Annotated in this window: 57 protein-coding genes (1 of these 57 only partly in view); 28 read left to right on the top strand and 29 right to left on the bottom strand. The window is 71.9% G+C overall.

The annotated features are described in order from the left end of the window. Window positions 1–126: 126 nt before the first annotated feature. On the bottom strand, window positions 127–270 hold the full coding sequence (locus tag ACIPYQ_RS04850; protein ID WP_401246140.1) for a hypothetical protein: 144 nt from the start codon (window positions 268–270) through the stop codon (window positions 127–129). A gap of 102 nt (window positions 271–372) precedes the next feature. On the opposite strand from ACIPYQ_RS04850, the gene ACIPYQ_RS04855 reads away from it, so the two are divergent. The 8 genes from ACIPYQ_RS04855 (at window position 373) to ACIPYQ_RS04890 (ending at window position 7045) form a co-directional block, all read left to right on the top strand. Next, entirely contained in the window at window positions 373–1026 is a 654-nt protein-coding gene (locus ACIPYQ_RS04855; RefSeq protein ID WP_361770923.1) for an HAD family hydrolase, read from the top strand. Between the two features lie 43 nt (window positions 1027–1069). Next, entirely contained in the window at window positions 1070–2296 is a 1227-nt protein-coding gene (locus ACIPYQ_RS04860; protein ID WP_401246142.1) for an MFS transporter, read from the top strand. Then, window positions 2268–3416: an acetoin utilization protein AcuC gene (locus tag ACIPYQ_RS04865; RefSeq protein ID WP_401247643.1), complete on the top strand. Its 1149-nt coding sequence runs from the start codon at window positions 2268–2270 to the stop codon at window positions 3414–3416. The genes ACIPYQ_RS04860 and ACIPYQ_RS04865 overlap by 29 nt, the downstream gene beginning before the upstream one ends. A gap of 96 nt (window positions 3417–3512) precedes the next feature. Continuing rightward, window positions 3513–4343: a phosphatase gene (locus ACIPYQ_RS04870; RefSeq protein WP_401246145.1), complete on the top strand. Its 831-nt coding sequence runs from the start codon at window positions 3513–3515 to the stop codon at window positions 4341–4343. Window positions 4344–4457: 114 nt separating this feature from the next. After that, the gene (locus ACIPYQ_RS04875; protein WP_008738568.1) at window positions 4458–4667 is read left to right on the top strand and encodes a helix-turn-helix domain-containing protein; all 210 of its coding nucleotides are present in this window, start codon (window positions 4458–4460) and stop codon (window positions 4665–4667) included. A 121-nt stretch (window positions 4668–4788) separates the two neighbouring features. Then, the gene (locus ACIPYQ_RS04880; protein ID WP_003948845.1) at window positions 4789–4887 is read left to right on the top strand and encodes a 30S ribosomal protein bS22; all 99 of its coding nucleotides are present in this window, start codon (window positions 4789–4791) and stop codon (window positions 4885–4887) included. A gap of 95 nt (window positions 4888–4982) precedes the next feature. Continuing rightward, window positions 4983–6059, top strand: a complete 1077-nt coding sequence (locus ACIPYQ_RS04885) for an NAD-dependent epimerase/dehydratase family protein (protein ID WP_401246148.1) — start codon at window positions 4983–4985, stop codon at window positions 6057–6059. Beyond that, window positions 6059–7045, top strand: a complete 987-nt coding sequence (locus tag ACIPYQ_RS04890; RefSeq protein WP_401246151.1) for a lysophospholipid acyltransferase family protein — start codon at window positions 6059–6061, stop codon at window positions 7043–7045. The genes ACIPYQ_RS04885 and ACIPYQ_RS04890 overlap by 1 nt, the downstream gene beginning before the upstream one ends. A 127-nt stretch (window positions 7046–7172) precedes the next feature. Here ACIPYQ_RS04890 and ACIPYQ_RS04895 read toward each other — a convergent pair whose 3' ends face one another. From ACIPYQ_RS04895 to ACIPYQ_RS04905, 3 genes are all read right to left on the bottom strand, one after another. Next, window positions 7173–8381 carry a DUF5667 domain-containing protein gene (locus ACIPYQ_RS04895; RefSeq protein WP_401246154.1) on the bottom strand — a complete coding sequence of 403 codons (1209 nt, stop codon included), beginning with the start codon at window positions 8379–8381 and terminating at the stop codon, window positions 7173–7175. A 235-nt stretch (window positions 8382–8616) separates the two neighbouring features. Further along, window positions 8617–9432, bottom strand: a complete 816-nt coding sequence (locus ACIPYQ_RS04900; RefSeq protein ID WP_361768711.1) for an ECF subfamily RNA polymerase sigma factor, BldN family — start codon at window positions 9430–9432, stop codon at window positions 8617–8619. A 360-nt stretch (window positions 9433–9792) separates the two neighbouring features. Then, entirely contained in the window at window positions 9793–10758 is a 966-nt protein-coding gene (locus tag ACIPYQ_RS04905) for an HAD family hydrolase (protein WP_401246158.1), read from the bottom strand. A gap of 80 nt (window positions 10759–10838) precedes the next feature. On the opposite strand from ACIPYQ_RS04905, the gene ACIPYQ_RS04910 reads away from it, so the two are divergent. The 7 genes from ACIPYQ_RS04910 (at window position 10839) to hemB (ending at window position 19436) form a co-directional block, all read left to right on the top strand. Next, the gene (locus ACIPYQ_RS04910) at window positions 10839–11117 is read left to right on the top strand and encodes a glutaredoxin family protein (RefSeq protein ID WP_361768707.1); all 279 of its coding nucleotides are present in this window, start codon (window positions 10839–10841) and stop codon (window positions 11115–11117) included. Between the two features lie 273 nt (window positions 11118–11390). Beyond that, window positions 11391–12197 carry a redox-sensing transcriptional repressor Rex gene (locus ACIPYQ_RS04915; protein ID WP_401246161.1) on the top strand — a complete coding sequence of 269 codons (807 nt, stop codon included), beginning with the start codon at window positions 11391–11393 and terminating at the stop codon, window positions 12195–12197. Next, the gene (locus tag ACIPYQ_RS04920) at window positions 12194–13885 is read left to right on the top strand and encodes a glutamyl-tRNA reductase (RefSeq protein ID WP_401246164.1); all 1692 of its coding nucleotides are present in this window, start codon (window positions 12194–12196) and stop codon (window positions 13883–13885) included. The genes ACIPYQ_RS04915 and ACIPYQ_RS04920 overlap by 4 nt, the downstream gene beginning before the upstream one ends. Continuing rightward, window positions 13882–14850 carry a hydroxymethylbilane synthase gene (hemC, locus tag ACIPYQ_RS04925; RefSeq protein ID WP_361768701.1) on the top strand — a complete coding sequence of 323 codons (969 nt, stop codon included), beginning with the start codon at window positions 13882–13884 and terminating at the stop codon, window positions 14848–14850. The genes ACIPYQ_RS04920 and hemC overlap by 4 nt, the downstream gene beginning before the upstream one ends. After that, complete coding sequence (locus ACIPYQ_RS04930; RefSeq protein ID WP_401246168.1) at window positions 14847–16514, top strand: uroporphyrinogen-III synthase; 1668 nt, start codon at window positions 14847–14849, stop codon at window positions 16512–16514. The genes hemC and ACIPYQ_RS04930 overlap by 4 nt, the downstream gene beginning before the upstream one ends. Before the next feature lie 589 nt (window positions 16515–17103). Continuing rightward, a complete protein-coding gene (locus ACIPYQ_RS04935; protein ID WP_401246171.1) occupies window positions 17104–18354 on the top strand; it encodes a HEAT repeat domain-containing protein in 1251 nt (416 codons plus the stop codon). Between the two features lie 83 nt (window positions 18355–18437). After that, complete coding sequence (gene hemB, locus ACIPYQ_RS04940) at window positions 18438–19436, top strand: porphobilinogen synthase (protein WP_383574896.1); 999 nt, start codon at window positions 18438–18440, stop codon at window positions 19434–19436. 8 nt (window positions 19437–19444) lie between these two features. On the opposite strand, the gene ACIPYQ_RS04945 is transcribed toward hemB, so the two are convergent. Next, the gene (locus tag ACIPYQ_RS04945; RefSeq protein ID WP_361768693.1) at window positions 19445–19789 is read right to left on the bottom strand and encodes a hypothetical protein; all 345 of its coding nucleotides are present in this window, start codon (window positions 19787–19789) and stop codon (window positions 19445–19447) included. A 121-nt stretch (window positions 19790–19910) separates the two neighbouring features. Here ACIPYQ_RS04945 and ACIPYQ_RS04950 point away from each other — a divergent pair, with 121 nt between their 5' ends. Together ACIPYQ_RS04950 and ACIPYQ_RS04955 are read left to right on the top strand one after the other, a co-directional pair. After that, window positions 19911–20516, top strand: coding sequence for a hypothetical protein (locus ACIPYQ_RS04950; RefSeq protein ID WP_401246173.1), 606 nt, complete (start codon window positions 19911–19913; stop codon window positions 20514–20516). 119 nt (window positions 20517–20635) lie between these two features. After that, entirely contained in the window at window positions 20636–20908 is a 273-nt protein-coding gene (locus tag ACIPYQ_RS04955) for a DUF1876 domain-containing protein (RefSeq protein WP_401246176.1), read from the top strand. Window positions 20909–20959: 51 nt separating this feature from the next. Here ACIPYQ_RS04955 and ACIPYQ_RS04960 read toward each other — a convergent pair whose 3' ends face one another. Together ACIPYQ_RS04960 and ACIPYQ_RS04965 are read right to left on the bottom strand one after the other, a co-directional pair. Further along, window positions 20960–21715, bottom strand: a complete 756-nt coding sequence (locus ACIPYQ_RS04960) for an ABC transporter permease (protein ID WP_401246178.1) — start codon at window positions 21713–21715, stop codon at window positions 20960–20962. Beyond that, window positions 21712–22656: an ATP-binding cassette domain-containing protein gene (locus ACIPYQ_RS04965; RefSeq protein WP_401246181.1), complete on the bottom strand. Its 945-nt coding sequence runs from the start codon at window positions 22654–22656 to the stop codon at window positions 21712–21714. Before ACIPYQ_RS04965 ends, ACIPYQ_RS04960 begins: the two co-directional genes overlap by 4 nt. A gap of 101 nt (window positions 22657–22757) precedes the next feature. Between ACIPYQ_RS04965 and ACIPYQ_RS04970 the strand changes: the two genes are divergently transcribed. Next, complete coding sequence (locus ACIPYQ_RS04970; RefSeq protein ID WP_401246184.1) at window positions 22758–23516, top strand: TetR/AcrR family transcriptional regulator; 759 nt, start codon at window positions 22758–22760, stop codon at window positions 23514–23516. A gap of 2 nt (window positions 23517–23518) precedes the next feature. Here ACIPYQ_RS04970 and ACIPYQ_RS04975 read toward each other — a convergent pair whose 3' ends face one another. Genes ACIPYQ_RS04975 through ACIPYQ_RS04990 form a run of 4 tightly spaced genes read right to left on the bottom strand, consistent with a single transcriptional unit; the run spans window position 23519 to window position 26537 of the window. Continuing rightward, complete coding sequence (locus ACIPYQ_RS04975) at window positions 23519–24295, bottom strand: alpha-ketoglutarate-dependent dioxygenase AlkB (protein ID WP_401246186.1); 777 nt, start codon at window positions 24293–24295, stop codon at window positions 23519–23521. Further along, complete coding sequence (locus ACIPYQ_RS04980) at window positions 24276–25505, bottom strand: hypothetical protein (RefSeq protein ID WP_401246189.1); 1230 nt, start codon at window positions 25503–25505, stop codon at window positions 24276–24278. Before ACIPYQ_RS04980 ends, ACIPYQ_RS04975 begins: the two co-directional genes overlap by 20 nt. Before the next feature lie 4 nt (window positions 25506–25509). Further along, window positions 25510–25755: a DUF397 domain-containing protein gene (locus ACIPYQ_RS04985; RefSeq protein ID WP_401246192.1), complete on the bottom strand. Its 246-nt coding sequence runs from the start codon at window positions 25753–25755 to the stop codon at window positions 25510–25512. Beyond that, window positions 25752–26537: a Scr1 family TA system antitoxin-like transcriptional regulator gene (locus ACIPYQ_RS04990; protein ID WP_401246195.1), complete on the bottom strand. Its 786-nt coding sequence runs from the start codon at window positions 26535–26537 to the stop codon at window positions 25752–25754. Before ACIPYQ_RS04990 ends, ACIPYQ_RS04985 begins: the two co-directional genes overlap by 4 nt. Before the next feature lie 152 nt (window positions 26538–26689). Here ACIPYQ_RS04990 and ACIPYQ_RS04995 point away from each other — a divergent pair, with 152 nt between their 5' ends. The 3 genes from ACIPYQ_RS04995 to ACIPYQ_RS05005 are packed head-to-tail and all read left to right on the top strand — an operon-like array spanning window position 26690 to window position 29903. After that, on the top strand, window positions 26690–27088 hold the full coding sequence (locus ACIPYQ_RS04995; RefSeq protein ID WP_401246198.1) for an ATP-binding protein: 399 nt from the start codon (window positions 26690–26692) through the stop codon (window positions 27086–27088). Between the two features lie 35 nt (window positions 27089–27123). Further along, complete coding sequence (locus tag ACIPYQ_RS05000) at window positions 27124–27528, top strand: hypothetical protein (protein WP_401246201.1); 405 nt, start codon at window positions 27124–27126, stop codon at window positions 27526–27528. Next, entirely contained in the window at window positions 27528–29903 is a 2376-nt protein-coding gene (locus ACIPYQ_RS05005; protein WP_401246204.1) for a tetratricopeptide repeat protein, read from the top strand. The genes ACIPYQ_RS05000 and ACIPYQ_RS05005 overlap by 1 nt, the downstream gene beginning before the upstream one ends. A gap of 51 nt (window positions 29904–29954) precedes the next feature. On the opposite strand, the gene ACIPYQ_RS05010 is transcribed toward ACIPYQ_RS05005, so the two are convergent. Both ACIPYQ_RS05010 and ACIPYQ_RS05015 read right to left on the bottom strand, forming a co-directional pair. Continuing rightward, window positions 29955–30752 (bottom strand): VOC family protein, encoded by a 798-nt coding sequence (locus ACIPYQ_RS05010; protein WP_401247646.1) that lies wholly within the window; start codon window positions 30750–30752, stop codon window positions 29955–29957. Window positions 30753–30907: 155 nt separating this feature from the next. Next, window positions 30908–31255, bottom strand: coding sequence for a DUF6247 family protein (locus ACIPYQ_RS05015; protein ID WP_401246206.1), 348 nt, complete (start codon window positions 31253–31255; stop codon window positions 30908–30910). Between the two features lie 261 nt (window positions 31256–31516). Between ACIPYQ_RS05015 and ACIPYQ_RS05020 the strand changes: the two genes are divergently transcribed. After that, the gene (locus tag ACIPYQ_RS05020; RefSeq protein ID WP_401246209.1) at window positions 31517–31792 is read left to right on the top strand and encodes a type II toxin-antitoxin system Phd/YefM family antitoxin; all 276 of its coding nucleotides are present in this window, start codon (window positions 31517–31519) and stop codon (window positions 31790–31792) included. After that, window positions 31789–32043, top strand: coding sequence for a Txe/YoeB family addiction module toxin (locus ACIPYQ_RS05025; RefSeq protein WP_401246212.1), 255 nt, complete (start codon window positions 31789–31791; stop codon window positions 32041–32043). Before ACIPYQ_RS05020 ends, ACIPYQ_RS05025 begins: the two co-directional genes overlap by 4 nt. 58 nt (window positions 32044–32101) lie before the next feature. On the opposite strand, the gene ACIPYQ_RS05030 is transcribed toward ACIPYQ_RS05025, so the two are convergent. Together ACIPYQ_RS05030 and argS are read right to left on the bottom strand one after the other, a co-directional pair. Further along, window positions 32102–33589 carry a hypothetical protein gene (locus tag ACIPYQ_RS05030; RefSeq protein ID WP_401246214.1) on the bottom strand — a complete coding sequence of 496 codons (1488 nt, stop codon included), beginning with the start codon at window positions 33587–33589 and terminating at the stop codon, window positions 32102–32104. A gap of 157 nt (window positions 33590–33746) precedes the next feature. Further along, a complete protein-coding gene (gene argS, locus ACIPYQ_RS05035) occupies window positions 33747–35519 on the bottom strand; it encodes an arginine--tRNA ligase (RefSeq protein ID WP_401246217.1) in 1773 nt (590 codons plus the stop codon). Between the two features lie 169 nt (window positions 35520–35688). Between argS and lysS the strand changes: the two genes are divergently transcribed. Further along, entirely contained in the window at window positions 35689–37416 is a 1728-nt protein-coding gene (lysS, locus tag ACIPYQ_RS05040) for a lysine--tRNA ligase (protein WP_401246220.1), read from the top strand. Window positions 37417–37508: 92 nt separating this feature from the next. On the opposite strand, the gene ACIPYQ_RS05045 is transcribed toward lysS, so the two are convergent. The 3 genes from ACIPYQ_RS05045 to ACIPYQ_RS05055 all read right to left on the bottom strand — a co-directional run bounded on the left by ACIPYQ_RS05045 (window position 37509) and on the right by ACIPYQ_RS05055 (window position 40808). Next, on the bottom strand, window positions 37509–38876 hold the full coding sequence (locus ACIPYQ_RS05045; RefSeq protein ID WP_401246223.1) for a DUF2637 domain-containing protein: 1368 nt from the start codon (window positions 38874–38876) through the stop codon (window positions 37509–37511). A gap of 174 nt (window positions 38877–39050) precedes the next feature. Further along, complete coding sequence (locus ACIPYQ_RS05050; RefSeq protein ID WP_401246226.1) at window positions 39051–39821, bottom strand: DUF3558 family protein; 771 nt, start codon at window positions 39819–39821, stop codon at window positions 39051–39053. Window positions 39822–39935: 114 nt separating this feature from the next. Beyond that, complete coding sequence (locus ACIPYQ_RS05055) at window positions 39936–40808, bottom strand: DUF3558 domain-containing protein (protein ID WP_401246229.1); 873 nt, start codon at window positions 40806–40808, stop codon at window positions 39936–39938. Between the two features lie 191 nt (window positions 40809–40999). Here ACIPYQ_RS05055 and ACIPYQ_RS05060 point away from each other — a divergent pair, with 191 nt between their 5' ends. Then, on the top strand, window positions 41000–42193 hold the full coding sequence (locus ACIPYQ_RS05060) for an RtcB family protein (protein ID WP_401246232.1): 1194 nt from the start codon (window positions 41000–41002) through the stop codon (window positions 42191–42193). A 77-nt stretch (window positions 42194–42270) separates the two neighbouring features. Here ACIPYQ_RS05060 and ACIPYQ_RS05065 read toward each other — a convergent pair whose 3' ends face one another. Next, window positions 42271–43089 carry a hypothetical protein gene (locus ACIPYQ_RS05065; protein ID WP_401246235.1) on the bottom strand — a complete coding sequence of 273 codons (819 nt, stop codon included), beginning with the start codon at window positions 43087–43089 and terminating at the stop codon, window positions 42271–42273. A 351-nt stretch (window positions 43090–43440) separates the two neighbouring features. On the opposite strand from ACIPYQ_RS05065, the gene ACIPYQ_RS05070 reads away from it, so the two are divergent. Next, entirely contained in the window at window positions 43441–44004 is a 564-nt protein-coding gene (locus tag ACIPYQ_RS05070) for a polysaccharide deacetylase family protein (protein ID WP_401246237.1), read from the top strand. Here the strand turns inward: ACIPYQ_RS05070 and ACIPYQ_RS05075 are convergent. Together ACIPYQ_RS05075 and ACIPYQ_RS05080 are read right to left on the bottom strand one after the other, a co-directional pair. Further along, window positions 44001–44768: an SDR family oxidoreductase gene (locus ACIPYQ_RS05075; RefSeq protein WP_362235255.1), complete on the bottom strand. Its 768-nt coding sequence runs from the start codon at window positions 44766–44768 to the stop codon at window positions 44001–44003. The two genes, ACIPYQ_RS05070 and ACIPYQ_RS05075, sit on opposite strands and share 4 nt — an antisense overlap. Beyond that, entirely contained in the window at window positions 44769–45113 is a 345-nt protein-coding gene (locus tag ACIPYQ_RS05080) for a hypothetical protein (protein WP_401246241.1), read from the bottom strand. A gap of 64 nt (window positions 45114–45177) precedes the next feature. Here ACIPYQ_RS05080 and ACIPYQ_RS05085 point away from each other — a divergent pair, with 64 nt between their 5' ends. Then, complete coding sequence (locus ACIPYQ_RS05085; protein ID WP_401246243.1) at window positions 45178–45672, top strand: hypothetical protein; 495 nt, start codon at window positions 45178–45180, stop codon at window positions 45670–45672. 53 nt (window positions 45673–45725) lie between these two features. On the opposite strand, the gene ACIPYQ_RS05090 is transcribed toward ACIPYQ_RS05085, so the two are convergent. Next, on the bottom strand, window positions 45726–46454 hold the full coding sequence (locus ACIPYQ_RS05090; protein ID WP_401246246.1) for a Mut7-C RNAse domain-containing protein: 729 nt from the start codon (window positions 46452–46454) through the stop codon (window positions 45726–45728). 50 nt (window positions 46455–46504) lie between these two features. After that, entirely contained in the window at window positions 46505–46924 is a 420-nt protein-coding gene (locus tag ACIPYQ_RS05095; RefSeq protein WP_401246249.1) for a winged helix-turn-helix transcriptional regulator, read from the bottom strand. A 168-nt stretch (window positions 46925–47092) separates the two neighbouring features. Here ACIPYQ_RS05095 and ACIPYQ_RS05100 point away from each other — a divergent pair, with 168 nt between their 5' ends. Then, on the top strand, window positions 47093–47989 hold the full coding sequence (locus ACIPYQ_RS05100) for an NADP-dependent oxidoreductase (protein WP_401247649.1): 897 nt from the start codon (window positions 47093–47095) through the stop codon (window positions 47987–47989). A gap of 7 nt (window positions 47990–47996) precedes the next feature. Here the strand turns inward: ACIPYQ_RS05100 and ACIPYQ_RS05105 are convergent, their stop codons facing one another. The 6 genes from ACIPYQ_RS05105 to ACIPYQ_RS05130 all read right to left on the bottom strand — a co-directional run. Continuing rightward, window positions 47997–48605 (bottom strand): GNAT family N-acetyltransferase, encoded by a 609-nt coding sequence (locus ACIPYQ_RS05105; protein WP_401246252.1) that lies wholly within the window; start codon window positions 48603–48605, stop codon window positions 47997–47999. 26 nt (window positions 48606–48631) lie between these two features. Continuing rightward, a complete protein-coding gene (locus ACIPYQ_RS05110) occupies window positions 48632–49396 on the bottom strand; it encodes an NADase-type glycan-binding domain-containing protein (protein WP_401246254.1) in 765 nt (254 codons plus the stop codon). 1967 nt (window positions 49397–51363) lie between these two features. Then, window positions 51364–51936: a phage tail protein gene (locus ACIPYQ_RS05115; RefSeq protein WP_401246257.1), complete on the bottom strand. Its 573-nt coding sequence runs from the start codon at window positions 51934–51936 to the stop codon at window positions 51364–51366. Next, window positions 51933–53903, bottom strand: a complete 1971-nt coding sequence (locus ACIPYQ_RS05120) for a putative baseplate assembly protein (protein ID WP_401246260.1) — start codon at window positions 53901–53903, stop codon at window positions 51933–51935. Before ACIPYQ_RS05120 ends, ACIPYQ_RS05115 begins: the two co-directional genes overlap by 4 nt. Then, window positions 53903–54325, bottom strand: a complete 423-nt coding sequence (locus tag ACIPYQ_RS05125; protein ID WP_319733867.1) for a GPW/gp25 family protein — start codon at window positions 54323–54325, stop codon at window positions 53903–53905. The genes ACIPYQ_RS05120 and ACIPYQ_RS05125 overlap by 1 nt, the downstream gene beginning before the upstream one ends. Further along, window positions 54325–54525, bottom strand: partial view of a PAAR domain-containing protein gene (locus tag ACIPYQ_RS05130; protein ID WP_401246263.1) — the 3' portion only. It continues 117 nt past the right edge of the window; 201 of the gene's 318 nt are visible here — the last part of the coding sequence; the start codon falls outside the window, past its right edge — the gene reads right to left on this strand; the stop codon is at window positions 54325–54327. The genes ACIPYQ_RS05125 and ACIPYQ_RS05130 overlap by 1 nt, the downstream gene beginning before the upstream one ends.

Genomic DNA, 54525 nt, shown 5'->3' on the forward strand with positions numbered 1-54525 from the left:
GGGGACCCTGTGGGAGAGTAGGACGCCGCCGAACAATCATTGCGGGAAGCCCCGCACCAAACCTTTCGGGGTTCGGTGCGGGGCTTTTCTGCGTTTACGGCCCGCGAAGCTTTGCGCGAGACCGCATCACCAGTCGGCGGGATAGCTTTTGAGGCTGCTCGTGTCGAGCGTCCAGCGGCCGGCGGTGGGCCCTTCCGAGGGGGCGCTGTGCACCGTGACGGTCTTCTTGTCCTTGCGGGGGTCCACGACGACGGGTGGGTGCCCGGCCAACGTATCCAGTTCGACGGGGCGGTCCGGGAATCTTCTGCCGTTCGTCCGTTCACCAGCTCCGGGTTGCCGGGGACCTGAGCTGACGGCTCGTAAGGTTGGGGTATGGGCTATGACCTCGTCATCTTCGACAGCGACGGCGTGCTGGTGGACAGTGAGCCGCTCGCCAACAGCGTCCTCGCCGGCTACCTGACCGAGCTGGGGCACCCGACCACGTACGAGGAATCGCTCCGCGACTACATGGGGGCCGCCGTGCAGCGGGTGCACGAGCTCGTCCTCGAGCGGACCGGGGAGCGGCTGCCCGCGGACTTCGACGCGACGCTGGCCGCGCGGACCCTCGCCGCGTTCGAGCGGGAGCTGAAGCCGGTCGCCGGCATCGAGGAGGTGCTCGGGGCGCTGACCGCCAGCGGGGTCGGATACTGCCTGGCCTCCTCCGGGAGCCACGAGCGGATCAGGGCCGGGCACCTGGCGGCGGGGATCGACGGGTGGTTCGAGGAGGAGTGGATCTTCAGCTCCGAGGACGTGGGCCAGGGCAAGCCGGCGCCCGATCTGTTCCTGCACGCGGCACGGCAGATGGGCGTCGAGCCCGCCCGGTGCGTCGTCATCGAGGACAGCCCCCGCGGGATCCAGGCCGCCGTGGCCGCCGGGATGGACGTGTACGCGTACACCGCGATGCTGCCCGCGGACGAGCTGCCCGGTGCCACCGGCTACTTCGGGGACATGATGCAGGTCCCGCTGCTCCTCCAACTGCCTGTGTGATCGCTCTACCCACGGGTAGCCCCGCGCCCTACGCTGACGCGCCATGACGGATGATGTGCGGCTGCGGCGCGGCCGGGGCGCTCTGGGGTTCAGCTTCTTCGCGCAGGGCGTGGCCTTCGCGCTGCTCGTGACCCGGATCCCGGCCATCCAGGACCGGTACGGGATATCCGACGGGCTGCTGCCCGCCTTCCTCGCCGCCGTGCCGATCCTCGCCGGCGTGGCGAGCGTCGCCACCGAGCACCTGGTCAAGCGGGTTGCGCCCAGCGTCGTACTGCGGTGGGCGCAGCCCCTCGTGCTGTTGTCCCTGCTGGGCGTCGGGACCGGCAGCCAGATGTGGCACGTGGCGGTGGCCCTGGGGGCGTTCGGACTGTCGGTGGGTGCGCTGGACGCCTCGATGAACATGCTCGGGGTCAGCCTGCAGCGCGCGTACGGGCGCAGCATCATGCTCGGCTTCCACGCCGCGTACAGCCTCGGCGGGATCCTGGGTGCGTCGGCCGCGTGGGCGGGGGCGCACTGGCACCTGAGCCTGTTCACCGGTTATCTGCCGGCCGTCGTCGTGCTGGTGCCGCTCGTGCTGCTGCTGAGCCGGCGCTACGTGGACGGGACGGGCGCGGGGGAGGTGGAGGAGAAGGGGCTGGGCAGTGGCGGCTTCAAGCTGCTGTTGCCGCTGTGCCTGGTGATGGCGTGCGCGTACATCGGGGATTCGACGGTGGCGAACTGGAGTGCCAAGTACCTCCAGGACGTGCTCGGGAGCTCGGAGCAGACGGCGACGGTCCCCTACAACGTCTACATGGTGACCACCCTCATGGGGCGGGCCGTCGGGGACCTGGGCGTGCGCCGGTTCGGGGCCGCGGCCGTGGTGCGGGGCGGGACGCTGGTCGCCGCCGCCGGCTTCGCCGTCGTCGCGGCCGCGCCGGGTGCGGGGGTGGGGATGCTCGGCTTCACTCTGCTGGGGATCGGGCTGTGCGTGATCGTGCCGCAGACCTTCGCCGCCGCCGGGAGGCTCTTCCCCGGGAAGAGCTCCGACACGGCCATCGCCCGGCTCAACATCTTCAACTACGTCGGCTTCCTGATCGGGTCGCCGCTCGTCGGCGGGATCGGTGACGCCTGGAGCTACCGGGGCGCGATGCTGGTGCCGATGGCGTTGGTGCTGGTGACACTCTTCTACGCCCGCTCGTTCGGCTCAGACGGGGCCCGATACGGTGTCCGGCATGAGCGGCGAGCCGGTGCACGGGCTGTTGATGTGGGACGAGGCGGTAACGAGGTATGACTTCGGACCGAGCCATCCGATGGACCCGGTGCGCCTGGCGCTGACCATGGGCCTGGTGCGCGCCTTCGGCGTGGACCGGGCGATGGAGGTGCGGGCGGCGCCGGCGGCCGGGGACTCGACGCTGCGGCTGGTCCACCGGGAGGACTACGTGGCCGCGGTGCGCGAGGTGTCCGCGGACCCGGGGATCGCCGACGGCTCGTACGGGCTGGGCACCATGGACGATCCGGCCTTCCCCGGCATGCACGAGGCGTCGGCGCTGATCGCCGGGCAGTCCGTGGCGGGCGCGGAGGCGCTCTGGAGCGGGGAGGCCGAGCACGCGGTGAACTTCGCGGGCGGGCTGCACCACGCCATGCCGGGCGGGGCGGCCGGTTTCTGCGTCTACAACGACGCGTCGCTGGCGATCGCCCGGCTGCTGGAGCTGGGGGCCGAGCGGGTCGCCTACGTGGACGTGGACGTCCATCACGGGGACGGCGTGCAGGCGGCCTTCTGGGACGACCCGCGGGTGCTGACGATCTCGATGCACGAGCATCCGCGGACGCTGTTCCCGCAGACCGGCTGGCCGGAGGAGACCGGTGGGCCGGCCGCCGAGGGGTCGGCGGTGAACATCGCGCTGCCCGCCGGGACCGGGGACGAGGGGTGGCTGCGGGCCTTCCACGGAGTCGTGCCGGAGCTGCTGGCGGACTTCCGGCCGCAGGTGCTGGTGACCCAGCACGGGGCCGATACGCACTTCGAGGACCCCCTGGCCCACCTGGCGGTGTCCCTGGACGCCCAGCGGGCCGTCCAGGAGTCCTGTCACCGGCTCGCGCACGAGTACGCGGACGGCAGGTGGCTGGCGCTGGGCGGCGGCGGGTACGCGGTGGTGGACGTCGTACCGCGGTCGTGGACGCACCTGGTGGCGATCGCCGCGCACCGGCCGGTGGATCCGGAGTCGGCGGTCCCGGCGTCGTGGCGGGACGAGGTGTACGCGCGGACGCGGCAACTGGCGCCGGCCCGGATGACGGACGGGCGGACGCCGTCGTGGCGGGACTGGGAGGCGGGGTACGACCCGGCGGACCGCACGGATCAAGCCGTTCTCGCCACGCGGCGGGCGGTGTTCCCGCTGCGCGGAATGCTGACGTGACCCCTTCTGGGTGACCTTGCCGCATCGTTACGCCAACGGTGGGGCTGTTCCCCGGAATTGATGACCTGCCAGATGTGTTGGAGGCAGCATCGGAGGGTGTTGAGCACCGGCGCGCTGCGTGCGCATCTGCTGGCCGCCCGGTTGGCCGGGCCCGTCGCCACCTCCCGGGAGGAGAGCCTGCGCAGTTACCGGCTGTTCGCGGCGCGCGATCCGCGGGTGATGCTGGGGCTGGATCCGGAGTGGGGCTGGGGCGAGGGTGACCTGCTGAGGCTGATGGCGGACAAGTGCGGTGTCTCGGCGGACCCGGCGCACGTCAGCGGGCCGGACGTGATCGACCCGGAGCGGACGGTGGCCGCGCTGGAGGCCTTCGCGGGGCGGCTGCGGGAGGCGGTGCGGGCGCGGGCGCCCGTGCTGTTCGGGACCGGTCACCCGCATCGGCTCCTGGGCTTCTACGCCGGTTTGGCCGAGGCGATGTCGGCGGCGGGATGTGTTGTCCTCACTCCGGCGCAGGGGGTGAGTGTCGACATGGCGACCCGGTTCGGCGTACGCACGTACCGCATCGAATACGTACGGGGGGTCGCGCTGGTGCGGGAACCCGGCGTGCGGGTGCCGGGGAGTGCGACCGGCGTGCACACCCATTCACCCCTGCCGGTTCGGATCGCTCTGGGGGCCCTCGCGGAGGCCGGCGGGCCGCTGCCGGAGCTGGTCGTGGGGGACCACGGGTGGGTCTGCGGCGCAGGTCAGCTCGGTGTGGAGGCGATCGGGCTGGCGGACACGGACGATCCCGCGCTGTTCGTCGGGGAGGCCGAGGGGCGGGTCTCGGTGGCCGTTCCACTTGATGACGCGGTGCGAGCGGACTACTACCGACCGCTTACCCGCTACGTGCTCGGCCGGGCGAGTCTGAGGGGGCGGCAGGAGTGGCCGTAGCTCCTCTTCCCCACTCGTATCACGCGCCCCTACTCTGGGGAGTGAGCGTGCGACGACGAGGAGTAACCGGAGGGGAAGCCGGTGCCCGTCATGCGCGGAAGGTCAAGGTGTGTCATGGCTGCTGGCGAGAGGCCTCTCAGCGAGGTTCAGTTCCTGACCGTGGCGGAGGTTGCCTCGGTGATGCGAGTGTCGAAGATGACCGTGTACCGGCTGGTGCACAACGGTCATCTGCCCGCAATCCGGGTGGGCCGGTCCTTCCGGGTCCCCGAAAACGCGGTCCACGAGTACCTCCGAGAGTCCTATGTGGGGGTGGAGTCGGCCTGAGACTGACCCCGGCACGCCCTCGGATTACAAGCTCAGAGCTCGGGACGGTAGGCTAGGCCGACGTAGGTCGTGTGGGCCCCGACGCCCCGCACCGAATGAAGAGAAGTGAGCGAGGGTAGTCGTGGGCTCTGTTATCAAGAAGCGGCGCAAGCGGATGGCTAAGAAGAAGCACCGCAAGCTGCTCAAGCGCACCCGCGTCCAGCGCCGTAACAAGAAGTAAACGGCAGCTGTACGTGTTCTCCGCAGCCCCTCCACCATCCTGGTGGAGGGGCTGCGGTGCAGCCGGGGGACTTCTTCGAGGGAGGCGCTGAGCTCGTGGGGAAGGTCGTACTCGTCACCGGGGCAGCCCGGCAGTTGGGCGGCCGCTTCGTGCGCCGGATCCAGCGTGACCCGGAGGTCGAGCGGGTGATCGCGGTGGACGCGGTGACACCGCCGCACCGGCTCGGATCCGCTGAGTTCGTCCGTACGGACATCAGGCAGTCGGCGATCGCCCGTGTGCTCGCCGAGAACGCCGTGGACACGGTGGTCCACCTGGCGGTCACCGGGGGCGCCGCGGGCGCCGGCGGCGCGCGCAGCGCCGTCAAGGAAACGAACGTCATCGGGACGATGCAGCTCCTCGGGGCCTGCCAGAAGTCGCCCACGGTACGACGGCTCGTGGTGAAGTCCAGTACCAGCGTGTACGGGGGCACCTCCCGGGATCCGGCCGTCTTCACCGAGACCACCGAACCGAAATCGCTGCCCGCGGGCGGCTTCGCCAAGGACGCCGCCGAGGTCGAGGGCTACGTACGCGGCTTCGCGCGCAGGCGGCCGGACGTCGCGGTGTGCGTGCTGCGGTTCGCGAACATCCTGGGGCCCTTCGCGGACTCGGCCCTCGCCGAGTACTTCTCGATCCCTGTGATGCCGACCGTGCTGGGCTACGACCCGCGGCTGCAGTTCGTGCACGAGGACGACGTGCTCGAGGTCCTGCGGCTCGCCGCACAGGAGCCCAGGCGCGGGACGCTGAACAGCGGGACCTTCAACATCGCGGGTGACGGCGTGCTGCTGCTGTCGCAGTGTTCGCGGCGGCTGGGACGGCCCACGATGCCGCTGCTGCTGCCCGCGCTGACGTGGGTGGGTTCCGCGCTGCGGGCGGTCGGGGTCACCGACTTCTCGGCGGAGCAGATGAGGCTGCTCACGCACGGCCGGGTCGTGGAGACCACGCAGATGCGGGAGGTCCTCGGCTTCGAGCCGCTCTACACGACCGCCGAGACCTTCGCGGACTTCGCGCGGAGCCGGGGGAGCGGGCTGCTGCCGCCGGAGCGGGTCGGGCGGGCCGTGGACCGGATGGCGGCCATGCTGGGGGCGGACGGGCCCGATGTCGATGCCGACGCGGTTGAAGGAGCGAAGAGATAGTGGCGGACGCCAAGGTCATTCCGTTCGACGAGGACCGGTCGCGCCGGCGGATCCCCCGCCGGGTGCGTGCGCTGTCCCCCGCGGAGCCGCTGGAGCAGCCGCTCGCGCCCGAGCCGGCGCCCGAGCCGGCTCCGGCGGAGCCCGGTGACGGCTGGGACCGGCGGATCGCGGGCGGGCTGGCCTTCCTGCGGCGGCGGATCACCGGGGACTACGAGGTCGACGAGTTCGGCTACGACAAGGAACTGACGGACCAGGTCCTGATGTCCCTGATGCGGCCGCTGTACGACAAGTACTTCCGGGTCGAGGTCAGGGGCATCGAGAACATCCCCGCGGAGGGTGGCGCGCTGATCGTGGCCAACCACTCCGGGACGCTGCCGCTGGACGGCCTGATGCTCCAGGTCGCCGTGCACGACCGCCACCCGGCACAGCGTCACCTGCGGCTGCTGGCGGCGGACCTGGTGTTCATGCTGCCGGTGGTCAACGAGCTGGCCCGGAAGGCCGGGCACACCCTGGCGTGCGCGGAGGACGCGCAGCGGCTGCTGGAGGCCGGGGAACTCGTCGGTGTGATGCCGGAGGGCTTCAAGGGGATAGGGAAGCCGTTCGGGGACCGGTACAAGCTGCAGCGGTTCGGCCGGGGCGGGTTCGTGTCCACGGCGCTGCGGGCGGGGACGCCGATCGTGCCCTGCTCGATCGTGGGGGCGGAGGAGATCTACCCCATGGTCGGCAACGCGAAGACGCTGGCGCGGCTGCTGGGGGTCCCGTACTTCCCGATCACGCCGACGTTTCCGTGGCTGGGGCCGTTGGGGGCGGTGCCGTTGCCGACGAAGTGGACGATCCAGTTCGGCGAGCCGATTTCCACGGCGGGGTATGCGGCCGAGGCGGCGGAGGATCCGATGCTGATGTTCAACCTGACGGATCAGGTGCGGGAGCAGATTCAGCACACGCTGTACAAGCTGCTCGTGCAGCGGAGGTCCGTGTTCTTCTGACCCGCCGTTGCCGGGGCTCCGCCCCAGACCCTCCCCCAGACTCCGTCCGGGGGGACCCCCACGCCTCAAACGCCGGCGGGGCTGGATTGGTGAGGCGGGGCTGGAGTGTTCCAGCCCCGCCGTTTTGCTACTCCGCGTCCTCCGCGCCCAGGCCCAGGCCCGGGAGGATGCCCGGGAGGAGGGGCGGGAGGGTGATGTCCGGCCTGGGCTGCTCCGGGGTGCCCGAGGGGGGCGGGGCCGACTCTCCCGCCGGCGGGTTGAGCAGGTCGCCCGTACCGCCCAGGAGGCCGCCGCCGGCCGGTGGCCGGGTGCTGCCCGAGGGGGACGGCGCGGGGCTGCCCGAGGGCGTTCCCGCGGCCGGGGCGGACTGCTGTGTGCCGCTGGGGGTGCCCGGCTTGTGCGAGGAGCTGCCGGGGGGCGTGCCGGTGCCGCGGGTCTGCTCAGGTGGCTTGGGGAGCAGGCTCTGGAGCGGCGCCACGTCTTCGTCTATGGCCTGGAAGACCGACTCCACCTGACCGCCCACGTCCGTGAGCTGTGCCGGGAGCCTCTCGCGGAGCTTGCCCCACGCGTCGCGGTGGGAGCGGGAGAACGACGACAGCTTCTGGATCGGGCCGAGCGAGCCGTCCCGTTCGTACGCCGCCTGGAGGAGCCGGTGGCCCTCCTCCGCGTCGTGCTTCACGCCCGCCAGGGCGCGGCGGATCGCGCCCAGGGACTCGTGGTCCAGGTCGCCCAGCCGGCCCCGTTCCATCAGCCTGCGGGCTTCCGACAGACGGTTCGAGGCCTGGTCGAGGTAGAGCTCGCCCCGGTCCGCGTCGTCGTCGGCCATCCCCAGCTTCAGGTCCTCCATGCCCCGCTTCACGGGGTAGAGGTGGTCACCGGGCAGGGCGTCGGAACTGGCAGCGGCCACTCCGCTGAAGGCCCCTGCGGCCACACCCACGGTGAGGCCGCCCGCTGCGATGCCCTTGGACCAGCGGGAGCGGGGTCGCAATTTCCGGAGCGGGGTCGCCCGGTGGGCGCCGCGGCCGGTCCGCTGCTCGGGCACTTGAGGGTCTGAGGCGGCACCGCCCCCGGCCCTCTCTTCCAACACCATGGCCTCCATGGCGGCAACGAGCTGGGCTCGCTGCACCACCTTGACCTCGGGGTCCAGCACCGGGCGCGGCATTCTTTCGCCGAGCACGCTCGCCAGGGCCAACAACCGGTCGTGGTCGGCAGGTTCGGCAGGTGCCTCGGACTGCTCGGCCGCCGGGTCCGGTTCCGAAAGGTCGGACGGGGTCCGATCCTCCAGGGCCTGGGCGAAGGCGTACGCCCGCCGGTGCGGAGTCACGTTCGCGATCACTGGCGGCACCTCCTCTCGTCATGACGATCGACTCCCCAAGGGGTCCGGAAGGTTGCCTTCCTTGAGCACATCCACACTTTCGAGTGAGCGGCTTCGGGCAAGGCGTGTCCACAGGGAGTCTGCATTCCGCACAACGAGCGTCGCGGCACTTGGGTTACGGACGAAGGATGATCGGACCACAGCGTCATCGAGGGGTCACCGGATGTATGTGAGGTTGTGTTGATTTGTGAGGGGGTCAGCGGGCGTCGTCCGGGAGGAGACGGGCCAGGGTGCGGACCGCCCGGTACTGGAGCGTCTTGATGGCTCCTTCGTTCTTCCCCATGACCCGGGCCGTCTCGGCGACCGAGAGGCCCTGCAGGAAGCGCAGGGTCACGCACTCCTGCTGCTGCGGATTGAGCTTCCGCACGGCCTCCAGCAGCGCCGCGTTGGAGAGGGACTCCAGGACGGAGTCCTCGGGGCTGCGCTCGACCTCGTTGGCGTCGAGCATCTCTCCGGTGGTGACCTCCAGCCGGAAGCGGCTGGACTTGAAGTGGTCGGCCACCAGGTTGCGGGCGATCGTCACGAGCCAGGCGCCGAAGTCGCGGCCCTGCCAGGTGAAGGTGGAGATGCGGCGCAGCGCGCGCAGAAAGGTCTCGCTTGTGAGGTCCTCCGCGGTCGCCTTCCCTCCGACCCGGTAGTAGATGTAGCGGTAGACCGTGTCGCTGTACTGGTCGTAGAGGCGGCCGAAGGCATCGGCCTCGCCCGCCTGGGCTCGTTCGACCAGGTCCATCATGCGGGCCTGGTCGCTGTCCGCCGTGGGGCGGCGGGGGGTGGCCTGGGTGCTCGTGCCGGCTGCGCCGTTCGAGCCCCCGGCCGCGCGACCTCGTCTGCCCACCGTCGCGCCGCCGTCGGTCAGGGCGTAGCAAGGACCGGCCGGGCCGATACCGGCGGGGACCGCTGCGGCGAAGGCGGGGACGGTGTACGCGGTGGGGACGAAGCCGCGCAGGTGGTCGAGGACCGTCGCGCGCAGCTGAGCCAGGCCCGAGGCGTCAACCCCGACAGGTGGGTACACGGGACTCCCAGAGGCAGAGCTTCCATCACGTGCAGTGCGGGACCGTTCACCCGTCGTGGCGACAGATGGCCGGTGGCATGCGTTTGAGGAGAATAACGCTTCGTACAGGCAGTGCTACACCCAGTTGCTCAAATCACCGGTTCCGACACTTCTGTTGCGTGTCGAGGGCATATTCAGTCGCTGTTGGTGATCGATTCTTGATCACTTGGATACGCGGAATGGACGCTTCCAAGAGGCCCCGCGACCGGGTCGGGCAGCGCGGAGTGGAGCGCAGGGGGTGCGGGTAGAGGTGAGCGAATGCCCGGGGGCGCGCCGGGACCCGCCGCGCGCGGGGGGCGGCGGCGCCCGGGCCTGCCGTTGTTACTTGCGGCGGCGGTGCAGGGCGATGGCGGCGGCCGCGCCGCCCGCGATCGCGCCGACGCCGGCGGCCGCCGGGACGCCGACCTTCACGGCCTTGCGGCCGGTCCGGTAGTCGCGCAGCCGCCAGTCGTTGGTACGGGCATGCTTGCGCAGTTTTGTGTCCGGATTGATCGCGTACGGATGTCCGACCAGCGACAGCATCGGGATGTCGTTGTGCGAATCGCTGTACGCCGCGCAGCGCTCGAGGTCCAGCCCCTCGGCGGCGGCCAGGGCGCGGACCGCCTCGGCCTTGGCGGGGCCGTGCAGCGGCTCGCCGACCAGGCGGCCGGTGTAGACGCCGTCGACGGACTCGGCGACGGTGCCCAGGGCCCCGGTCAGGCCGAGCCGGCGGGCGATGATCGTGGCCGTCTCCACGGGGGCGGCGGTGACCAGCCACACCTTCTGGCCGGCGTCGAGGTGGGCCTGGGCCAGGGCGCGGGTGCCCGGCCAGATCCGCTCGGCCATGTACTCGTCGTAGATCTCCTCGCCGATGGCCATCAGCTCGGAGACCTTGTGGCCCTTGACGATGGACAGGGCGCTGTCGCGGGCGTCCTGCATGTGCTCGGGGTCCTCGACCCCGGCGAGCCGGAACCAGGCCTGCTGCCAGGCGAAGCGGGCGAGTTCGCGGCGCTGGAAGAACTCGCGCTTGTAGAGGCCGCGGCCGAAGTGGAAGATCGCGGCGCCCTGCATGACGGTGTTGTCGAGGTCGAAGAAGGCGGCGGCGAGGTCGTCACCGGCGACCGGGAACTCCGGCTCGGCCGGGGGCTCTTCCGGGGGCGCCTCGGGCGCGGGTGCCTCGGTCCCGGCCTCGGCCCCGGCTCCGGCCAGCGCCGTCTTGCGGGCGGCCTCCGCCGAGGCCTCGCCTGCCAGCACGCTCCGTGCGGTTGCGGAGCGTCTACGAGGGGTGAGCCATCCGAGAGCGGCCATGCGGCGAGCATAGCCACTGTGTTCGGTACTTCCCGAACCGATGGGAAACGGAGGCGTTAACACTTCGGGAGAATGAAGCCATGAGCCCTTTGTTGCGCCGTAAGGAAAAGAAGCGTCCCGGCGAGCGGATGGTGACGCTGGTCGGGAAGCCCGGGTGTCACCTGTGCGACGACGCCGAGGAGGTGGTCGCGAAGGTCTGCGCCGAGACCGGAGCGCAGTGGGAGAAGAAGGACATCTCGCAGGACGAGGAGCTCTACCGGCTGTACTGGGAGCAGATCCCGGTGGTGCTCGTCGACGGCGAGCAGCACACCTTCTGGAGGGTGAACCCGGACCGGCTCCGGCGGGCGTTGGAGGCCTGACCCTCTTCCCGGTTACCATCATGGGCGATTTGTGGGGTCTCGGGGGCGTATCTGTGAGGAGTGTGCACGGTTTTGCCCCCTTTGGGATTTGAACGGGTTCGGCGTGCGGCCGGTTCCGGGTTTCCACGCCGAGGTCGCGTGACCCCGGTCACTTTGCTCGGACAAAGCGGACACAATCTTTGTGCACGCGTTCACAAAGGCATAGCCTGCTGTCGACGGGGCGGTCTTGGGACAAGTGACCGCCTGCAGCCCCGCTCATCCCGCAGGAGCATCGTGGCAACTGGCCGAACTCACCGACCGGCGACCCGCAGCCGAGGTATTCCCGAGGCCACTGTCGCCCGGCTTCCGCTGTACTTGCGTGCCCTCACCGCGCTCTCCGAGCGATCGGTGCCCACGGTGTCCTCCGAGGAGCTCGCAGCCGCCGCCGGAGTCAACTCCGCGAAGCTGCGCAAGGACTTCTCGTACCTCGGTTCCTACGGGACGCGCGGCGTCGGCTACGACGTCGAGTACCTCGTCTACCAGATCTCCCGCGAGCTCGGCCTGACCCAGGACTGGCCGGTCGTCATCGTCGGCATCGGTAACCTCGGCGCCGCGCTCGCCAACTACGGCGGATTCTCCGCGCGCGGCTTCCGCGTCGCGGCCCTCATCGACGCGGACCCGGCGATGGCCGGCAAGCCGGTCGCGGGCATGGCCGTGCAGCACACCGATGATCTGGAGAAGATCATCGAGGAGAACGGCGTCTCGATCGGCGTCATCGCCACGCCCGCCGGCGCCGCCCAGCAGGTCAGCGAGCGCCTGATCGCGGCCGGGGTCACCTCCATCCTGAACTTCGCGCCGACCGTGCTGTCCGTGCCCGACGGCGTGGACGTGCGCAAGGTCGACCTCTCCATCGAGCTCCAGATCCTCGCCTTCCACGAGCAGCGCAAGGCCGGCGAGGAAGCGGCCGCCGCTGCCGCAGGCGGCTCCTCCGTGGGCGGCGCCGCCCCCGCCGCGGCCGTCGTGCCGCCGGCCGGCCGCGCGGCCGCCGAGGCGCGCAAGGGCAACCCCGACGGTGACCACCCGGCGGTGATGCCGGCATGAGTCTGCTCGTCGTAGGGCTGAGCCACCGCAGCGCACCCGTGAGCGTCCTGGAGCGGGCCTCGCTGTCCGCGGACGCCAAGATCAAGCTGCTGCACGACACCCTCGCCGCGGAACCCGCGGCGGAGGCGGCGGTGCTCGCCACCTGCAACCGGATCGAGCTGTACGCCGACGTGGACAAGTTCCACGCCGGTGTGGCCGAGCTGTCCACGCTGCTGGCCCAGCACAGCGGAGTGGCCCTGGAAGAGCTCACCCCGTACCTCTACGTGCACTACGAGGACCGCGCGGTGCACCACCTGTTCTCGGTGGCGTGCGGGCTGGACTCGATGGTCGTGGGCGAGGGGCAGATCCTCGGCCAGATCAAGGACGCGCTGGCGCTGGGGCAGGAGCTGCACACCGCCGGCCGGCTGATCAACGACCTGTTCCAGCAGGCGCTGCGGGTCGGCAAGCGGGCGCACTCGGAGACCGGGATCGACCGCGCGGGCCAGTCGCTGGTCACCTTCGGGCTGGAGCAGCTGGCCGTGCGGGTTCCCGTCGGGGAGTGGGCCGCGGGGAAGCGGGCGCTGGTGATCGGCGCCGGGTCGATGTCCTCGCTGGCGGCGGCGACGCTGGCGCGGGTCGGGGTCGCGGAGATCGTCGTGGCGAACCGGACCGCGGAGCGGGCGGAGCGGCTTGCGGAGATTCTGGTTGCCTCGGGCACCGGGGTCTCGGCCGTGGCCGTGCCCATGGCTCGGGTCGCCGATGAGCTGACACGAGTCGATGTGGTGGTGTCCTGCACCGGGGCCACGGGGCTTGTGCTGACCGCCGATGACGTGCTGGCCGCCGTGTCCTGGGGCTCCGCCCCAGACCCCGCGCCTCAAACGCCGGCGGGGCTGGATGTGCCGGCCGGGCTGGATGTGCCGGCGGGGCTGGGATCGGTGGATGCGGCCGTCATTGCGCGGCTCGTCGACGCTGCCCGGGACGGGGGGCGGCTGGCCGATGCCGGGGCTGCTCGGACCATCAGTGCCGCTGTTGAGGCCGACGGGTGTCCTGTCGGGCCGGACGGGCGGGCGGCGCTGACCGGGGTCGACGCCAACTCCCTCGAACTGCACGGGACCTGGGCCGACCAGGGCGAGGCCGCCGCGCAGCGGCAGCCGCGCAGGAGCGCCCGTACGCAGACCGACGCGACGGCCGTCCGGCTCGCGCTGCTCGACCTGGCCATGCCCCGGGACATCGATGCCGCCGTGCACCGGATCCCCGGCGTGCGGCTCGTCGACATCGAAAGCCTGGCCGAGGCGTCCGCGGACGCCCCGATGGCGGCCGACGTGGACGCCGTACGCGGCATAGTCGCGGAGGAAGTGGCCGCCTTCGGGGCCGCACAGCGGGCCGCGCACATCACGCCCACCGTCGTCGCCCTGCGCGCCATGGCGGCCGAGGTCGTGGCCATGGAAGTGGCGCGGCTCGACGGGCGGGTGCCCGACCTCGACGAACGGCAGCGCGCCGAGGTGACCCAGACCGTGCGCCGCGTCGTGGACAAGCTCCTCCACGCGCCGACCGTGCGCGTCAAGCAGCTCGCCAGCGAGCCCGGCGGCGCCGGGTACGCGGAGGCGCTGCGCGAACTCTTCGACCTCGACCCTCAGACGGTTGCTTCCGTCAGCCGGGCGGACGCGGCCGATCCGATGAACGACGACGACCCAGGACGGGCATCATGAACACACGTCCCGACCAGCCGCTGCGGCTCGGTACGCGGCGGAGCAAGCTGGCCATGTCCCAGTCGGGGCACGTCGCCGACGCGGTACGGGCGCTCACCGGCCGGCCCGTCGAGCTCGTGGAGATCACGACCTACGGCGACGTCTCGCGCGAGCACCTCGCGCAGATCGGCGGGACGGGCGTGTTCGTCACCGCCCTGCGCGACGCGCTGCTGCGGGGCGAGGTCGACTTCGCCGTGCACTCGCTGAAGGACCTGCCGACCGCGCAGCCCGACGACCTCGTGATCGCGGCCATGCCGCGCCGCGAGGACGCGCGGGACGCGCTCGTCGCGCGGGACGGCCTGACCTTCGAGCAGCTGCCCGACGGTGCCCGCATCGGCACCGGCTCGCCGCGGCGCACGGCCCAGCTCAACCACCTGGCGCTGTCGCTCGGCAAGCGGATCGAGACGGTGCCCATCCGCGGCAACGTCGACACCCGGATCGGCTTCGTCCGCGACGGCGAGCTCGACGCCGTCGTGCTCGCGGCCGCCGGCCTCAACCGGATCGGTCGCGGTGACGAGGCGACCGACCTGCTCTCCGTCGACAACGTCCTGCCGGCCCCCGGCCAGGGCGCCCTGGCCGTGGAGTGCCTCGCGTCCGATACGGACCTCATCGCCGCGCTCGGCGAACTCGACGACCCGTTCACCCGGGCCGCCGTGACCGCCGAGCGTTCTCTGCTCGCCGCCCTGGAGGCCGGCTGCAGCGCACCCGTGGGCGCGTTCGCCGATCTTCTGGCCGACGGTCAGACTGCCAATGAAATGCGCCTGCGCGGCGTCGTCGGAACCCTCGACGGCTCGACGCTGGTGCAGCTGTCCACCACCGGTCCCGTGCCCCAGTCGTACGACGAGGCCATGGCTCTCGGCCGCGAACTCGCGGACGAGATGCTGGCCAAGGGCGCGGCCGGTCTGATGGGGGAGCGATCGCTTTGAACCCCTCAAGTCCGACCACCTCCGCTTTTCCGGCCGTCGCCGCCCACGGACGCGTCACCTTCCTCGGTGCCGGCCCCGGCGACCCGGGTCTGCTGACGCTGCGCGCCGTCGAGGCGCTCGCCGCCGCGGACGTACTGATCGCGGAGCCCGAGGTGCTCGAGGTCGTACGGACGCATGCGCGCGCGAATGTCGACACGCCGCAGCTGACGATCGCTGACGAAGTGTCAGCAGCCGCCGGTGTCCCCGTGATCCGGGACGCGGCCAATCTTGTCATGGAGGCCGCACGCTCCGGCAGGCGGGTCGTACGTGCCGTCACGGGCGACCCCGGGCTCGACGGCAACGCGGCCGAGGAGATGCTCGTCTGCGCCACCGCCGGCATTCCCTTCGAGGTGGTGCCCGGAGTCGCGACCGCGGTGGGCGTGCCCGCGTACGCCGGTGTCCCACTGCGTGACAAGCAGGGCGCCGACGTCCGGTTCGTCGACGCGAAGACCGCCTCGGCGCGCTGCTGGAGCGAGGTCGGCGCGAGCGACGGGATCCTCGTCGTCTCCGCGACGCTGGAGACCGTCTCGGCGGCCGCCGCCGAGCTGGTGGGCGCCGGGCGCAAGCCCGACACCCCGCTCACGGTGACCGTCGCCGGCACCACCACGCGGCAGCGCACCTGGTCCGCGACGCTGGGCACGATCGCCCAGGTGTTCAAGCAGGGCAAGGTGCTCCCCTCGCCCGAGGGCGGCCGGCCCGTCATAGCCGTGGTCGGTGAGCACAGCGCCGCCGCGCGGCGCGAGGACCTGGCCTGGTTCGAGTCGAAGCCGCTGTTCGGCTGGCGGGTCCTCGTACCGCGCACCAAGGAGCAGGCCGCCTCGCTCTCCGACCAGCTGCGTTCGTACGGCGCGGTACCGCACGAGGTGCCGACCATCGCCGTGGAGCCGCCGCGCACCCCGCAGCAGATGGAGCGCGCGGTGAAGGGCCTGGTGACGGGCCGGTACGAGTGGATCGCTTTCACGAGCGTGAACGCCGTGAAGGCGGTGCGGGAGAAGTTCGAGGAGTACGGGCTCGACGCGCGCGCCTTCGCGGGCATCAAGGTCGCCGCGGTGGGCGAGCAGACCGCGGCCGCGCTCGTGGAGTTCGGCGTGAAGCCGGACCTGGTGCCGAGCGGCGAGCAGTCCGCGGCCGGGCTGCTGGAGGACTGGCCGCCGTACGACCCGGTCTTCGACCCGATCGACCGCGTGTTCCTGCCGCGGGCCGACATCGCGACCGAGACGCTGGTCGCCGGGCTGATCGAGCTCGGGTGGGAGGTCGACGACGTCACCGCCTACCGGACCGTGCGCGCGTCGCCGCCGCCGGCGGACACGCGCGAGGCGATCAAGGGCGGCGGCTTCGACGCCGTGCTCTTCACGTCGAGCTCCACCGTGCGGAACCTGGTCGGCATCGCCGGGAAGCCGCACAACGTGACCGTGATCGCGTGTATCGGGCCGGCGACGGCCAAGACGGCGGAGGAGCACGGGCTGCGGGTGGACGTGCTGTCCCCGGAGCCGAGTGTCGGCAAGCTGGCGGAGGCGTTGGCCGAGTACGGTGCGGCGCGCCGCGAGGCGGCGAAGGAGGCCGGCGAGACGGTGTTCCGGCCGAGCGAGCGCCGGCCGGGGGCGCGGCGGCGGCGTACCACGTAGTGGTGGGCTGAGCAGTACGAGGGCGGGGTTCGGCGCTGGTGCGTCGGGCCCCGCCCTTGTTTTGGCCGGGGGCGGTCGGTGCGGCCTGGGCCGGGCCGGTTGGCTGCGCCGCTCGGGCGGGGTCGGCGGGGGCCGGTGTACGAGATGGCCGCGCCGCTCGGGCCGGGGGCGGTCGGTGCGGCTTGGGCCGGGTGTGTTCCGGGGCGTCTCCTCGGGCGTCGAACGTGTCGGGGGGTCGGCGGGCCGGGGCACCTTGCGTTCGACGCCCTGCGGGGAGCGCCCCTGCACACACCCGTCCCCTGCCCAACCGGCAAACTTCAGCCTCGCCGCACCAATCCAGCCTCGCCGGCGTTTGAGGCGCGGGGTGCGGGGCGGAGCCCCGATCTTTGAGCCGCACCATCCAGCCTCGCCGCACTGTTCCAGCGCCTCCGGCGTTTGAGGAGTGGGGGGTCCCCCCGGACGGAGTCTGGGGGAGGGTGAGGGGCGGAGCCCCGGTCTTTGAGGCGCGCCAACCCGCCCCGCCGGAGCCGCAATTCGGTTGTGGCCGGGCCGGGCCTGGGGAGGATCGCGGCCGGACGAAGGGGTGGGGATGACGGGACTGGCGGATCCGGACGCCGATGGGCTGACGGCGCTCTGCGCGGCGGTGGAGGCGTTCGCGCACGAGGTGGCCGAGGCCTTGGTGGAGGGCGGCGCGGACCCGCACCGGCGGCTGCCGGACGGTACGACCCCGCTGCTGCGGGCCGTCGAGGGTGGCTCCCCGGCGATGGTCTCGGCGGTCAACCGCGGGGTGCTGCGGTTGCCGCAGGAACAGCGGGAGCGGCTGCTCGCCACGGCCCGGCACTGGTACGAGGCGGGCGCGGAGGCGGAACTGCGCCGCCGGACGGGCGCGCAGGGCCCGGCCCGCACCGGGCGCGTGCAGGAAGGCGAGTACCTCCACGTCGGGACGGTCACGCTCGGCGGGCGGACCGTTCGGGCCGGGCACGGAGCGGTCCTCACCGAGCTGGAGCAGGAGTTGCGGATCCTGACGCCGGTGGAGGAGCTGGTGGCTCGTGCGGTGCGGCACTCGGAGGACCACGTCGACTGGTCGGCGTCCTGCTGGGCCCTGGCCTGCCGGCGCAGCCCCGAGACGTGGTCGCAGGTGGTGGCGTTCCACCGGCACCCCTCGCGCGTGCACCGCGCCTTCGTCCTCGACTTCCTCGGCTACGGGTTCATGCAAGCGGGCCTGAGCCTGCACTCGCGCTGGTACGAGCGGGAGCGGGGCCGGCTGCTCGCTTCGTGGGCGCGGACGGAGACCGACGGCGGTGTCCTGGCCGGCCTGCTCGCGCTCATGTCCCGCGAGGAGGTCCCGGGCGCGCCGGACATCGCGCTGGGGCACGCGGGGCATCCGGATCCGCGGGTGCGCCGGGAGGTGCCCGGCCTCTTCGACCCGCCGTGGACCGGCGGCGCCGCCCAGGCCCTGCGTGTCCTCGCAGGCGACCCGGAACCGGAGGTGCGGGCCGCCGCCGCAGGCGCACTGGGCCGGGAGGTGTGGTCGGGGGAGGACCGGGAGTTGCTGGTGTCCCTGTTCGGGGACCCGGACCCGCAGGTGCGGAGCGCGGCCTCCTATGCCGTGGCCTCGGGCCGCGACCGTTCACCGGCCGGCACCGAGGCCCTGTTCGGACTCCTCGCCTCGGACGAGCAGGTGCTGCGCCTCCACGGGGCGTTCGGGCTCGCCCTGCGGGACGACCCGCGCACGCCCGAGGCGTACGGGCGGGTGGGGCCGCGGGGCCGGGAGCACGAGGACGACCACCGCTGGGACGGCCTGTGGCGGTGGCGCATGCGAAACGAGCGGAGCGGGTGACGCCGCCGCCCCGCGCGGACGCGTCCCGGGCGGGCTCTAGGCTGGGGGCGACTGCTGTCGATGCTCGAAGAGGCGACTGGAACATGAGCACGTACGGATCCTTCCCCGGCTCGCGGCCCCGCCGGCTGCGCACCACCCCGGCGATGCGGCGGATGGTCGCGGAGAACCGGCTGCACCCCTCGGACCTGATCCTCCCCGCGTTCGTACGGGAGGGCATCAGCGAGCCCCTGGCGATCTCCGCGATGCCGGGCGTCGTCCAGCACACCCGGGACACGCTGCGGAAGGCCGCCGTGGAGGCGGTCGAGGCAGGGGTCGCGGGGATCATGCTGTTCGGTGTGCCGGCCGACGAGAACAAGGACGCGCTGGGCACGGCGGGCACCGAGCCGGACGGGATCCTGCAGGTCGCGATCCGTGATGTGAAGGCCGAGGTGGGGGACGATCTGGTGATCATGTCCGACCTGTGTCTCGACGAGTACACGGATCACGGGCACTGTGGCGTACTGGACGAGCACGGGCGTGTCGACAACGACGCGACGCTGGAGCGGTACGCCGAGATGGCGCAGGTCCAGGCGGACGCGGGCGTCCACGTGGTCGGACCCAGCGGGATGATGGACGGCCAGGTCGGCGTCATCCGCGACGCGCTGGACGAGACCGGGCACGAGGACGTCTCGATCCTGGCGTACACGGCGAAGTACTCGTCCGCCTTCTACGGTCCCTTCCGGGAGGCCGTGGCCTCGTCGTTGCAGGGTGACCGCAAGACCTACCAGCAGGACCCGGCGAACGCGCGGGAGTCCCTGCGGGAGCTCGCCCTCGACCTGGAGGAGGGCGCCGACATGGTGATGGTCAAGCCGGCCGGTCCCTACCTCGACATCCTGTACCGGGTCGCGCAGGAGGTCGACGTACCGGTGGCGGCGTACCAGATCAGCGGCGAGTTCGCGATGATCGAGGCGGCCGCGGAGAAGGGCTGGATCGAGCGGGACCGGGCCATCCTGGAGACCCTGCTGGGCATCAAGCGCGCGGGCGCGGACACGATCCTCACCTACTGGGCGACCGAGGTCGCCGGCTGGCTGCGCAACGCCTGACCCGCTCTCTACGGCCAGTCGACGAGGCCGTGGAAGACGATGAAGTCGAGGACGACGGCGGCCGGAGCGGCCACCGAGAACCACACCCTGGCGGCGGCGTGACGCCGCTGCCAGGGCAGCGCCCACGCGGCGAGCAGCAGGACCAGGACCACGGCCAGGCCGGACCCGAACACCGGGAAGGCGATGCCGTAGGAGGCGTCGAACCGGTCGCTCGCCGCGTCACCGCAGGAGTCGCAGGCCATCGGGGACATCCCGACGAAGAAGAACGCGACGGCCGCGAGCGGCAGCGTGAGCAGGGTGGAGACGAGCGGCGCGACGAACGCGCGGGGGTGGCGGGCGGTGTCCGGGGTCATGGGTCCAGTGAACTCCGCGAGAAGATCCCGAACATGAGTGCGCGTACTCAGGTGAAGGGGCCGCTGACCTGTGAACCTCGTAGGCGTACGTGCGTATGTGGCACGGCAGTGCCAACGAGGGGTGGACATCACGGACGGCGATCTCAAGGTCCAGGAGTGCTGGGAATCCGCGGTGCAGCACCTGTACGAGGACGGGTTCGTGTTCATCGCCACCGGTCCGCGCAAGCACGAGGACTGGCCGGCCGACGTGCTCGCCGTCATGGAACGCGCCGTCCCCGATCCGCGCGGCTGGGTCGGGCTCGACGACACCGCGAACGAGCGCTCCCCGGAACACCCCGCCGTCCCGTTCTGCCGCCCGTCGTTCAGGGACGATCCGGCCCGCCCGCTCACGCCGGCCGACGTCGGGGAACGGATGCACGAGATCGACCGTGCGAGCGCCGAGAACCTCCTGCTCGCCCTCACCGACGGCGGCTGCAGACTGCGGAACCTCGAACGGTTCACCGAGAGCTTCGACGAGCTGCAGGACATGGCCCGCACCGTCCTCGCCCGCTACGGGGACGCGTTCACCTGCTACACCAACGTCAGCTCTGTCGGGCACGTCGGCACGCTGGAGTTCGGGGGCACATCCATCGGCTGGATGCCGATGACCTACTACGGGGAGGACTGCGGCCTGGTCGTGGTCTCCGAGACCGAGGTCGGGCTGTTCTGGGCCTTCGACGACGTCTGAGTGAAGAGCCCGTCGGCCGGGTGCAGCCGGCCTACGGAGCGCCGCCGGCGCCCGGCTCGCGCCGCATCCGCCGCGGGCGCACCCTGGAGGGAAGGGTGACCCCCTGGAGGTGATGCACCATGTCCACGCTGGTCGGGTGGCATGTGGAGCTCGAATTCACCGAGGAGGGCCACCGCACCAGTGCGGCGGCCCTGGTCAGACTCGGGGACGGCTCCGAGATCAGGGCGCGGGGCTATGCCCTGCGTCACCCCTCCGACCCGGAGCAGCTGAGGGTCGGGGAAGAGATCGCGGGCGCTCGCGCGCTCATGGATCTCGCGTCGCAGATGCTGCAGAAGGCCCACGCCGAGATCGACGAGGCGACGGGCCGGCACTCCTATCCGCTCAACCGTTGAGCGGGTACGCGCCGTCGGCGTGCCGAGGGGCTTCTCCTGGTGAGGAGCCCCTCAGCGGGTCCTGCTGCGGAACAGGACCGCGGACAGGGTCACGGCCACCGCCGTGATGCCCGCGCACCAGGTCAGGGCCACCCAGGGCGCGGCGCCCGCGGGCTGTGCCAGGAGCAGGGCGCGCAGGGATTCGATCACGGGGGTCAGCGGCTGGTGGTCGGCGAAGCCGTGCAGCCAGCCCGGCATGGTGTCGATGGGGACGAAGGCGCTGGACGGGTACGGCAGGAACATCATCAGGAAGGTGAAGCCGCCCGCCGCCTCCGGGGACTTGGCGAGCAGGCCGAGTGCGGCGGCCAGCCACGAGATCGCCGTGATGTACGTGAGCAGCAGGCCGGCCGCGGCGAGGAAGGCGGCCGGTCCGGCTTGGGGCCGGAAGCCGATGGCAAGGGCGACCGCGAGGACCAGGGTGGTGGAGATCAGGTTGCGCAGGACCGAGGCGGTGACGTGCCCGGCGAGGATCGGGATGGCGCCGATGTCGAGGGAGCGGAAGCGGTCGATCACGCCGTTCGTCATGTCCTCGGCGACGCTGACGGCGGTGCTCGCCGCGCCGAAGCCCGCGCAGAGCAGCATGGCGCCGGGCACCACGTACGTCACGTACTCCGTCCCGGTGTCGATGGCCCCGCCGAAGAAGTAGACGAAGATCAGCATCAGCATGACGGGCAGCATCAGGGCGCCGATCAGGGCGTCGGGCCGGCGGCTGCTGATGCGCAGGCTGCGGCCGGCCAGGGCCAGGGCGCTCACGGGCAGGGCGGTCATCGGTCGGCTCCCGTCAGGGTGAGGAACACGTCGTCGAGGGTGGCGCTGCGGACGGCGAAGCGGTCCACGGCGGTGCGGTCCGGGTCGAGTTCGTCGAGCAGGGCCCGGACGTGGGCGGCGCTGCCGTCGGTGGGCAGGCCGAGGGTGAGCGCGTCGGGGTCGAGGTGGACGGCGCGCGGGGCGAGGGCTTCGTAGGCGGCGCCGGTGGCGAGGGTCAGGTCCAGGCGGTGTCCGGCGACGCGGGCCTTGAGTTCGGCCGGGGTGCCCTCGGCGGCGATGCGGCCGCCGGACAGGACGGCGACGCGGTCGGCGAGCCGGTCGGCCTCCTCCAGGTACTGGGTGGTGAGCAGGACGGTGGTGCCGTCGGCGCGCAGCTCCCGTACGAGGTCCCACAGGTCCTGGCGGCTGCGCGGGTCGAGGCCGTTGGTCGGCTCGTCCAGGAAGACCACCTCGGGCCGGGAGACGAGGCTCGCCGCGAGGTCGAGGCGGCGGCGCATGCCGCCGGAGTACGTCTTCGAGGTGCGGCCGGCGGCCTCGGTGAGGCCGAAGCGGGCGAGGAGCTCGTCGGCGCGGGTGCGGGCGGCGCGCGGGGAGAGCCCGGCGAGGCGCCCCATCATGCGGAGGGTCTCGGCGCCGGTCAGGAGCTCGTCGAGGGCGGCGAACTGGCCGGTGAGGGAGATGAGTTCGCGGACGCGGGCGCGTGCGGTGATGGTGTCGTGGCCGGCGATCCGGGCGGTGCCGGCGTCGGCGGCGGTGAGGGTGGCGAGGATCCGGACGGTGGTGGTCTTGCCGGCGCCGTTGGGGCCGAGGAGGGCGAGGACGCTGCCGCGCGGGACGGCGAGGTCGATGCCGTCGAGGACGCGGAGGTCACCGTAGGACTTGGTCAGCCCGGTGGCGTGGATGCCGAGACCGCCGTGGGCGCCGGAGGCGTGCGTGGTCATGGGGGATGGTGCTCCCTTCCCAGCTTCTGCGTATGCCTTACGCTCTTCTGTGTAAGTAATACACAGAACTAGGATGGGGGTCAATCGAGGAGTGGGCGGTCATGGCGGACGAGGACAGCGGGACAGGGCTCCCGGCCAGCCTGGAAATGGCCTGGGGCCTACGCGAACGCCCCGGCAAGGGGCCGCGCCCCACGCTCACGCTCCCGAGAATCGTGGAGGCGGCCGTGACGCTGGCCGCGGCTGAGGGGGTGGACGCCGTCTCCATGGGCCGCGTGGCCAAGGAGCTGGGCGTCTCGACGATGTCCCTCTACCGGTACGTCGCCGCCAAGGAGGAGCTCTACGTCCTCATGGCGGACGCGGGCGTCGGCACCCCGCCGCCGCTGCCGCCCGAGGCACAGGAGTGGGGCTGGCGCGAACTGCTCACCGACTGGGCGTACGCGCAGCGCGCCGTCCTGATGGCCAACTCCTGGATCCTGCGCATCCCGATCACCGCCGCCCCGGTCTCCCCGAACCAGCTGGCCTGGATGGACCGCGGCCTCGCGTCCATGGCCGGCGCGGCTCTGGCGGAGAGCGAGAAGCTGTCGACGATCATCCTGATCGGCGGCCTGGTGCGGAACGAGGCCACGATGGCCGCCGACATGATGGACGCCATCATCAAGTCCGGGGTCGCCCCGGAACAGGCGCTCGGCCAGTACGTGCGCACGCTGCGGCTCATGACCGGCCCGGAGAGCCACCCGGCGGTGACGCGGCTGCTGGACTCGGACGCGTTCACCGGCTCCGGCGAGCCGGACTTCCAGTTCCGCTTCGGCCTGAACCGCATCCTGGACGGCCTGGCGGCCCTGATGGCGAGCCGCGCCTGAGGTCAGACGGGCGGCAGCAGATCGCTCTCGCTGACGGTGTACGTCAGCGGGGGATAGGCGAAGTCCGTCTCATCGTTCTCGCGGCGCCGTAGCCGGTAGAACCCGCGCCGCTGCTCCTCGTCGGCCGAGGTGAGGCGTGCGCCCTGCGGGAGGTACGCATGTCCGTCGCGAAACCGGACGAGGGTCTTCGACGTCCGGAACGTCAGGCCCAGCCACGGGTTGTCCGCCGCCGGGACGGGCGCGTCCAGCACGATCTTGTGCTTGAACCGCCGGTTCGATGCGACCGAGAACACGACGACGCTGTTGTGGGCGAGAGGGATCTCGAACGGGTCGACACCGCCCCCCTTTGACTCGACCACCAGCTTCCGTTTCGACCCCGCTTCGGGATGCCGGTAGCAGGAGTAGACGGCGATGAACGAATCGTCGGCCAGATCCAGGGCCTGGTCGGAATGGCTCCCCATGGTGCGGTAGACATGCGTGTAGTTCTCGAAGAGAGCGTTGTTGAAGCCGACCGGGATCGCCGCACGCTCTTGGATCCGCTGCGCCAGCCGTTCGTGCACCGCGCGGAAACGCTGCGCCGGGCTGCTGTATTGCGTGGTCGTGCGGACGAGGGGGACCCCGCCCTCCGCCTCGTCGACCCTGGTGAGCACGGCACCTTGCCGGCCCTTTCCCGCGGCCTCCAGCCGGGCCGAAGTGGACAGCTCCGCGAAGAGATCCGGCGCGGCCGGCAAGGCGTACGAGACGAACGCGTCGGAGATCCTAGGCGCGGGGGGCAACATAGTCTCCGGTGTTCATGCTGAAGAGGAACGCGTCGCCGTAGTCGATGAAGGACGAGGTCCTGTTCTCCTCGGCGTACAGCCTGCGCAGCTCGTCCATGCCCTCGGGCGTGGGCGGCCCCAGCCGCACCAGACCCCCGGCCGCCTTGAGGAACGTCCGGCCGTTCTTGTGCACGGCTTCGGCGCTCGAACACCGCACCACGTACCCCAGACGGGTCGGGAGGGCATCGGCGTCCAGCGTCGAGGGCACGATCTCGTGCGTGTACAGACGGTTGGTGGACAGCGGCATGAAGAACACGGAGCCCGGATAGAGCGTCAGGGCGAACTGCGAGGGGAGCGCCTCCCCGTCGCGTCCCTCGCTCGGCTCCTTGAGGCGAAAGCGGAGCCTGGTCAGCCCGCTGGCACGCTTTACGCCGTGGTCGAAGGGGTCTTCGGCCATGGGTCGCAGCCTTTCGAGCCCGTCGTAGAAGGTGCAGAAGGCCATGACGCCGTTGGCGGGCATGTCCTTCGTCTTGTCGGCGTGGGCCGATATCTTCGCCTTGGACTGCTTGCGCTCCGCCGTGGCGAGGGTGTTGTGGTAGATCTGCGCGAGGACGTGGTTCAGCGGCGCGTGGCCCCGGAAGACGGTGGCGGCCTCGCGATTCAGCGCCTCGATGATCCGGGTGTCGGTCGCGCGGAATCCCTCGGTCGGCCCCGAGAGGTTCGTCGAACACCGGAGCAGGCGGAAATGCAGGTCCTCACCGTCCTGCTCGACGGGCGTCAGATAGATGCCGCTGCGATGGGCCGTACCGGGCTTGGTGGACTCCGTCAGGGACTGGAAGGCGTGCTCCGCACGGATCCGCCCGAAGTGATCGGCGTCGAGGTCGAAGAAACGGCGGTAGTACACGCCGGCGCCGTGCACCCGGAGGGGGACCCGGCCGACGTCGACGAGGGTCCAGGGCGCGTCCACGTCCTCGCGGTACCCGCGCGACAGCCCCCGGACGACGAACACCCGCTCCGCCGAGTCCAGTTGCGCCTCACTGATCCCGGCTAGGTCGCCACACAGGTAGACGGTCTTCCGCGCGAGGTCGGTCACACCGGAGGCGAGGTCCTCCGGTGTGATCACGGACCCGAAGAAGTCCCTGACCAGGTCGGTGTCCTGCAACGTCGAAGGCGCGACGAGTATGTTGCCCGCGCCATCGATACGGGCTTCCGTCAGCTCGGTCGAGTCCATGGGGCTATCGAGCAACCCAGCCGGTCAGCGCCGCCCAGCTCGCGGGCGCGAGGTCCAGGACGGGGCCGTGCTGGACCTTCGAGTCCCGGACGTGGACCGTGCCGGGGCCGGTGGCCACCTCGACGCAGGCGCCGCCCTCGCTGGCGCTGTACGAGGACTTGTGCCAGGCCAGGGCGACTTCCAGGCACTGGCCGCCTTCGCTGCCGCTGTAGCTGGACTTGAACCACTTCAGTGCGGTCGTGGCACTCATGTCTCTCCTAGCAGGCGGCCCAACAGGCCCCGCGTCTGCTCGGTGTTGAGGGCCTGAGTTCGCAGCATTGCATACTTGCGCGCCAGGATGCTGACCTCATCGGGGTCGGAGATGAGCTGGCTGCCGCGCTGGGTTTCGGTGTAGCCGAGATGCTGATGGTCCCGGGTTTCGAGGATGGTGAACGGGCCGTCGAGTGCGGCGTGTGAGGTGCGGCCCAGGGGCAGTACCTGGAGGCTCACGTCCGGCAGGTAGGAGCAGTCGCGCAGGTGGCGCAGCTGCTCCGCGTACACCTCGTCTCCGCCGATGCGGTCGCGGAGTACCGCCTCCCAGATGACGAAGCTCAGGGTCGGCGGCGTGCTGCGGCGCAGAATCTTCTGGCGTGCGATGCGGCGGGTGGTCAGCGCCTCGATCTCCGCCTCGGGGTGGGTGGGGACGCGGCACTTGAACACGGCCCGCGCGTAGTTCTCCGTCTGGAGCAGGCTGGGCACCACCTGGTTGTCGAACCAGGAAAGCGCGATCGCACGGGCTTCGTGGTCCATGTACTCCTCGGCCCACGGCGGAGTCGCGTCGATGGCCGGCATCTCGTTCGCCGCCACGGTCAGCAGCCCCGGCAGGCCAAGGTGGAAGTCCATCAGCTCGGCGACGTTCGGCATCAACGCCCGTCGGCCCTGCTCGATCGACGCGATGGTTTCCGCGTCCAGCCGAACCAGTTCGCCCAGCTGCTTCTGGGTCAGGTTCTTGGCGATGCGGGCGGCGGCCACCATCGCGCCGACCATCTTCATGGTCGTCGCGTTCGGCCGTACTCGTTTCCTCGGTGGCATGACAGCGAACTCCCCGCCTGTACACGTGAGCTACCCCGTGCGGACCCGTACTCATGAGGGAGTACGGGTCGGCGCTCAGCAACACGCTAGTCACGGAACGCGACGATCGTCCCGTGAATCCAACTATTCAGGCGGCGCTCATGCGCGAGCGCCTCTACCTGCGCTCACCCCGATCCGTCGCAGCTGCACGGCACTTCACACGTGACACCTTGCGGGCATGGGCGGCGACCGAACGCCTCGACGACATGTTGCTCTGCGTGAGCGAGCTGGCGACCAACGCCCTGCGGTACGGGGTCCCGCGCGGCCGCGGCTACCTCCTGCGGCTGTTCGGCTTCGAGGACGGGACCGTACGGGTCGAGGTGCACGACAGCGGGCCCGGGTTCTCCCGGATCACCGGGCGACCGCACGGGCGCGGGCTCACCCTCGTCGCCGCGGTCGCCGACGAGTGGGGGGTGCTGGCCCGGACGCCGGGGAAGGTCGTCTGGTGCGAGTTCCGCGGGGGTGCCTGCTAGCTTCGGATGCTCGGAAGACGCATCAAGGGGGGCCAGTGTCACGTCCGTTGCGGTGGGCTGTCGTCATCGGGGGCACGGCGATCGTGTTCCTGCTCAGCTTCAAGCTGGGCCAGGCGGCCCCCTTCGGCTGGTTGCCGGACAAGGACTCGGACAAGGTGGCGGCCGCCGCCGGCTTCGCCGGGGCCATGGCGGCGGCCTTCGGGCTGGCCGGGGCCTGGTGGGCGGGCAGCGGGCCGGGCGCCGCGGGTGCCGGACAGACCGTCGTCCGGCAGCGGGCCCGCGCCTCCGGGACGGGTCAGATCACCCAGTCCGGCGGAGGCTCCGCCCCGGACCTCGTGGACCAGTGGGCCCGGGCCGACGGCGACTCGCGCGTGCAGCAGACCACCGACACCGGGAGCAGCACCCCCGGCACGGGCACCGGCACCGCCCCCACCCCCTAGTGGGCAACGAGCAGTGGGCCCGCGCCGACGGGAACGCGCGGATCACCCAGGTCGCCGGCGACCACATCACCTACGCGGCCGGCGCCGGCCCCGCGCCCCGGGCACTGCTCGGCCTGCCCGACGCGCCCCCCGCCCTGGTCGGGCGCGACGGGCCGGCCAAGGAACTGGTGGGCCTGCTCGCGGAGGGCGGCCCCGCGGTCGTCGTGGTGGCCGGGCTGGCCGGCGTCGGCAAGAGCGCGCTGGCGGTGTCGACAGCCCACCGGGCCGTGGAACTGGGCTGGTTCGGCGACCGCGTCTTCTTCCTCTCCCTGCGCGGCTACGCCCCCGACGGCGGCGTGAGCGGGCCGCAGGCGGTCCAGGAGATGCTGCGCCACCTGGGGATCCGCGACACGGACATGCCGGAGTCGCCGGACGGCCGGGTCGCGCTGTACCGGGCGCGGCTGGCGGCCTTCGCCCAGGCCGGGCAGCGCGTGCTCATCGTGGCCGACGACGCGGGTGCGGTCGGGCAGGTGCGTGACCTCGTACCGGCCGCCGACGCGCACCGGCTGCTGGTGACCTCACGGCACCGGCTGGTGGCGCCCGGGTTCGCGGGGCGGGTGCTCCCGCTGGACGAACTGGCGGAGGAGCCCGCGGCCGAACTCCTCGCCGACGCGGTGCTGCGCGCGTGGCCGGACGACCCCCGGCCCGCACGGGAGCCCGAGGCCCTGGCCGGGATCGCCCGGCGCTGCGGACGGCTGCCGCTGGCCCTCGCGGTGGCGGGGGCGGTGCTGGCGGGCGATCCCGGCCTGTCCGCGGGGGAGCTGGCGCGGCGGCTGGCCGAAGCCCGGAGCCGGCTGGAGGCGCTGACCTTCGACGAGGGCGGCGTACCGGTGGGGGTGCGGGCCGCGTTCGACCTCTCGTACGCGCGGCTGCCCGCCGACCAGGCGCGGGTCTTCCGGCTGCTGACGGTGAACCCCGGCCCGGACTGCCGCACCGAGTACGCCGGCCTGCTCACCGGCGAGGGCGAGGAGGTCCGGCCCAAGCTGGCCGCGCTCGTACGGGCCAGCCTGCTGACGGAGCAGCCGGTGGGCTCGGGGCGGTGGCGGATGCACGACCTGCTGCGGCTGTACGCGCTGGAGCGGGGGGAGGAGCGCGCGGAGGAGGACGGGCGGGAGGAGGCGACGGACGCCTTGCTGTCAGTCCTGGTCTTCGGCACCGGAGTGGCGCATGAGGTCCTGGGCCTGAGGGGCCCGGGTGGCGGCGGCCCGGGCCTGCCCTCCATGGGGCAGGCGCTGAAATGGCTCGACACGGAGCGTCCGCTGCTGGTCGCCGCCGTGGGCTACGCCGCCGACTCCGGTCGCGTGGAGACCGCCTTGGAACTGGCCGACCTCCTGGCTCCGTACCTCCAGCTCTACGGGCACGTGCAGGAACACCTGCTGATGGCGCGCCACGTTCTCGCGGCCGTGCGTACGACGGGCAGTCCCCGCGACCTCGCCGTCGCGGTGTGCGACCTGGGCAGCGCACTGTGCCAGGCGGACGACGAGGAGGGCACCGAGCGGCTGACGGAGGCCCTCGCCCTGTTCCGCGAGGCTTCTGACAGGGAGGGGGAGGGCAGGGCGCTGACCCTGTTGGGCACCTCGTACGCTGCCGCGCGCCGTTTGAAGGAGGCACGGCAAGCTCACCAGCGAGCGTTGGAGATCTACCGCGAGCTGGGGATCCTGCACGCGGAAGCCGCGGTGCTGCTGGCGCTGGGCAGCGACCTTCGGCGCCTGGGACGGCTGGACGAGGCGATCGCCATGCACCGCCAGTCTCTCGCCCTCATGCGGGAGCTGGGCGAAAGGCACCACGAGGTCATCGTGCTGGACGCACTCGGTGAGGCGCTCTCGGCGGCGGGACGGGGCGAGGAGTGCCTGGTCGTATGGGAAGAGGCGCTCGTCATCGTGCGGGAGCTGGGCCACCGGACCCGCATGGCGTGGATCCTGAACCGGATGGGTCTATCGCTTATGTCCACGGGTTCGTCGCACGAGGTGCGGGCCCGTTTCGAGGAGGCGCTGACCCTCTTCACCGCAGGGGGAGACCGGGACGGCGAAGGCGTGGTGCTGATCAACCTCGGCCTACTGCACCAGCGGGAGGGGCGGTGGACGCAGGCGTTGGAGGCGCACGAGCGGGCCTGCGCGCTCTTGGACGCTATGGAGGACCAGGCCGCTGCGGTACGGGCACTGGCCGGGACCCTGGGTGGCCTGGGCCGCTTTGCGGAGGCGGCGGAGGGCTTCGAGCGGGCTGCGGCGGGCTTCGCCGCAGTCGGCGATGCGAAGCGGGAGGCGGATTGCAGGCAGGAGTCCGCGCGCATGCGCGAGACGGCCCGGCGTCGCTGGTGGCACCGGTTCACGAGGTGAGGGGGCGCACGGGGAGCGGGTTCCCCGTGCGCCGGGTGACATCAGGTCACCTCAGCCGACCTGCTCCGGGGAAGTCGCGGTGATCACCGAGAAGACGCCGCCCTGGGGGTCCGCGAGGACGGCCATCCGGCCCGCCACCATGTCGAACGCCGGGGCCATGACGCTGCCTCCGGCCCGTACGACGGCGGCCTGGATCTCGTCGACGCTGTCCACGTGGAAGTACGGCATCCAGTGCGGCGGTACCCCGGCCGGCAGCTTGGCGAGGTCCATCATCCCGCCGACCGCGCGGCCGTCGACCTGGAACTCGGTGTAGTCCCCGGCGTCCGGCATCTCGGACCGGGCCGTGGTGACGGGCAGGACGGCGGTGTAGAAGGCGGCCGCGGCGGGGACGTCGGCGGTGTTCAGCTCGTTCCAGATGAGGGCGCCGTGCTCGTTGACGATGCCGGCGCCGTCGAAGGTGCCGGCCTGCCACAGGCCGACGACGGCGCCGGTGGGGTCGGTGATCACGGCCATCCGGCCGAGGTCCATGACGTCCATCGGGCCCATCATCACCGTGCCGCCCGCGTCGGTGACCGACTTGAGGGTGGAGTCGAGGGAGTCGGTGGCCAGGTACGTGGTCCACGCGACCGGCGGCATCGGGTCCGGGACGCTGCCGTCCGGGTTGCTCGCCTTCATGATGCCGGCGACCGGCTGGCCCTTGAGGGTGCAGACGGCGTAGCCGCCCTGCTCGGCCGGGCCGATCTCGCCCTGCCAGCCGAAGAGGTCGTTGTAGAAGTCGAGGGCCGCCTGCTGGTCGGGGACCATCAGGTCGATCCAGCAGGGGGTGCCGGGCTTGTAGGGGCCGTTCATGTCGGGCACGGAGGCCTCCGGTGGTCGGGTGGGGGAAGGACGGGCCATCCCCTACCCGGCCCGCAGGGCCCGAACCGGCCCGAACGGGTGAACACGCGCGGAGCGCAAGCCGTGCCGCCTACTGCCAGAAGATCTCCTCCCGGTGAACTCCTCGCTCACTCGCCGGGCTCCAGGTCACGCAGCTCGTGGCGGATGCGCGAGGCCTCGTCGAGGAGTTTGCGGGCCGCTTCGGCGCCCGTGGCCTCGGCTGCCCGGGCTTCGAGGTCACTGACGCGGCGGTCGAGCTCGGGGTCGCACGCGAGGGCGTACTCGCCCCACCAGCGGGCCATGAACGCGGGAACGGGCCCGATGTCGTACGCGTCGGCGATCTGCTGTCGCCAGGCGGCGTCGAAGTCCGGCAGGAGGGCCGGGGCGTGGGCGGTTATGGCGGCGCGCAGGGCCTTCGGCGTGTACTCCGGCATCGGCGGCACTGATCCGCCGGGCGCAGGCGTCGCGGTCGTCATATCCGGTTCCTCCTCGGATCGGACGCCCTCCACCCTAGCCGCCGGGCTCGGGCCCGGTCCGGAAAATGCGACGGGCCCCCGGGGCGCGCGTCGGTGGAGCGTCAGAGTTCTCGGGGGTGCGGAGGCCCAGGAGGGACATGCCCTTCGAGAGGGTGCCGGCCGTGGCGGGCCGCAGCGATGCCGTACGCGGGCCGTCCGGGACGACGCCAAGACTGGTACGGTAAACCCGTACGAGTGTCCGTACTGTTCAGGAGGACAAACGTGTCGATGTCCGCGAACGAGGCTCGGCAGCGCTTCTACCCGCTGATCCGGCAGGTCAACGAGGACCACGTACCCGTAGAGGTGACCTCCCGGGAGCACGGCGACGTCGTCATCATGTCCGCCGAAGACTTCCGGTCCTGGCAGGAGACCGTCTACCTGCTGCGCTCACCGCGCAACGCGCAGATCCTCATGGAGTCGATCGCCGAGCTGGACGCCGGTCACGGCCAGGCCAGGGAGCTCATCGAAGCGGAAGGCGACGAGGGGTTCGCCGCGTGAAGGTCGTGTTCTCCAGCAGGGCCTGGGAGCAGTACACCTACTGGGCGACCGCCGACCCTAAGCTCCTGAAGAGGATCAACCGCTTGATCAAGGAGATCCAGCGCACGCCGTTCGAGGGTGCCGGCAAGCCGGAACCGCTCAAGGAGAACCTCTCGGGGTGGTGGTCCCGGCGGATCACCGACGAGCACCGTCTGGTGTACCGGATCAGGGACGCGGCCGTGGAGATCGCTCAGGCCCGCTACCACTACTGACCGGAATGGCGCGCGGCCCCGCCACCGGGTGGGTGACGGGGCCTGGCGACCGCGTGCCTCAGGCGGTGGTGCGGCGGCGGCGGCCGGTGCCCGCGACCAGGGCGGCGCCCATGGCGAGGGCCACGCCCGCGCCGCCGAGGGCCCAGGTGGTGGCCGCGTCGGCGCCGGTGGCGGCGAGCTCGCCGCCGGTGCCCTTGGTGTCGTCGACGATCGGCTTCGAGCCGCCGTTCGGCTTCGGCTGGTTGCCGTTGTCACCGGTGGCCGGGTCGGCGGCGACGATCTTCGTCAGGCGGGCCTTGGAGTGCGACTGCGCCCACGGCGCCGGGGTGTCCGGGCCGACCTGGGAGGAGCCCCAGGAGGAGATGCGCAGGTCGCCGAGCGGCGCGTCGGCCGACAGGCGGATGCGGACCTGGATGTCGAAGCTCTGGCCGGCCGCGACGGGGCCGCCCGCCAGGTCGACCCCGAGGAACACGCCCTCCTCCTCGTTCCGGATCTCGGCCTCGTGCCAGCCGGCCTTGCCGTTCTTGTCCTTGCTCAGGACCTCGACCTTGACGTGGGAGCCCTTCATCGGGGTCCAGTCCGGCCGGGCCAGGACCAGGCCGACGTCGAAGCCGTCCAGGGCCTTCTTGCCGGAGTTGTCGACGCGCACGGACAGGTTGGTCCAGTCGCCGCCGGCCTTGACGGTCTCCGGTACGCCATTCACCGCGAGCGCGGGGCCTTCGACGAACGGGTCCTCGTCGCCGTCCTCGGCGCCTTCGATCTTGGCGTCGTACCAGCTGCTGGGGCCGTACTTCCAGCCGTCGGCGCTGATGCTCACGGCGTCGGAGGCCATGTCGAAGCGGATCCGCGGGGCGTCCGCGGTGAAGCGGATGCGCACGTCGAGGTCGTAGCTCGCGCCGCGGTCGAGCTCGCCGACGGTGCCGATGAAGTAGTCGCTCATGCTGGTGGCGTCGGTGTCGTGGTCGAGCGCCGTGGCGGGCCACCAGTAGCTGCTGCCGTCCGGGTTGACGATGCGCGACTCGATCTCGTAGTGGCCGGCCTTCAGCTTGCCGCCGGCCTTGTCGACCGAGAGGCGGGGCGCGAGCCCGTTGACCCAGCCGCCGCCCGAGTTGTCGACCGACACCTTCAGCTGGGTCCAGTCGCCGCCCGGCTTGAAGCCGTTCTTCGGGATGCCCGCGACAGTGACGTCGGGGCCCATCATGATGCCGTCGGAATCGGCGTGCTGCTTGTCCGCGGCGGGCTTGGCGTCCTTCGCGGGCTGCTCGGCGGGCGCCGGCGCCGGGGCGGCCGGCGCGGGCGACTCGACGACGGGCGCCGGCTTGTCCGCGACCGGCGCGGGCTTCTCGGCGACGGGCTTGTCCGCGACGGGCGTCTCGACGACGGGCGTGGTCGGCGCACCGGCGTCGGCGGTGGCGTCGTCCTTCGGCGCCACGTCGGGAACGATCACGGCCGGCTGGTCGGCGGCCATGGCGGGCGTGGCGGTCAGGACGGTCGGTCCGGCCACGGCGACCGCGGCGACCGCGGCCATGCGCTTGATCTTCTTCACTTGTTTCCCCCACACGTCTTCTTTTGAACATGATCAGATTAGTGGGGCCGGCGTGAAAGTTGATGGCTTAAACATCACGAAACGCCAACGACCCCGGCAGTGGCTGCCGGGGTCGTCGATCTTTGGTGCGTTCTGTCCGGAGTCCGGAGTCCAGATGTCAGAGCTTCTCGGGCGTCCGGATCCCCAGGAGGGCCATGCCCTTGGTGAGGGTGCGGGCCGTCAGGTCGCACAGGAACAGACGGTTCTCGCCGACGACGAGCTCCGGCTGCGGCCTCACGACCGGGCACTCGGTGTAGAACGTCGTGAACAGCGAGGCCAGCTGGTACAGGTACGCGGCCAGCTTGTGCGGGGCGTGCTCCGCGGCCGCCTCCTCGATCAGCGCGCCGAAGCCGTCCAGGTGCAGACCCAGCGCCCGCTCGGCCGGAGCCAGGTCCAGCTCCGGGTGGGCCACCGGGGAACGGTCGCCCGCGTTGCGCAGGATCGACCGGATCCGGGCGTACGCGTACTGGAGGTACACGGACGTGTCACCCGTCAGCGACACCATCTGGTCCAGGTCGAACTTGTAGTCGCGCGCCGCCGAGGTGGAGAGGTCCGCGTACTTGACCGCGCCGATGCCGACCTGAAGGCCGTTCTCGACGATCTCCTGCTCGGTGAGCAGGCCACGGTCCTTGTCCTTGTCCCGGACCACGGCCGTGGCGCGGTCGATCGCCTCGTCCAGCAGGTCCACCAGCCGGACCGTCTCGCCCTCACGGGTCTTGAACGGCTTGCCGTCCTTGCCCAGCACCGTGCCGAAGGCCAGCTGCACGGCCTTGACCTCGTCGTTCAGCCAGCCCGCGCGGCGGGCCGTCTCGAAGACCATCTTGAAGTGCAGGGACTGCCGCGCGTCGACCACGTAGATCAGCTCGGTCGCGCCGAGGTTGGCCACCCGGTCACGGATCGCGGACAGGTCGGTGGCCGCGTAGCCGAAGCCGCCGTCGGACTTCTGCACGATCAGCGGGGTCGGGTTGCCGTCCGGGCCCTTGACGTCGTCGAAGAACACGCACAGCGCGCCGTTGGAGCGGACGGCGACGCCCGACTCCTCCAGCAGCCTGCACGTCTCGACCAGCATGTCGTTGTACCCGGACTCGCCGACCACGTCGGGGTCCTGGATGTCCATGTCCAGCTTGTTGAAGACGGAGTAGAAGTAGATCTTCGACTCGTCCACGAACCGCTGCCACAGGGAGAGGGTCTCCGGCTCGCCCGCCTGGAGGTCCACCACCCGGGCCCGGGCGCGCGTCTTGAACTCCTCGTCGGAGTCGAAGAGGGCGCGCGAGGCCTTGTAGAGGCGGTTGAGGTTGGACATGGCCTCCTCGCCGGAGACCTCCTCCTCGGACTTGTGGTCCAGCTCGTGCGGGTGCTCCAGCAGGTACTGGATGAGCATGCCGAACTGGGTGCCCCAGTCGCCGATGTGGTGACGACGGACCACCTTCTCGCCCGTGAACTCCAGGATCTCCACCATCGCCGCACCGATCACGGCCGAGCGCAGGTGCCCGACGTGCATCTCCTTGGCGACGTTCGGCTGCGCGTAGTCGATCACCGTGGTGCCCGGGTTCGCCGCGAGCGGGACGCCGAGGCGGTCGTCGCCGGCCCGTGCCGCGAGCGTTTCGATGATCGCCCGGTCGGTGATCGTGATGTTCAGGAAGCCGGGGCCCGAGACCTCGATCTCCTGGATCAGGTCACCGGTCGGGATTCCCTCGACCACGGTCGTCGCCAGCTCGCGCGGGTTGGCCTTCGCCTTCTTCGCGAGCGCCAGGATGCCGTTGGCCTGGAAGTCGGCCCGGTCGCTTCGTCGCAGCAGCGGGTCGGCGGCACCGGCCTCCGGCAGGGCGGAGGCGAGGGCGTCCGCGACGCGCTGATTGACGGAAGAAGCGAGGGAAGGGACCGAGGCCATGAGCTGCCGTTCCTGTGAGGTTGTGCCGGTGGGTGCACTTGGTTGTTCCGACAAGTGCCGAGTATCCCACGAGGGGGCAACCGGTTTCCCGGTGGAAAAGCAACCTCAGAGCGACCCGTTCCGTCTGGGAGAATGGCTGAAGCCAGCATTCGAGATAGAAGGACGTGTCGTGGCTCAGAGCAGCACCGAGACCGACTGGGTCTCCCGTTTCGCGGACGAGGTCATCGCCGAGGCGGAGCGCCGAGCACCCGGCAAACCTGTCGTCGTCGCGTCCGGACTCTCCCCCTCCGGCCCGATCCACCTGGGCAACCTCCGCGAGGTCATGACCCCGCACCTGGTCGCGGACGAGATCCGCCGCCGGGGCATCGAGGTCCGCCACCTCATCTCCTGGGACGACTACGACCGGTACCGCAAGGTGCCCGCCGGCGTGCCCGGCATCGACGAGTCGTGGGCCCAGCACATCGGGCGCCCGCTGACCGCCGTGCCCGCCCCGGCCGGCTCCGCGTACCCGAACTGGGCCGAGCACTTCAAGGCCGTCTTCGTCGAGGCCCTGGCCGAGATGGGCGTCGAGTACGACCCCATCAGCCAGACCGAGCAGTACACCACCGGTGTCTACCGCGAGCAGGTGCTGTTCGCGATGAAGCACCGCGGCGACATCGACGCCGTCCTCGACCAGTACCGCACCAAGCAGAAGCCGGGCGGCAAGAAGCCCCAGCAGAAGCAGGTCGACGAGGCCGAGCTGGAGGCCGCCGAGGGCTCCGGAGCGGCCGCCGAGGACGACGGCAGCACCGGCGAGGGCGGGTACTTCCCGTACAAGCCCTACTGCGGCGAGTGCGGCAAGGACTTCACCAAGGTCACCTCGTACGACGACGAGACCACCGAGATGACCTACGTCTGCACCGAGGACGAGTTCACCGAGACGGTCAAGCTCAGCGAGTTCAACCGCGGCAAGCTCGTCTGGAAGGTCGACTGGCCCATGCGCTGGGCCTACGAGGGCGTCATCTTCGAGCCCTCCGGCGTCGACCACTCCTCGCCCGGCTCGTCCTTCCAGGTCGGCGGCCAGATCGTGCACATCTTCGGCGGCGAGCAGCCGATCGGACCGATGTACGCGTTCGTCGGCATCAGCGGCATGGCCAAGATGTCCTCCAGCAAGGGCGGGGTCCCCACCCCGGCCGACGCGCTGAAGATCATGGAGCCGCAGCTGCTGCGCTGGCTGTACGCGCGCCGCCGCCCCAACCAGTCCTTCAAGATCGCCTTCGACCAGGAGATCCAGCGGCTCTACGACGAGTGGGACAAGCTGGAGGCCAAGGTCGCCGACGGCTCCGTCCTGCCCGCCGACGCCGCCGCGCACACCCGCGCCGTGCGCACCGCCGCCGCCGAGCTGCCGCGCACCCCGCGCCCGCTGCCGTACCGGACGCTCGCGTCCGTCGCCGACATCACCGCCGGGCACGACGAGCAGACCCTGCGCATCCTGACCGACCTCGACCCGTCGCAGCCGCTCACCTCGCTCGACGAGGTACGGCCGCGCCTGAACCGCGCCGAGAACTGGATCACCACCCAGGTCCCGGCCGACCAGCGCACCCTCGTACGCGAGGAGCCCGACACCGAGCTGCTGGCGTCCCTGGACGACGAGGGCCGCGAATCGCTGCGGCTGCTGCTGGAGGGCCTCGACTCCCACTGGTCCCTCGACGGACTGACCACGCTCGTCTACGGCGTCCCGAAGGTCATGGCCGGACTGGAGCCCGACGCCAAGCCGACGCCCGAGCTCAAGGTCGCCCAGCGGACGTTCTTCGCCCTGCTGTACCGCCTCCTCGTCACCCGGGAGACCGGGCCGCGACTGCCCACGCTGCTGCTGGCGGTGGGCGCGGACCGGGTGCGCAAGCTGCTCGCCGCCTGAGGCCGCGGGAACCATGCGGAAGGGCCCGCACCCCTCGGGGTGCGGGCCCTTCCGCATGCATGGCCGGATGGTCAGACGGTGCGCCCGACCGCTCAGGCGATGTGCTCGGCCTCGCGGTCCTTGTTGTAGCGCAGCTTGAACGCCGGGATCATCCGGCGCAGCAGCGAACCGCTGCGCGGATGGGTCACGCCGTACCCGTCCGAGAGGTGTATGTCGAGGGCCTCGGCCGACGGGTAGTCCTGCTTCTCGTCGGACAGCGCACAGAACACCTTGTACGCGACCTCGGCGAACTCGGCCTCGTCGGGGGTCTCCAGGCCCTCCTCCGGGGCTTCGTCCGGGGCCTGCTGCTGTGCCTGGGAGCCCTGGGGGCCCTGGAGGCCGTCCTCCTGGCGGGGCGCCGGGATCGGAAGGTCCGGCTGCACCGGCTGCTGCTCCTCCGGCCCCATCGGCGGCAGCACCGGAGTCGGCTCCAGCCCCTCGACGTACTGGGGGTTGTAGCCGCCCTCGTACGCCGCCTGCGGAGCCTTCGGCGCGGCGAACCACGCACTGTTGTGGGCCGCCGGCATCGCCGTCGGATCCACCGCGAACGCCGGCGGGCCGTGCACGACCGCGGGCGGCCCCGGCACCACAGCCTGCGCCTCGGCGGCCTGCCGTGCCTGCTCCGCCTGCTCCGTCTGCTGGGCGAGCCCCGGCGCGGCCGCCGCGCCCACCCCGGCCATCAGCGCGGGAGCGTCGGCCGCACCCTGCTGCTCCAGCGGGGGCAGCACCGCCGGCTCGATGCCCGTCACCGCCAGCGCCTCCGGCGCCGTCTCCTTGAGCGGCACACCGATCCGGGCCAGCTTCAGCGGCATCAGCGCCTCCACCGGAGCCTTCCGCCGCCAGGAACGCCCGTACCGCGCCTGCAGACGGGCCTGGTAGATCAGCCGGTCCTGCTCCATGCCGACCGCCTGCTCGTAGGAGCGCAGCTCCCACAGCTTCATCCGGCGCCACAGCTTGAACGTGGGTATCGGCGACAGCAGCCACCGCGTGATGCGCACGCCCTCCATGTGCCGGTCCGCGGTGATGTCCGCGATCCGGCCCACCGCGTGCCGGGCCGCCTCCACCGTCACCACGAACAGGATCGGGATCACGGCGTGCATGCCGACACCCAGCGGGTCCGGCCAGGAAGCCGCACCGTTGAACGCGATCGTCGCCGCCGTCAGCAGCCACGCCGTCTGGCGCAGCAGCGGGAAGGGGATGCGGAGCCAGGTCAGCAGCAGGTCCAGCGCGAGCAGCACGCAGATGCCCGCGTCGATGCCTATCGGGAACACCAGCGAGAAGCTGCCGAACCCCTTCTGCTCCGCGAGGGTGCGCACCGCGGCGTACGAGCCCGCGAACCCGATCCCCGCGATGACCACGGCTCCCGCGACCACGACGCCGATGAGTATCCGGTGCGTACGAGTCAGCTGCATCGCGGCCACCCGCGATCCCCTCCCCTTGTCGAGCACATACCGAGCGCTGAGCACATAGCGAGCACCGAGCACTTACCGAGCCTTTACCGAGCTGCGGCAGGCACAGCGTACGGGTGACTCGATGTCAGTGCCCCAGGAGGCCCCGCCCCGCCACCACCAGCACCACTGCTGCTGGGGCAGCGGTTACTGCTGGGGCTGCGGGGACTGCGACTGCGGCTGCTCCGCCTGCTGCTTGTTGGCGGCGTCGACCGAGGCCACGGCCTCCTTGGCCGCCGCTACGGCGTCCTGGAGCAGCTTCGCCTGGTCCGGAGCGCCGGCACCCTCGTACGCGGCACCGTTGTAGTCGAGCGTGACCACCACGTTCTGGGTGCGCGCCACGATCGTCGTGTTGAAGAAGTCGACGTCCTTCTTGACGCTGTAGACGACCGACGTCCCCTGGTCGCCGGTCCCCTCCGTGGCCTCGGCCTTCACGTTCTGCGCGTCCGCGGTCGCCTTCGCCTTCTCGACCTGCTTGTTGTACTCCTCCTCGGCGCGCTTGTTGGCGCTGCCGAGCGAGGCGTGCGAGTCGGCGCGGAAGAAGGAGAGCGACAGCCAGCGGTACTGCGAGCCCTTCAGACCGTCCGAATCCAGGCCGTTCCAGGAGCAGCTGGCACGGCTGGCCAGGTCGTTCGACTTGGCCCCCGTACCGCTCTTGTCCTTCGCCTCCGGAACGACCGTGTCTATCGTCGCCGTCTGGAGCGCCTTGCAGGGGTCCGGAAGCGTGGCGTACGCCGCCTTCTCCAGCTCGGGGGAGGACTTCGCGTTGGGCTTGGCCGACGAGGAGGCGGTGGACTTCTTGCCGCCGTTCGAGCCCGAGTCCTTGCCCGAGTCGGACGAGCACCCGGCGACGGTGAGGATCACCGGGACGGCTGCGCAGGCGAGAACGCGGGTGAGGCGCGAGGCTGATCGGTGCATGGTTCCTTCAGTGCGTGTGAGGGTCATCTTCGGACGCGGGACCCGGGCAACGGTAGCCCGAGCGGGTGCCCGCCTGCTGTGCGCGGCATCACGCCCGGCCGCGGCGGGCGCCGGTCACTCGGTCAAACGCTCCACCAGAGCCTGCGCCAACTGCCGTGCCCTGTCCTGGGTTTCAGCACTCGACGGGACCGTGCCGGGCAGGGACGGCTGCACGCTGTACTCGACCTTGACGATGACATTCGAGGTACGGAAGACAATCCGCACGGTGCGCGCCTGCGCGGCGGTGGCCCCGGCGGGGCTCAGCTTGTCCTCGATGAAGGCATCGCTGCCGAGACCGTCCAGGACGCGGGAGCCGAGCTCCACCGGCGCGGACGGGCTCCCGCCGGGGGACGGCGCTCCGGCGGGGGGAGTGCCCCCGGGCGTGGCGGCGGCCGGCGCGCTCGGCGTCGGCGTGGGGGCGGCGGGGGCCGAGGGGGTCGGGGTCGGGGTCGGGCTCGTGGCCGGGCCGGGGAAGGGCAGGCGCGCGTCGGTGAGCAGGCGTACGTAGACCTGCTTCGCCTTGTCGTCGTCGCTGGCGGTGGTCCGGTCGTACGAGACCACGCGCTCGAAGCCGACCGACAGCAGCCGCGTCTCCTCCGGGCTCTGCGCGGTCCAGCGGCAGCCGACGTGCCGGTCGCCGTCGTACGAGGCGTCCGCGACGCCGGCGTACATCTGGTCGCGCTGCTCGGCGGTCAGGCTGTCGCCGGCCGGCAGCATCGCCTTCAGCTTCTTGCTGTCGACACCGGCCTTGCAGGGCGCGGGCAGACTGCGGTACTTCCCCGGCTGGGCGGGCGCGGCGGGGTTGCCGCCGGCCTTCGCGTCGCTGGTGCCGCCGCCGCTGCTCCCGCCGGTGCACCCGGTCAGACCGAGCGCGCCGGCCGCGAGCGCGGTGAACACCGCGATGCCTGGCAGGATCCGCGACCCTCGCCGTACCGCCTTGCGCTGCACGTCCACTGGCTCCCTTCGACCGGCGGGGCCCCGACGGTCAGGAAAATGCGTTGCCGCTACTTGGTCACGGCTGAACACAATGTCTATCGCACACGCTGGTGCTGGCGCCGGTCCCCTGTCGTATTTGGGATCAAGAGCGAGGCTTTTTGAGCAATCTGACTTTTCCGTGGTTTTCAGGGGATTGATTCCGTATGTCGTATGTAGAGGTACCTGGGGCGAACGTCCCCATCCGGATGTGGACGGACCCGGCGTCGGTCGAGGACGGCGCGATGCAGCAGCTGCGCAACGTCGCCACCCTCCCGTGGATCAAGGGCCTGGCCGTGATGCCGGACGTCCACTACGGCAAGGGCGCCACGGTCGGCTCGGTGATCGCCATGAAGGACGCGGTCTGTCCGGCGGCGGTGGGTGTGGACATCGGCTGCGGCATGTCGGCGGTGAAGACGTCTCTCACGGCGAACGACCTGCCGGGGGATCTGTCGAAGCTGCGGTCGAAGATCGAGCAGGCGATTCCGGTGGGGGCCGGGATGCATCGCGAGGCGGTGGACCCCTCGCGGCTGTACGGCTTCTCGTTGGAGGGGTACGAGGACCTGTGGGAGCGCTTCGACTACATCGCGGACGCTGTGAAGTTCCGGCGGGACCGGGCGATGCGGCAAAGCGGAACGCTCGGGTCCGGCAACCACTTCTGGGAGCTTTGTGTGGATATGTTCGATTCGGTGTGGATTATGCTGCACTCGGGCTCCCGGAACATCGGTAACGAACTCGCCGAGCACCACATGGGTGTGGCCCGAAGCCTCTCGCACAACCAAGGCTTGGTCGACAGGGACCTTGCGGTGTTCCTTGCGGCGACCGCGGAGATGCAGGCCTATCGGAATGATCTCTTCTGGGCGCAGGAGTATGCGAAGTACAACCGTGCCGCGATGATGAGCATCTCCAAAGAGGTCATCCGAAAGGAGTTCCGGAAGGCGAAGGTCTCCTTCGGTCAGGAGATCAGCTGTCACCACAACTACGTGGCGGAGGAGCGGTACGACGGCATGGACCTGCTGGTCACGCGCAAGGGTGCGATCCGCGCCGGCAGCGGCGACTACGGGATCATCCCGGGCTCCATGGGTACGGGCTCGTACATCGTGAAGGGCCTCGGCAACGAGAAGTCGTTCAACTCCGCCTCGCACGGAGCGGGCCGGAAGATGAGCCGGACGGCGGCGAAGAAGAAGTTCTCGGCGCGCGACCTGGTGGAGCAGACCAAGGGCGTGGAGTGCCGTAAGGACTCGGGCGTCGTGGACGAGATCCCGGGCGCGTACAAGTCGATCGAGCAGGTCATCGACCAGCAGACCGACCTCGTACAGGTCGTCGCCAAGCTCAAGCAGGTCATCTGCATCAAGGGCTGAGGTCCGGGCGCAGTTGCGGGGGAGCGCAGGTGCCCGGACCGGTTACGACCGGCCCGGGCACCTGCGCGTTGTGTTCCTCAGGCCTTGCCGGTACGCAGGCGCCAGAGGCGCATGAAGCAGCTCTGTTCGGTCCGATCGAGGGCGATTCCGGCTGCCCTGGGGTCGTTCAGCCTCAGCAGGGTTTCGTCTTCCCGCTGGGTCCAGCGGCGGCGGGGCGGGGCGATCTTCATCTCTGCCGGTCGGACCCAGGATTGGATTGCGTCTGCGTTCGCCTTCTTGTGGTCGAGGGCAAGGCAGCCGTTGTAGTAGAAGTGTGCGGCGAGCTGCTGTGCTGTCTCCTTGTAGTAACAGACGTTGTAGACGCCGTCCCGCTTGTTGCGTGAAGTGATGCGCTGCGTCCCGGTGATCTTCTTGCCGTAGTGGCAGAGGTAGGCGGCGATCGCGGTGCTGGCGGAGGTCAGGGAGAGGAAGGGGATCCCCTGGGCAGTCCAGCCGAGGGATCCGTCCGCATCGATGATGCCGCGGAGGTAGTCGGGTCGCGAGAAATCTGTGCGTGGCGGCTTGATGATCAGCGACTTCTTGCCGTACGGGATCCCGAGCTCGTTGACGATTGTCCTGGCCTCGAGTGACGAGACGGACCACGTTGCGGAGTGGTGAGTCGCGGCGAAGTTAGTGCTCCGAACGCGTTCACGAATGGAGCTGTTGTACGGGGTGAGCTGCTGGAACTCCCGCAGGATGTGAATATCCCGTGCGTTGATCTCGACCGAGAGCTGGCCCCTCTGGCGGGACTGCTGAGATAGGTGTCCGTCCGCCTGGATGAAGCCGAACATGTAGGCGTAGCGGGGGTCTTCGAGGTCCATGAAGCGCGCGGGGGCGCTAGGGTCCTGGTCAGCCATGAGGAAGTGTCCGTTCCTTGTTGGTGAGGCCCTCGGCCGGGACTGCCATCCCGGGCGGGGGCCGCTTGCGTTGTGGCTGAACCTAGGTAGGGGTGTGGCGTGCTGCGGGTGGATCGGTCGCCGTTCACTCGAACGTATGGCGGAATGTCACACGTGATCTCGCAGAGGTGCAGGGAGTGAGTCAACTCCACTGTCATGCGCGGGGGTTGACGGTGAGAGTTGGTCTAGACCAAAGTGTGCGGCATGGGGAGAACTCGTGTGGTTCTGGCCGCGGTCGCGGCGTTGTCGCTCGCTCTGGGAGCCGCTGGGTCCGCGCAGGCGGGGGTGGGATTGCCGGGTGTCGTGTCGCGTGTGCCGACGTCCGAGAAGGTCGTCTTCATCACGATCGACGACGGGTGGAACCACGATCCGGAGGCGGCCCGGATCCTGCTGGAGAAGCGGCTGCCGGTGTCGTTGTTCCTGCTGCCCGGGGCGACCTCGTACGACACCGGGTACTTCACGCGGCTCGTGGAGGAGGGGCGGGCGAGTGTGGAGAACCACACCGTCAATCATCCGGACCTGACCACGCTTGATGCGGTGGGGAAGGATGCCGAGGTGTGTGGGGCCGGGGAGCGGATCGAGGCCGACTTCGGGCGGGCGCCGAAGCTGTTGCGGCCGCCCTACGGGGCCGTGAACGACGAGGTGCGGCTCGCGGCCAAGGCGTGCGGGGTGAAGGCGCTCGTCACGTGGACGCACGACTTCACCACCTGGGGCGACACCCCGCCCACGCCGCGGCTGCAGGCCGGCGACATCGTGCTGCTGCACTTCACGCCGACGCTGGCGGCGGACCTGGAGCGGGCACTGGGCGCGGCCAGGGCCGCGGGGCTGAAGCCCGCGGCCCTGATGCCGCACCTGAAGGCGGCGGGAGTCCTCTAGAGCTCGCGGTGGACCTTCGTGTTCGAGGCCTGGGCGCGGGGGCGGACCACGAGGAGGTCGATGTTGACGTGGCTGGGGCGGGTGACCGCCCAGGTGATGGTGTCGGCCACGTCGTCGGCGGAGAGGGGTTCCGCGACGCCCGCGTAGACCTTCTCGGCCTTCTCGGCGTCGCCGCGGAAGCGGGTCTTCGCGAACTCCTCCGTCTTGACCATGCCGGGGGCGATCTCGATGACGCGTACGGGCTGGCCGACGATCTCCAGGCGGAGGGTCTCGGCGAGGACGCGGGCGCCGTTCTTGGCCGCGACGTAGCCGGCGCCGCCCTCGTACGTGGAGTGGCCGGCGGTGGAGGAGAGGACCACGACCGTGCCGTCGCCGGAGGCGGTGAGGGCGGGGAGCAGGGCCTGGGTGACGTTGAGGGTGCCGATGACGTTGACCTCGTACATCGTGCGCCAGTCGGCGGGGTCGCCGGTGGCGACGGGCTCGGCTCCGATGGCGCCGCCCGCGTTGTTGACGAGGACGTCACAGCGCTCCAGGGAGGCGGCGAAGGCGTCGACGGCGGCGCGGTCGGTGACGTCGAGGGCGTGGGCGGCCGCGGAGTGGCCGGCGTCGGTGAGCTCGGCGGCGAGGGCCTCGATGCGGTCCTTGCGGCGGGCCGTGAGGACGACGTGGTAGCCGGCGGCGGCGAGCTGCCGGGCGGTGGCCGCCCCGATCCCGCTGCTCGCGCCGGTGACTACGGCGGTTCGGGTGGCCGGTGCCGTGCTCATCTACGGGGCTCCTCGGTCGTGCGTAGGTCGTTCATACGGGCGATTACCCGCCAGCATAGGCGCGGCCCGGCCGCCCGGCGGGCCGGCGGCTCGGCGCCCGCGCGGGGCGTACGTGATCACGGCCGTGCCGCCGGGGCGGACGAGGGCGCCGATGGCGTCCCAGTGGTCGGGGCGGTAGCCGTGGGGCTGGAGGGTGGCGACGAAGCCGGAGAGGCTGAGGGTGATCACCCTGGCGCCGATCCAGGCCCGGCCCCTGTGTTCGCGGACGACCTGCCGGGCGAGCCGGGCGCCGCCGATCGCGTGCGAGGTCGTGTGGGGGCAGATGGGGGTATGGCCCGCCCTCATTCGTGTGATGGTCCGATCGGCCGTGGCTGCCGGTGGCTAGCCTCCGCGCGAGGAGGTGGTGGCGGTGCGCCGTGGTGCCGTACGGAGTGTGGTGGTGGCGGGGTTGCTGGCGCTGGGTACGGGGGCGGCCGCGCCGCCCGGGTGGGCCTCGGCGTGGGCCCCGGCCTCGGCCGGGCCGGAGGCCGACGTGGCGTACCACGGTCGGGTCCATCTGTCGGGGGCGCACCTGCGGATCTGGCTGGTCCCGGAGAACGACGGGCCGGCCGCGCTGGCGAACGCGACGCTGCGGGTGCGGCTGTCGGCCGAGCTCGCGGACCGGCAGGAGCTGGCGGAGGGCTGCGCGCGGGCCGGTCTGCGCGAGGTGGTGTGCGAGACGGGCCCGCTGCCGCTGCACGGGCGGGGCCGGCACATCGGGCTGGCGCTGGAGCTGCGGGAGCGGGTGCCGGAGGTGGTGGTGCGGGTCGACACGTGGTGGAACGGAGGGGCGACGGACCGGAACCACGTGAACAACGAGCACGTGGTGCTGGCCCTGGACACGGGCGACGCGTACGCCTTCTAGTGCCTGCCTGCCCCGGTCAGGGCCTCCCCCTTTCAGGCCCGTGACCGGCCCGGTCAGGTGGTGCCGAATTCGACGAGGGCCTCGTCGACGATCCGCTCCAGGCGGGCGTGGTGGGCTCCGCGCCAGTAGACGCGCTCGCATTCGGTGCACTGTGCGAACACGTCGTAGGAGCGGTGGGTGCCGTGTTCGAGGCGGTCGCCGACGCTTTCCTTGTCGGCCTCGTGGAGCGGCCCGTTGCACGCGGTGCAGCGGGTCCACGGGGCGAGGGTGGGCGCGAACCGGCCGAGGACGTCGCGCAGTTGCTCGTCGGGGTTGTCGCTGTAGACGTACGCGCCGGCGAACAGCTCGCGGCGGCGAAGCAGTCCGCGGTCGCGGGAGAGCAGGACGCGCTGTTCGGCGGCGGAGCGGGTGGCGAGGGCGGGGTCGCCGATGTCCTCGTTCTCGTAGGCGGCGTCGACGCCGAGCAGGCGCAGGCGGCGGGCGAGGGTGCCGAGGTGGACGTCGAGGAGGAAGCGGAGCGGGGCGCCGGGGATCCGTTGGGGACGCTCGACGCCGAACACCTCGACGTTCTGGCCGTCCTGGGGGACGTACGAGACGGGCACCTCGTGGCCGTCGACGAGGAGGCGGCCGACTTCGGTGAGCGGGACGCCGGCCGATTCGACGACGTGGCCGAGGCTGGAGGCGCCGTCGGTCGTGGTCGGTACGCGGTCGGCGCGCCGGCTGGGCGGGGCGAAGAGGCGCAGTTCGGGGGCGAGGGTGAGCTGAATGCCGGGTCCGTTCACCCTGCCAGCATGCCATTTCCGGGGGGCCGGCCGCCGCCCATTTAGGGAGGTCAGGCGGATGTGGCGGCGGCCTGGTCGTAGGTGTCGCGGTGGGCGCTGACCTCGTCGAAGTGGTTCTCGGCCCAGAGCTTCACGGAGGAGAGGAGGCAGCTGAGGCTGTTGCCGAGGTCGGTGAGCCGGTAGTCGACGCGGACGGGGACGGTGGGGGTGACGGTGCGGCTGACGAGGCCGTCGCGTTCGAGGGAGCGGAGGGTCTGGGTGAGCATCTTCTGGCTGACGCCGGGGATCTTGCGGCCGAGGTCGCTGTAGCGCAGGGACCGGTCGTCGGCCTGGGCGAGGGCGCTGACGATGAGGCCGACCCACTTGTCGCTGATGCGGGCCAGGAGCTGGCCGGTGGGGCACTCCTTGAGGAAGGCGTCGTAGTCGGCGCGGGCTTCTGCGCGACGGGCTGAGGCGGTGGTGGTGGCCATGCGGTCCCCCATTTCAGGTCAGTTCGGGGTCACTTCGGGGTCACTTCGGGGTCGGGTACGCACTTTGGGGTGCGTACTTACGGAAAGAGAGTACCTCTCCCTAGGTTAGTGGTCATCGGAACGCAGCAACGGACAAGGGGAGTTGGCGACATGAGTGACGAGCGGACGATGCTGGCGGTCGTGGTGAACGGGTTCGGCGGGCCGGAGCGGGTCGAGCTGGCCGAGGTCCCGGTGCCGCGGCCGGCGGCGGGCCAGGTCCGGATCCGGGTGCGGGCCGCCGGGGTCAACCCGGTGGACGGCGCGGTCCGCGCCGGCGTCTTCGGCGGCGCCGGGCAGCGGCTCGGCCTCGGCTGGGACGTGGCCGGGGAGATCGACGAGGTGGGTGCGGACGTGACCGGCCACAGCCGGGGCGACCGGGTCGTGGGGCTGCACTACGGGTCGGTGAAGCCGCTGGGCACGCACGCGGAGTACGCGGTGCTCGACGCCGGCGCCGTGGTGGCCGCGCCGGCCACGGTGGACGACGTGGCCGCGGCGGGGCTGCCGCTGGCCGGGCTCACCGCGGCCCGTGCGGTGGACCTGCTGGGGCTCGCCCCCGGCGCCTCGGTGCTCGTCACCGGCGCGGCGGGCGTGGTTGGCGGGCTGGCGGTGCAGCTCGCGGCGCGGGCCGGGCTGGTGGTGACGGCCCTGGCGGGTGCCGGGGACGAGGACTTCGTACGGTCCCTGGGCGCGGCCGCCTTCGTCCCGCGCGGCGGGGCTCCGGCCGGGCCGGTGGACGGGGTCCTGGACACGGCCGTCCTGGGGGAGCCCGCGCTGGGCTTCGTCCGCGACGGCGGGGTATACGTCGGGGTGATCCCGGGCGCGGCCCCGGCGGCGGAGCGGGGGATCCGCGTCGAGGAGCAGGAGGTCGCGGCGGACGGGGAGCACCTGGCCCGGCTGGTGTCCCTGGTGGACGCGGGCGAGCTCACGCTCCGGGTGGCGGACACCTTCCCCCTGGCCGACGCGCCCAAGGCGCACGACCGCCTCGCGACGCCGGGGGTCCGCGGCCGCATCATCCTGACGGCGTGATCCCGGCCTACTGTGCGGCCCTGGCGGGTGGTGTGGTCCCGGTCCCGGCCGACGGTGTGGTCCCGGCCGGCGGGGCGGTCCCGCCGGGCGGCGTGATCCCGCGCCGCGGCCCCACCCGGTAGCGCCAGTCGTGGCTCGGGTGGGGCACGCCGGGCGGGTACTCGAAGTCGACCTCTCCCAGGCGCTCGAACCCCGCCCGCCGGCAGACGGCATTGGAAGCCGGGTGGTCCGTCCCCGGGAAGGCGTGGAGGCTGTCGCGGGTGCCGTGGGCGCGGACGTGGTCCAGGAGCTCGGCGAGCGCCGCCACCGCCAGCCCCCGGCCCTGGAACTCGGGCAGGATGCCCCAGCCGGTCTCGTACACCGGCTCGCCCTGCCACTCGCGCTCCCAGAAGCCGATGCTGCCGACGGTCTCGCCGGACGGTTCCCGTACGACCCGGAACATCCGCCCGGCGGCCGGCTCCCGCGCGCTCAGCGCCTCGTAGCGGCGCTGCCGGTCGGCGAGCTTCTCCGGCGTCTCCGGCCCGCCGAGGTGCTCGGTCATGGCGGGTTCGTTCTTGCGCTCCAGCAGCCAGAAGTCCCCGTCACCCCACGGCTCCAGCCGCACACGTGTCTCCATGGGACCCACGGTATGCGGCGGGCGCGTCAGCTCCGCTGGAAGAACTCCACCTCAGCCAGGGCGAGATGACGGTCCGGGGCCGATCCGGCGGGTGCGTCGAGGGTCAGGCGGATCGTCGTGACGTCGCTGATTCCGGTGGGGAACGTCTGGGGGCCGGGCTTGTCGCTCAGGGCGAACTTCTTGTGGACCTTCCGGCCGTCCCGCGCCGTCACCTCCATGTCGATCTGGAGCGCCCGCGCCTGCTTCGCGTAGTCCTCGGGTGATGAGGAGGCGCCGTTGGTGATGATCACGGCGACCAGGCGGAACGGTTTGGCGAAGGTGTACGTCACCGAGGCGCCGGGGCCGGGCGCGCCCCAGTAGCGGTTGCTGAGCCCGTCCGTGCTGCCGGCCACCGGATGCCCGGGCACCTCGGCGCTCGCCCCGACGCGGGTGGCGGTCACGGCCTTGGCCTTGCCGAGCTTGTCGCGGGTGTCCTCGATCAGGTGCCGTCCGGCCGGCAGCAGCAGGAAGCCGCCCGCGCACAGGGCCAGTACGACGCCCAGGACCACCAGGAAGCGCACCATCCGGCCCGAGCCGGCGCGGGTGCGGCGGCGCAGCGGCCAGATCGTCTTCCACCACGGGAGGGGAGGCGGTGTGGTGGTGGGCGTCAGCGGGGCCGCGCAGCGGCGGCAGAAGCGGCGGTCCGGCGGGTTGGGCGTGCGGCAGGCGGGGCAGGGCACGCCGGCCACGTCGTCGCTCACCGGTACGGGCCGCACGACCGGGCGCGGCGCGACGGCCTTCGCGGGGCGCACGGGCTGGGGCGAGGCGGGTACCTGCGGTGCTACGGGCTGGGGGGCGGGTCGCCTGGCGGCGGGCGGGGCGGGGGGCCGCGCGGGGGGCGCCGGGGGCGGCGTCGCGGGGCGGACGGGCTGAGGGGAGGCCGACGCCTGCGGCTCGCGCGGTGCCCCGCCGGTCCGGTCCTCAGGCAGCTCGGGCTCCGCCGGGGCGGACGGGCCGGACGGGCCGGACTCCGAGGCGGCGGCGGGTGTGGCCGAGTCGGACCGCCTACGCAGCCAGGACAGCCACCGCCCCGCGCCGGAGGGCGCGGCCGGGGTGGACCCGTCACGCGGCCCGGTGGGGGGCTGCCGGTCTGCGCTGGCGGGTGCGGACGGGTCGGACCCACTGGCTGGTCCGGCGGGGAGCCCCTGATCTGCGCCGGCCGTCGCGGGCGGGGCCGGCTCCGTGCCGGCGGGTGCGGGCGGTGCCCCGGAGGGGGCGGACCGGGTGGACCCGTAACGGGCCCCACCAGGGGGCTGTTGATCTGCGTCGGCCGTCATGGGCGCGGCGGACGGGGTGGATCCGCTACGCGGCCCGGTGGGGGGCTGGCGGTCTGCGTCGGCCGTCGCGGGCGGGGCGGACTGGGCCCCGGAGGGCGTGGACGGGCCGGATCCGCTGCGCGGTCCGGAGGGGGGCCGCTGATCCGTCCCGGTGGGCGCGGGCTGGGGCGGCTGCGCCCCGGAGGGGGCGGACGCGGTGGACGGGACGGATCCGCTACGCGGCCCGGTGGGGGGTTGCCGGTCTGCGCCGGCCGCCGTGGGCGCGGCGGACTGCGGTGTGATGGAAGCGGGTTGGGATGGCCGCGCGCCGGAGGGCGCGGACAGCCGGGGCCCGCTACCCGGCTCGGAGACGGGCCGCCGATCCGCGTCGGCGGGTGCCGAAGGGGTGGAGCCGCTGTGCGGTCCGGAAAGGGGCTGCCGATCCGCGGTGGTGGTCGCGGGCAAGGGGGATTGCGCCTCGGCGGACGCGGACGGGGCCGACTCCGTGTAGGCGGGCGCAGGCGGGGCGGACCCCGCGGCGGCGGGTGCGGGCGGGTGCGAGTCCGCCCCGGCGACCGGTCGGGAGCCTCCCCGTTCCGGGGCCGTGCTCTCCCGAGCAGTGCCCTGCGTGGGCGTGCCCTCCCGGGGTGTGCCCTCCTGGGCCGTGGTCTCCCAGGGCGTGCCCTCTCGGGCAGTGCCCTGCGGGCCCGTGCCTTCCTGGGCGGTGCCCTGCGGGCCCGTGGCCCCCCGGGGCGTGGCCTCTCGGGCAGTGCCCTGTGGGGCCGTGGTCTCGCGGCCCATGCCCTGCGGGCTCGTGGAGTCGCGGCCCGCGCCCTGCGGGGCCGTACCCGCCCCGGCAGTGCCCTGTCGGAGCGTGGGCTCCTGGGCTGCGCCCTGCGGGCCCGTGCCCTCCCAGGCCGTGGCGTCGCGGCCCGTGGTCTCCCGGGGCGTGGCCTCTCGGGCAGTGCCTTGCAGGCTCGTGGCGTCGCGGCCTGTACCCGCCCCGCCCGTGCCCTGCAGGGCGGTGCCCGCCCCGGCAGTGTCCTGCGGGGGCGTGGGCTCCTGGGCTGTGCCCTGCGGGCTCGTGGCCTTGCGGCCCGTGCTCTCATGGGCCGTGCCCTCTCGGGCAGTGCCTTGCTGGGCCGTGGTCTCCCAGGCTGTGGCGTCGCGGCCCGTGCTCTCCCGGGGCGTGGCCTCTCGGGCAGCGCCTTGCGGGCTTGTGGCCTCGCGGCCCGTTCCCTCCCCGCTCGTGCGCTCCCCGCCCGTGCCCCGTCCGGGCGTGGGCTCCTCGGTTGGCGGGGCATCCTGGGGGGTGTCCTCGAGAGGGGCGGTCCATGGGGCCGGGGTGGGTCGGGGCCGGGTGGGGGTGGGGTCTGACCAGCCCAGGTAGGCGCCGCAGTTGCCGCAGAAGTCGTCCGTTGCGCCGTTGGACGCCCCGCACACGGGACACGCACGCATCGCCGTCACCTTTCCTCACCTCCGGGCGGTCCCGGCAGGACCTCGATCCGGCAGACCGTGTGGACGGGGCACAGGGTGCGGACGAGGGTGTGGACGCGGTCCGCGTCCACCGTGTGCGCCCCGCCCTCCCGCAGCGGCCAGACCCGGATGAGGATCTCCTCCGCCGGGGCGGGCGGGAGGTCCGCGCCCGTCGTGCGGGACCAGGTGGCCGCGCCGTCGCCGCTGACCTCGGCGGACACGCCGAGGATCAGGCGCAGGGCCTCGGTCAGGCCGCGCCGGGTGCCGCGCCAGCGGTGCAGTTCCACCGCGCGCGCCACCGCCTCGCGGCGCAGCCCGGTCGGCCACCGGGGGTCGTCGATGCCGCCGACCCAGGAGGCCAGCCAGGGCAGGAAGTCGGCGGGGGCCAGGCGGGGGTCGAAGTAGGAGGGCAGGTTGTCGAGGGTCGTGAACACCGGGGCCAGGACGGTGTCCAGGCCCGCCGTGAACCGCTGGGCGAAGTCGTCGTCGGCGTACAGCGCGGGGAGCTGCTCGCCGATCGGGTGCCGGCTGGGCAGGCCGGGGACGGCGGCGCGGGTCATCCGTGCGCTCCCGTCTCCGGCTCCGTCACGACCACCTGGTGCTGGTAGGAGAAGACGAGCGCACCCGGGCCGAGGTCGATGCGGTCGACCGGGGCCCCGCGCCGGCCCGTGATCGGGTCGGCGGCGAACAGGCGGATCTCCTCCACCAGGACGTCCCCGATGGCGCGTTGGAGTACGCCGAACACCTCGCCGTACTGGACGGGCCGTCCGAACGGCCAGCCGGCGCCGTCGGGTCCGCCGTGCAGGGGGTTGAGGTGGCGGAACAGTGCGGCGAGCGCCGCCTCGCGCACCCGGTCGGCGTCCGAGGCGGGTGCCGAGAGCCGGGCGACCACGGTGACGCCCTGGTAGACGGGCGGTTCCACGACGAGGCGCGTGCCGATCAGGCGCCGTTCGTCGAGGGTGGTGGTGATCGCGGTGAGCATCTGGTCGGAGGGGATGAGCTGCTCGAAGCGGAGCCGGTCGTCGCCCTCGTCGGCCACGGCGTCGGGCACCACCAGGACCCGTACCGCGCCCGGGCCTGCCGCCCCGTCCCGGTCGGGCAGGCAGCGGACGCGGCGCACCGAGGGCGCGGCCTGGCGGGCGATGATCTCGTAGTCCTCGGCGGTGACCGCGCGTTCCTGCATGCGCAGGGTCTCCGGCGCCCGCAGCTTGGCGTTGTCGATGGTCTCCCCGGCGACGCCGCCGCGTGCCGCCTCCCGGTTGGTGACCCGGGCGACGTAGGGGACGGAGCTGCGCAGTACGGAGATCGCGCCGCGGGAGACGTTGCCCGCCGGGCCGCCTCCGGTGCGGTAGCCGGCGACGCGGATCTGGGAGCCCTTGGGCGGTACGGCGCCGCAGGCGCGCAGGCTGCCGTCGGCCTCGCGCAGTACCGGCGGGAAGGAGAACTCGCCGGTGGTGGCGTTCACGCGGACGTGCCGGTCGTCGGGGGTGGAGCGGCCGAAGTGGTTCACGACCTCCCAGCGCTGCCATCCCTCGGGGGAGGACACCTCCACCACGGGGGGTTCCCCGTCGAGGAGTACGGGCGGGCGGCCGAGCCGGAAGGTCTGCCCGGCCACCCCTTCCGACGCGCCGAGGGGTACGTCGGTCACGCGTTCGGCGTGTTCCACGGTCATGGTGCCGCCGACGGTGAAGACGGCGGCCTCGCGCACGGTCGGGGACTCCGAGTAGAACGGCTGGCCGGGCTCGGGCTCGGTGACCCGGCAGCGCAGCCAGCCCGCGCGGGTGCCGCTGATCAGCGACGCGGTGTGCCCGGCCGGGACGTACACGATGATCTCGCCGGGCCGGTTGAGGCCGCCGGTGGTGTCGGAGTCGGTCTCGCAGCGCTGCCACCGGCCGCCGTCCCACGCCTCCCACACCAGCGGGGGCTGGCGCGGGTCGACGCCGACGCCCTCGACGCGGCTGTCGAGGCGGACCGCGACCACGCAGCGCGGTACGGCCGTGGGCAGGCCGAACAGGAGTGCGTCGCCGGGCTCGGGCGTCGCCTGGAAGCACGGGATGTCGAGGCCCTCGGCGAGCGCACCGGTCCGGTCGGTCTGGTCGCCGGTGCGGGGCGCGGTGACCAGGCGCGTCAGCTCGCTCGGCACGATGCGCAGGTCGTCGGCGGTCGCGAAGACGACGGCCTCCTCGCTCTCGCCGGCGGCGGTCGTCACCTCGGTGCCCGCGGGCAGCGTGACCGTGTCGGGCTGCGGGGCAGACAGCCAGAAGTCGACGTCGGCGGTGGCGGCCGAGGGCGGGTACAGCTGGATGTCCAACAGGTCGAGGAACGCCAGGTAGTTCTTGTCCGGGACCCGGTTCAGCCGGTACAGCAGCTGGTCCACGAGGTAGGCGAACGTCTCGATCAGGGTGACGCCCGGGTCGGAGACGTTGTGGTCGGTCCATTCCGGGGCGCGCTGCTGCACGTACCGCTTCGCCTCGTCGACGAGTTGCTGGAACCGCCGGTCGTCCAGGTTGGGGGAGGGCAGGGCCATCAGTCCGCGACCATTTCCTCGGCCCCCTCCTCGGAGGGGATCGTGTAGAAGGGGAAGACCAGGTTGCGCCGGTCGTTGGTGGTGCGCACCGTGTAGTGCACGTCGATGTAGAGGGTGCCCGCCTCGACGGCGTCGAAGGCCACGACGACCTCGTCCACCGCGATCCTGGGCTCCCAGCGTTCCAGGGCCTCGCGGACCTGCTGGGCGACCCGGCCGGCGGTGTCGCCGTCGCCGGGGGCGAAGACGTACTCGTGGATGCCGCAGCCGAATTCGGGCCGCATCGGCCGTTCGCCGGGGGCGGTGCCGAGGATGAGGCGGATGGCCTCCTCCAGCTCCCGTTCGCGTTCGACCATGGCGATGCCGCCGGTCGGCCCGACCCGCAGGGGGAACGCCCAGCCGCGGCCGATGAACCGTTCGCTCATCACACACCGCCGATCAGGACGTTCATGGCGCCGGTCAGGACCATCGCGCCGCACGAGGTCTGGTCGCGGGCCCGGGCGGCGGGCAGCCCGCCGATGAGGACGGTGCCCGTGGCGAGGCCGGCCGGGTTGGGCATGATCACGTTGCCCGGGCCCAGTGCGGCGTGCGGCGGGACCACGCAGACGTGCAGGCTGCCGACGAC

Origin of the sequence: Streptomyces sp. NPDC090045 (assembly GCF_044747975.1) — a bacterium.
Classification (GTDB): domain Bacteria; phylum Actinomycetota; class Actinomycetes; order Streptomycetales; family Streptomycetaceae; genus Streptomyces.

Coding starts and splice junctions, on each gene's coding strand:
- ACIPYQ_RS04855 (WP_361770923.1), top strand. CDS start 373: ATGGGCTATGACCTCGTCATCTTCGACAGCGACGGCGTGCTGGTGGAC.
- ACIPYQ_RS04860 (WP_401246142.1), top strand. CDS start 1,070: ATGACGGATGATGTGCGGCTGCGGCGCGGCCGGGGCGCTCTGGGGTTC.
- ACIPYQ_RS04865 (WP_401247643.1), top strand. CDS start 2,268: ATGTGGGACGAGGCGGTAACGAGGTATGACTTCGGACCGAGCCATCCG.
- ACIPYQ_RS04875 (WP_008738568.1), top strand. CDS start 4,458: ATGGCTGCTGGCGAGAGGCCTCTCAGCGAGGTTCAGTTCCTGACCGTG.
- ACIPYQ_RS04905 (WP_401246158.1), bottom strand. CDS start 10,758: ATGGCCGCTCTCGGATGGCTCACCCCTCGTAGACGCTCCGCAACCGCA.
- ACIPYQ_RS04910 (WP_361768707.1), top strand. CDS start 10,839: ATGAGCCCTTTGTTGCGCCGTAAGGAAAAGAAGCGTCCCGGCGAGCGG.
- ACIPYQ_RS04920 (WP_401246164.1), top strand. CDS start 12,194: ATGAGTCTGCTCGTCGTAGGGCTGAGCCACCGCAGCGCACCCGTGAGC.
- hemC (WP_361768701.1), top strand. CDS start 13,882: ATGAACACACGTCCCGACCAGCCGCTGCGGCTCGGTACGCGGCGGAGC.
- ACIPYQ_RS04935 (WP_401246171.1), top strand. CDS start 17,104: ATGACGGGACTGGCGGATCCGGACGCCGATGGGCTGACGGCGCTCTGC.
- hemB (WP_383574896.1), top strand. CDS start 18,438: ATGAGCACGTACGGATCCTTCCCCGGCTCGCGGCCCCGCCGGCTGCGC.
- ACIPYQ_RS04945 (WP_361768693.1), bottom strand. CDS start 19,789: ATGACCCCGGACACCGCCCGCCACCCCCGCGCGTTCGTCGCGCCGCTC.
- ACIPYQ_RS04955 (WP_401246176.1), top strand. CDS start 20,636: ATGTCCACGCTGGTCGGGTGGCATGTGGAGCTCGAATTCACCGAGGAG.
- ACIPYQ_RS04960 (WP_401246178.1), bottom strand. CDS start 21,715: ATGACCGCCCTGCCCGTGAGCGCCCTGGCCCTGGCCGGCCGCAGCCTG.
- ACIPYQ_RS04965 (WP_401246181.1), bottom strand. CDS start 22,656: ATGACCACGCACGCCTCCGGCGCCCACGGCGGTCTCGGCATCCACGCC.
- ACIPYQ_RS04970 (WP_401246184.1), top strand. CDS start 22,758: ATGGCGGACGAGGACAGCGGGACAGGGCTCCCGGCCAGCCTGGAAATG.
- ACIPYQ_RS04975 (WP_401246186.1), bottom strand. CDS start 24,295: ATGTTGCCCCCCGCGCCTAGGATCTCCGACGCGTTCGTCTCGTACGCC.
- ACIPYQ_RS04980 (WP_401246189.1), bottom strand. CDS start 25,505: ATGGACTCGACCGAGCTGACGGAAGCCCGTATCGATGGCGCGGGCAAC.
- ACIPYQ_RS04985 (WP_401246192.1), bottom strand. CDS start 25,755: ATGAGTGCCACGACCGCACTGAAGTGGTTCAAGTCCAGCTACAGCGGC.
- ACIPYQ_RS04990 (WP_401246195.1), bottom strand. CDS start 26,537: ATGAAGATGGTCGGCGCGATGGTGGCCGCCGCCCGCATCGCCAAGAAC.
- ACIPYQ_RS05010 (WP_401247646.1), bottom strand. CDS start 30,752: ATGAACGGCCCCTACAAGCCCGGCACCCCCTGCTGGATCGACCTGATG.
- ACIPYQ_RS05015 (WP_401246206.1), bottom strand. CDS start 31,255: ATGACGACCGCGACGCCTGCGCCCGGCGGATCAGTGCCGCCGATGCCG.
- argS (WP_401246217.1), bottom strand. CDS start 35,519: ATGGCCTCGGTCCCTTCCCTCGCTTCTTCCGTCAATCAGCGCGTCGCG.
- ACIPYQ_RS05050 (WP_401246226.1), bottom strand. CDS start 39,821: ATGCACCGATCAGCCTCGCGCCTCACCCGCGTTCTCGCCTGCGCAGCC.
- ACIPYQ_RS05060 (WP_401246232.1), top strand. CDS start 41,000: ATGTCGTATGTAGAGGTACCTGGGGCGAACGTCCCCATCCGGATGTGG.
- ACIPYQ_RS05065 (WP_401246235.1), bottom strand. CDS start 43,089: ATGGCTGACCAGGACCCTAGCGCCCCCGCGCGCTTCATGGACCTCGAA.
- ACIPYQ_RS05075 (WP_362235255.1), bottom strand. CDS start 44,768: ATGAGCACGGCACCGGCCACCCGAACCGCCGTAGTCACCGGCGCGAGC.
- ACIPYQ_RS05080 (WP_401246241.1), bottom strand. CDS start 45,113: ATGAGGGCGGGCCATACCCCCATCTGCCCCCACACGACCTCGCACGCG.
- ACIPYQ_RS05095 (WP_401246249.1), bottom strand. CDS start 46,924: ATGGCCACCACCACCGCCTCAGCCCGTCGCGCAGAAGCCCGCGCCGAC.
- ACIPYQ_RS05100 (WP_401247649.1), top strand. CDS start 47,093: ATGCTGGCGGTCGTGGTGAACGGGTTCGGCGGGCCGGAGCGGGTCGAG.
- ACIPYQ_RS05105 (WP_401246252.1), bottom strand. CDS start 48,605: ATGGAGACACGTGTGCGGCTGGAGCCGTGGGGTGACGGGGACTTCTGG.
- ACIPYQ_RS05115 (WP_401246257.1), bottom strand. CDS start 51,936: ATGACCCGCGCCGCCGTCCCCGGCCTGCCCAGCCGGCACCCGATCGGC.
- ACIPYQ_RS05120 (WP_401246260.1), bottom strand. CDS start 53,903: ATGGCCCTGCCCTCCCCCAACCTGGACGACCGGCGGTTCCAGCAACTC.
- ACIPYQ_RS05125 (WP_319733867.1), bottom strand. CDS start 54,325: ATGAGCGAACGGTTCATCGGCCGCGGCTGGGCGTTCCCCCTGCGGGTC.